Annotated in this window: 36 protein-coding genes (1 of these 36 cut by a window edge); 16 read left to right on the top strand and 20 right to left on the bottom strand. The window is 73.6% G+C overall.

Annotation, left to right across the window (positions count from 1 at the left end; translation table 11 throughout):
* Positions 1–407: 407 nt before the first annotated feature.
* The gene (locus ABIC30_RS26605) at positions 408–1313 is read left to right on the top strand and encodes an NAD(P)-dependent oxidoreductase (RefSeq protein ID WP_020092367.1); all 906 of its coding nucleotides are present in this window, start codon (positions 408–410) and stop codon (positions 1311–1313) included.
* Positions 1314–1373: 60 nt separating this feature from the next.
* Here ABIC30_RS26605 and ABIC30_RS26600 read toward each other — a convergent pair whose 3' ends face one another.
* The 3 genes from ABIC30_RS26600 to ABIC30_RS26590 form a co-directional block, all read right to left on the bottom strand.
* Positions 1374–1610 carry a DUF6894 family protein gene (locus ABIC30_RS26600; protein ID WP_020092366.1) on the bottom strand — a complete coding sequence of 79 codons (237 nt, stop codon included), beginning with the start codon at positions 1608–1610 and terminating at the stop codon, positions 1374–1376.
* 72 nt (positions 1611–1682) lie between these two features.
* Positions 1683–3605: an ABCB family ABC transporter ATP-binding protein/permease gene (locus tag ABIC30_RS26595; RefSeq protein WP_020092365.1), complete on the bottom strand. Its 1923-nt coding sequence runs from the start codon at positions 3603–3605 to the stop codon at positions 1683–1685.
* An 87-nt stretch (positions 3606–3692) separates the two neighbouring features.
* Positions 3693–3887, bottom strand: coding sequence for a DUF1127 domain-containing protein (locus tag ABIC30_RS26590; RefSeq protein ID WP_354456367.1), 195 nt, complete (start codon positions 3885–3887; stop codon positions 3693–3695).
* Positions 3888–3991: 104 nt separating this feature from the next.
* Between ABIC30_RS26590 and ABIC30_RS26585 the strand changes: the two genes are divergently transcribed.
* The gene (locus ABIC30_RS26585) at positions 3992–5326 is read left to right on the top strand and encodes an aminotransferase-like domain-containing protein (protein WP_020092363.1); all 1335 of its coding nucleotides are present in this window, start codon (positions 3992–3994) and stop codon (positions 5324–5326) included.
* 10 nt (positions 5327–5336) lie between these two features.
* On the opposite strand, the gene ABIC30_RS26580 is transcribed toward ABIC30_RS26585, so the two are convergent.
* Entirely contained in the window at positions 5337–6833 is a 1497-nt protein-coding gene (locus tag ABIC30_RS26580; protein ID WP_020092362.1) for an Ig-like domain-containing protein, read from the bottom strand.
* Between the two features lie 227 nt (positions 6834–7060).
* On the opposite strand from ABIC30_RS26580, the gene ABIC30_RS26575 reads away from it, so the two are divergent.
* The 3 genes from ABIC30_RS26575 (at position 7061) to ABIC30_RS26565 (ending at position 13043) form a co-directional block, all read left to right on the top strand.
* Positions 7061–7657, top strand: a complete 597-nt coding sequence (locus ABIC30_RS26575) for an LOG family protein (RefSeq protein ID WP_020092361.1) — start codon at positions 7061–7063, stop codon at positions 7655–7657.
* A gap of 34 nt (positions 7658–7691) precedes the next feature.
* Positions 7692–9470, top strand: a complete 1779-nt coding sequence (locus ABIC30_RS26570; protein WP_020092360.1) for a methanol/ethanol family PQQ-dependent dehydrogenase — start codon at positions 7692–7694, stop codon at positions 9468–9470.
* A gap of 411 nt (positions 9471–9881) precedes the next feature.
* A complete protein-coding gene (locus tag ABIC30_RS26565; RefSeq protein WP_026604797.1) occupies positions 9882–13043 on the top strand; it encodes an autotransporter domain-containing protein in 3162 nt (1053 codons plus the stop codon).
* Here ABIC30_RS26565 and ABIC30_RS26560 read toward each other — a convergent pair.
* Complete coding sequence (locus ABIC30_RS26560; protein WP_020092358.1) at positions 13027–13947, bottom strand: LysR family transcriptional regulator; 921 nt, start codon at positions 13945–13947, stop codon at positions 13027–13029. The genes ABIC30_RS26565 and ABIC30_RS26560 overlap by 17 nt on opposite strands.
* A gap of 92 nt (positions 13948–14039) precedes the next feature.
* Here ABIC30_RS26560 and ABIC30_RS26555 point away from each other — a divergent pair, with 92 nt between their 5' ends.
* The gene (locus tag ABIC30_RS26555) at positions 14040–14909 is read left to right on the top strand and encodes an aldo/keto reductase family oxidoreductase (RefSeq protein WP_020092357.1); all 870 of its coding nucleotides are present in this window, start codon (positions 14040–14042) and stop codon (positions 14907–14909) included.
* Positions 14910–15067: 158 nt separating this feature from the next.
* On the opposite strand, the gene ABIC30_RS26550 is transcribed toward ABIC30_RS26555, so the two are convergent.
* The 7 genes from ABIC30_RS26550 to ABIC30_RS26520 form a co-directional block, all read right to left on the bottom strand.
* On the bottom strand, positions 15068–16297 hold the full coding sequence (locus ABIC30_RS26550) for an ABC transporter substrate-binding protein (RefSeq protein ID WP_020092356.1): 1230 nt from the start codon (positions 16295–16297) through the stop codon (positions 15068–15070).
* A gap of 262 nt (positions 16298–16559) precedes the next feature.
* Positions 16560–17447: a beta-keto acid cleavage family enzyme gene (locus tag ABIC30_RS26545; protein WP_354456366.1), complete on the bottom strand. Its 888-nt coding sequence runs from the start codon at positions 17445–17447 to the stop codon at positions 16560–16562.
* An 18-nt stretch (positions 17448–17465) separates the two neighbouring features.
* Positions 17466–18224, bottom strand: coding sequence for an SDR family NAD(P)-dependent oxidoreductase (locus ABIC30_RS26540; RefSeq protein ID WP_020092354.1), 759 nt, complete (start codon positions 18222–18224; stop codon positions 17466–17468).
* Positions 18221–19171: a 3-hydroxyacyl-CoA dehydrogenase family protein gene (locus tag ABIC30_RS26535; protein WP_020092353.1), complete on the bottom strand. Its 951-nt coding sequence runs from the start codon at positions 19169–19171 to the stop codon at positions 18221–18223. Before ABIC30_RS26535 ends, ABIC30_RS26540 begins: the two co-directional genes overlap by 4 nt.
* 64 nt (positions 19172–19235) lie before the next feature.
* Entirely contained in the window at positions 19236–20087 is an 852-nt protein-coding gene (locus tag ABIC30_RS26530; RefSeq protein ID WP_020092352.1) for an AAA family ATPase, read from the bottom strand.
* Between the two features lie 233 nt (positions 20088–20320).
* On the bottom strand, positions 20321–20962 hold the full coding sequence (locus ABIC30_RS26525) for a hypothetical protein (protein ID WP_020092351.1): 642 nt from the start codon (positions 20960–20962) through the stop codon (positions 20321–20323).
* Positions 20959–22218 (bottom strand): hypothetical protein, encoded by a 1260-nt coding sequence (locus tag ABIC30_RS26520; protein ID WP_020092350.1) that lies wholly within the window; start codon positions 22216–22218, stop codon positions 20959–20961. Before ABIC30_RS26520 ends, ABIC30_RS26525 begins: the two co-directional genes overlap by 4 nt.
* Before the next feature lie 310 nt (positions 22219–22528).
* On the opposite strand from ABIC30_RS26520, the gene ABIC30_RS26515 reads away from it, so the two are divergent.
* Complete coding sequence (locus ABIC30_RS26515) at positions 22529–24373, top strand: cation:proton antiporter domain-containing protein (RefSeq protein WP_020092349.1); 1845 nt, start codon at positions 22529–22531, stop codon at positions 24371–24373.
* A 76-nt stretch (positions 24374–24449) separates the two neighbouring features.
* Here ABIC30_RS26515 and ABIC30_RS26510 read toward each other — a convergent pair whose 3' ends face one another.
* On the bottom strand, positions 24450–24857 hold the full coding sequence (locus tag ABIC30_RS26510; protein ID WP_020092348.1) for a hypothetical protein: 408 nt from the start codon (positions 24855–24857) through the stop codon (positions 24450–24452).
* Between the two features lie 335 nt (positions 24858–25192).
* On the opposite strand from ABIC30_RS26510, the gene ABIC30_RS26505 reads away from it, so the two are divergent.
* Positions 25193–26368: a vWA domain-containing protein gene (locus ABIC30_RS26505; protein WP_020092347.1), complete on the top strand. Its 1176-nt coding sequence runs from the start codon at positions 25193–25195 to the stop codon at positions 26366–26368.
* Positions 26369–26537: 169 nt separating this feature from the next.
* On the opposite strand, the gene ABIC30_RS26500 is transcribed toward ABIC30_RS26505, so the two are convergent.
* The gene (locus ABIC30_RS26500) at positions 26538–26858 is read right to left on the bottom strand and encodes a 2Fe-2S iron-sulfur cluster-binding protein (protein WP_020092346.1); all 321 of its coding nucleotides are present in this window, start codon (positions 26856–26858) and stop codon (positions 26538–26540) included.
* Positions 26859–26991: 133 nt separating this feature from the next.
* A complete protein-coding gene (locus ABIC30_RS26495; protein ID WP_020092345.1) occupies positions 26992–27312 on the bottom strand; it encodes an Hpt domain-containing protein in 321 nt (106 codons plus the stop codon).
* Between the two features lie 288 nt (positions 27313–27600).
* Here ABIC30_RS26495 and ABIC30_RS26490 point away from each other — a divergent pair, with 288 nt between their 5' ends.
* On the top strand, positions 27601–35004 hold the full coding sequence (locus tag ABIC30_RS26490) for an apolipoprotein A-IV repeat region-like domain-containing protein (RefSeq protein ID WP_020092344.1): 7404 nt from the start codon (positions 27601–27603) through the stop codon (positions 35002–35004).
* A gap of 71 nt (positions 35005–35075) precedes the next feature.
* On the opposite strand, the gene ABIC30_RS26485 is transcribed toward ABIC30_RS26490, so the two are convergent.
* Both ABIC30_RS26485 and ABIC30_RS26480 read right to left on the bottom strand, forming a co-directional pair.
* Positions 35076–35516, bottom strand: coding sequence for a DUF1489 family protein (locus tag ABIC30_RS26485; RefSeq protein WP_020092343.1), 441 nt, complete (start codon positions 35514–35516; stop codon positions 35076–35078).
* 103 nt (positions 35517–35619) lie between these two features.
* Entirely contained in the window at positions 35620–36918 is a 1299-nt protein-coding gene (locus tag ABIC30_RS26480; protein WP_020092342.1) for a hypothetical protein, read from the bottom strand.
* A gap of 145 nt (positions 36919–37063) precedes the next feature.
* Here ABIC30_RS26480 and ABIC30_RS26475 point away from each other — a divergent pair, with 145 nt between their 5' ends.
* The 6 genes from ABIC30_RS26475 (at position 37064) to ABIC30_RS26450 (ending at position 43463) form a co-directional block, all read left to right on the top strand.
* Positions 37064–38239, top strand: a complete 1176-nt coding sequence (locus ABIC30_RS26475; protein ID WP_020092341.1) for an MFS transporter — start codon at positions 37064–37066, stop codon at positions 38237–38239.
* Positions 38240–38287: 48 nt separating this feature from the next.
* Positions 38288–39442, top strand: a complete 1155-nt coding sequence (locus tag ABIC30_RS26470; RefSeq protein WP_026604795.1) for an ABC transporter permease — start codon at positions 38288–38290, stop codon at positions 39440–39442.
* Positions 39443–39452: 10 nt separating this feature from the next.
* Positions 39453–40262 (top strand): ABC transporter ATP-binding protein, encoded by an 810-nt coding sequence (locus tag ABIC30_RS26465; RefSeq protein ID WP_020092339.1) that lies wholly within the window; start codon positions 39453–39455, stop codon positions 40260–40262.
* Between the two features lie 146 nt (positions 40263–40408).
* Positions 40409–41491 carry an MlaD family protein gene (locus ABIC30_RS26460; protein WP_020092338.1) on the top strand — a complete coding sequence of 361 codons (1083 nt, stop codon included), beginning with the start codon at positions 40409–40411 and terminating at the stop codon, positions 41489–41491.
* A 121-nt stretch (positions 41492–41612) separates the two neighbouring features.
* Positions 41613–42191 (top strand): ABC-type transport auxiliary lipoprotein family protein, encoded by a 579-nt coding sequence (locus tag ABIC30_RS26455; protein ID WP_020092337.1) that lies wholly within the window; start codon positions 41613–41615, stop codon positions 42189–42191.
* A gap of 252 nt (positions 42192–42443) precedes the next feature.
* On the top strand, positions 42444–43463 hold the full coding sequence (locus ABIC30_RS26450; RefSeq protein ID WP_042673838.1) for a helix-turn-helix domain-containing protein: 1020 nt from the start codon (positions 42444–42446) through the stop codon (positions 43461–43463).
* Here the strand turns inward: ABIC30_RS26450 and ABIC30_RS26445 are convergent.
* The 3 genes from ABIC30_RS26445 to thiE all read right to left on the bottom strand — a co-directional run bounded on the left by ABIC30_RS26445 (position 43438) and on the right by thiE (position 45741).
* Complete coding sequence (locus ABIC30_RS26445) at positions 43438–44064, bottom strand: helix-turn-helix domain-containing protein (RefSeq protein WP_020092335.1); 627 nt, start codon at positions 44062–44064, stop codon at positions 43438–43440. The genes ABIC30_RS26450 and ABIC30_RS26445 overlap by 26 nt on opposite strands.
* A gap of 136 nt (positions 44065–44200) precedes the next feature.
* Complete coding sequence (gene thiD, locus ABIC30_RS26440) at positions 44201–45016, bottom strand: bifunctional hydroxymethylpyrimidine kinase/phosphomethylpyrimidine kinase (RefSeq protein WP_020092334.1); 816 nt, start codon at positions 45014–45016, stop codon at positions 44201–44203.
* The gene (thiE, locus tag ABIC30_RS26435) at positions 45013–45741 is read right to left on the bottom strand and encodes a thiamine phosphate synthase (protein ID WP_020092333.1); all 729 of its coding nucleotides are present in this window, start codon (positions 45739–45741) and stop codon (positions 45013–45015) included. The genes thiD and thiE overlap by 4 nt, the downstream gene beginning before the upstream one ends.
* 218 nt (positions 45742–45959) lie before the next feature.
* Between thiE and ABIC30_RS26430 the strand changes: the two genes are divergently transcribed.
* A protein-coding gene (locus tag ABIC30_RS26430) for an NUDIX hydrolase (RefSeq protein ID WP_020092332.1) crosses the window boundary here: on the top strand, positions 45960–46812 show its 5' portion. 143 nt of this gene lie beyond the right edge of the window; the window shows 853 of its 996 coding nt (coding positions 1–853); the start codon lies at positions 45960–45962; its stop codon lies off the right edge, out of view.

Raw genomic sequence — 46812 nt, 5'->3', positions numbered from 1 at the left:
CGGCTGAGAGCCACCGACGCGGGCGCCGCCCCGTCCCCGGACCCGCACGGTCAGCCACCGGGCGGGCCCCCGAAGGACGCCCCGGGATCGCTCCCGGGCCGCCGCGGACAGGTGCGGTCAGGAAGCACAAAATAGGAACATTGTCAAGGAAAACTGAGCCGCGCCCCGGTCGACGCCCCTCTCCGTCATCGCGAGCGCAGCGAAGCGACCCAGGGCCGCGCGACGTCGTTGAGCGGGGCGCGACCCTGGCCCGCTCCGCTCCGCTCGCAAGGACGTCGGTGCCGAGAAGCCATCGGCCGTAATTCCAGGGCCGGGGCTGGAAGACGGCCCCGTCCGGCGACATGCTGGCGCGGCGCCTCCCCCGCACGGACAGGGGGCGCCCGGACACTCGGAACAGGGACACCCGCATGGCCGCGCGCCTCGCCCTCCTCGGCCTCGGCGCGATGGGGCACCCCATCGCCCGCAACCTCGCGGCCAAGCGGGGCTCCGACGCCGAGACGCTCGTCGCGATCGACACCGACCCGGCGCGCCTCGCCGGCCTCGCCGCGCCGGGCCTCGTCGCCACCACCGATCCCGGGCAGGCCGCCGGCGCCGACGTGCTGTTCCTGTGCCTGCCGAACGGCGACGCCGTCGAGGCGGCCCTCCTCGGGGACGGCGCCCTGGCGGAGCGCCTCGCCCCGGGGGCGGTCGTGGTCGACCTCAGCACCATCGCGCACGCCAAGGCCCTCACGGTCGGCCGCGCCGTGGCGGCGACCGGGCGCGCCTTCGTCGACGCGCCCGTCTCCGGCGCGCCGGCCGGCGCCGAGGCCGGGACGCTCACCGTGATGTGCGGCGGCGCGGCCGGGGCGGTCGCGCGGGTGCGCCCGCTCCTGGAGCGGATCGGCACGACAATCCTGCACATGGGCCCGGCCGGGTCCGGCCAGCTCACCAAGACGATCAACAACGTGCTCTACGACATCAACATCGCGGCGCTGGCCGAGGTGCTGCCGATGGCCGTCGCCATGGGGCTCGACCCGGATCAGGTCGCCCAGGTGGTCACGACGGGCACGAGCCAGAGCTACGCGGCGCAGTACTTCGTGCCGCGGATCCTCCGGGGTCAGTTCGACGAGGGCTACCCGATGGGGGCGGCCTACAAGGACCTCGTCGCCGCCGCGGCGGTCGCGGCGGAGAACGGCTTCCCGATGCCGGTCACGGCGGCCGCCACCGCCACCTACCAGACCGCCCTGCGCCAGGGCCACGGCGACCGGGACAAGGGCGCCATGGTGCTGCCGTTCGAGGACCTGCTCGGGGTCCGTGTGCGGTCGCGGCCGTAGGGGCCGGCCGTAGCGGCCATCGGGCGGTCGATCCCGACCGGCCCGCCCGCGCCCTGGATCTTACGGCAGCTCGAGCACGTCCCTCAGCGGCACGACCGCCAGGACCTGCCCCGACGCGTCGGCGATCTCGAAGACCTGCCCGGCCAGCACCGCGCCGTCGACCCGCTGGATCTCCAAGAGCGCCCGGGCGGAGCGCTCGGCCTCGGTGCGGGCGGCGTCGAGGTCGGGCAGGTCGGCGCCGTCGAGATCCTCGACCAGCCACTGACCGTCCCGGATGTGCAGGTAGAAGTGCGGCATAACCGCAGAACCGCGCTTACCGCCTCCGGTTGCGTCCCGGCCGCGTTGCGCGGACCGCGTGTGGCCTTTCGGTCACTCCGCGGCCTCGGTCTCCGGCACGGCGGCGTGGCCCGTCCGGGGCGGGAGCACCGGCGCGTCGGCGCGCTGGAGCACCTCCAGGGCGGCGTCGGCCTCCCGCTGGCGGTCCCAGAGCGCCGCGTAGACGCCCCCGGCCTCCAGCAACGCGGCGTGGGTGCCGCGCTCGACGATGCGGCCCTGGTCGAGGACCAGGATCGCGTCGGCGTTGACCACCGTCGACAGCCGGTGGGCGATCACCAGGGTGGTCCGGCCGCGGCTGACCCGGTCGAGCGCCGCCTGGATCTCGGCCTCCGTGAAGGAGTCGAGCGCCGAGGTCGCCTCGTCGAGGACCAGGATCGGCGGCGCCTTGAGGATCGTGCGGGCGATGGCGACCCGCTGCTTCTCGCCGCCCGAGAGCTTCAGGCCGCGCTCGCCCACCGGGGTGTCGTAGCCCTCCGGCAGCCCCGAGACGAAGCGGTCGATCTGGGCGAGGCGGGCCGCCTCCCGCAGCTCCGCGTCGGTGGCGTCGGCCCGGCCGTAGCGGATGTTGTAGCCGATCGTGTCGTTGAACAGCACCGTGTCCTGCGGGACCATGCCGATCGCCGCCCGGAGCGACGCCTGCGTCACCGCGGCGATGTCCTGCCCGTCGACGCTGATCCGGCCCCCTTGCGGCTCGTAGAACCGGAACAGCAGGCGCGAGAGCGTCGACTTGCCGGCGCCCGAGGGCCCGACCACCGCCACCGTCTGGCCCGCCGGGATCTCGAAGGTGACGCCGCGCAGGATCGGCCGCTCGGGATTGTAGGCGAAGCGCACGTCCTCGAACCGCACCGTGCCGCCCGCGACCGCGAGCGGGGCGGCGCCCGGCCGGTCGGCGATCTCGGGGTTCTGCCCGAGGATGCGGAACATGTCGTCGATGTCGATCAGCGCCTGTTTGATCTCGCGGTAGATCATGCCCATGAAGTTGAGCGGCATCGCGAGCTGCACCAGCATGGTGTTGGCGAGCACGAAGCCGCCGATCGTGGTGCGCCCGGCCAGGATGTCGCGCGCCGCGAGCCACATCACCACGGTCATGCCGAGCGTGAAGATCACCGCCTGCCCGGCATTGAGCACCGCCAGCGACACGTAGGTCTGCGTCGAGGCCTTCTCGTACTTGGCCATCGACTCGTCGTAGCGGCCGGCCTCCCGGGCTTCCGCGCCGAAATACTTCACCGTCTCGTAGTTGAGCAGCGAGTCGACCGCCTTGGTGTTGGCGTCGGTGTCGGAGGCGTTCATCCGGCGGCGGATCGCGATCCGCCACTCGGTCGCCTTGTAGGTGAAGGCCAGGTAGGCGGCGACCGTCAGGAACGCGGTCAGCGCGTAGGTCCAGTTGAACTCGTAGGCCAGCACGCCGAGCACCAGCACGAACTCGACGATGGTCGGCACCAGGGTCAGCACCATCAGGCGCGACAGCTCCTCGATGCCGGCGCGTCCGCGCTCCAGCACCCGGGTCAGGCCGCCGGTCTTGCGCTCTAGGTGGAAGCGCAGGGACAGGCGGTGCATGTGCTCGAAGGTCTGGAGCGCCAGCCGCCGCACCGCGTGCATCGCCACCTTGGCGAACAGCCCGTCGCGCACCTGCGTCAGCGCCGACATGGCGATCCGCGAGAGGCCGTAGAGGGCGATCAGCAGCATCGGCGCGGCGAGGAGGCCGGTCGGCACGGCCTCGTCCTTGCCGCCGACCGCGGCGACCAGCGCGTCGGTGATCCACTTGAAGGTGAACGGCGTCACCATGGTCACCAGCTTGGCGGCGAGCAGCAGGCCGAAGGCCAGGAAGACCCGGCGCTGAAGGTCGGGCCGGCCGTGGGGCCAGAGATGCGGCCAGAGCCGCCGGTAGGTGGCGATCAGGCCGGGGCGCTCGGCCGGGATCGGCGTCCCGGCCGCGGGCGCGGTGTTGTCGGTCATGAAGGGTTCTGCGGGGCGGGATGTCCTGGTCCCGCATATAGGCCCGCTGCCGCGCCGGAGCACCCGCGCTGCGTGCAGGCCCCCGCCTCACGCCCGCCAGAACGGCTTCGCGACCTCGGCGCGCAGGACCCAGGGCTCGAGGCCGGCGTCCCGGGCCTGGTCGGGGTGGAGCGCCGCCAGGGCGCGGCGGGTGCGGATCCGCTGCAGCCACGTGCGGAGCAGGGACGGGCGCGCGGTCGGACGCGTGACGGCGGACGAGGAGGACAGGGTGACGGCTTGCATCGCAGACGATCCGGTGGCGGGAAGGCAGTCCGGCCGGGATTGCTGGCGGAGCATTGATCCGATACAAAGATCGGATCAATCGAAACATTGACCTCGGAGCAATTATGCGCCCCGCGGATTACCGCACCGTCGCCGACGCGATCGCGGCCGACATCGCGGTGGGCCGGCTGCGCCCCGGCGCGCGGCTGCCGCCGCAGCGCGACTTCGCCTACGCGCGGGGCATCGCGGTCTCGACGGCGAGCCGGGTCTACGCCGAGCTGGCCCGCCGGGGGCTGGTGACCGGCGAGGTCGGGCGCGGGACCTACGTCCGCAGCGAGCCGGGGCGCGCCGGGTTGCTCCGCCCGGAGCCGCCCCCGGCCGCCCTCGACCTGCAGCGGACCCACTCGCGCCTGCCCGAGCAGGAGGTGGTCCTGGCCGAGACCCTGGCGGCGCTCGCCCGCGACGACGGCCAGATCGGCTTCACCCAGTACGGGCCCGCGGGCACGCCCTCGGCGCAGGCGATCGCCGCCGGGTTCCTGGCGCGGGCGGGCTACGCCCCCGATCCCGCCGACATCCTGTTCACCGGCAACGGCCGGCAGGCGCTGGCCGCCGCCCTGGCGGCCCTGGCGGCGCCCGGCGAGCGGATCGGCTGCGAGCCCCTGACCTATCCCGGGGTGAAGGGCATCGCGGCGCGGCTCGGGATCACGCTGATCCCGCTCGCCATGGACGCGGAGGGCGTCTGCCCCGAGGCGCTGCTCCAGGCCCACCGCGCGACCCCGCTGAGCGGCGTCTATCTCCAGCCGACCCTGCACAACCCCCTCGGCGCCACGATGGGGCCGGCGCGCCGGGCCGCCCTGGCGGAGGTGCTGGAGCGGACCGGGCTCACCGCCGTCGAGGACGCGGTCTACAGCTTCCTCGCCGAGGCGCCGCCGCTCGCCGGCCTCGCGCCGGACCGGGTGATCTTCGTGGACAGCCTGTCGAAGCGGGTGATGCCGGCGCTGACCGTCGGCCTGATCGCCGCGCCGCCTGCCCTCACCGACCGGCTCGCCGCCTCCGTCCGCCAGGGCGCCTGGACGGTGCTCGGCCTGTCGCTCGCGGCCGGCATGCACTGGATGGCGGGGGGCTCGGCGGCGGCGCTGGCCGAGGCCAAGCGCCGGGACGCCGCGGCCCGGCAGGCCCTCGCCCGGGCCGCGCTCGCCGACCTGCGGGTCGTGGGCGATCCGCAGGCCTACCACCTCTGGCTGGAACTGCCCGAGACGTGGCGGGCCGAGGCCTACGCGGCCGCGGCCCTGCGCCAGGGCATCGCCCTCTTGCCGGCCTCGTCCTTCGCGGTCCATCCCGGCCACGCGCCGAACGCGGTGCGCCTCGCCCTGGCCTCGCCGTCGCGGGAGGAGCTCGACCGGGCGCTGCGCGGCCTGCGCCGGCTGGCTTTCGCGGGCGACGACCAAGTGGTGGAGTAGGCGGCGCCGCTCAGCCGCGCTTGTCTGTGGGCAGCACGAAGATCTGGCCCGGGTAGATCAGGTCCGGATCGCGGATCTGGTTCTGGTTGGCGTCGTAGATCACCGTGTAGCGCTCGCCGCGGCCGTAGGTGCGCTGGCTGATCCGCCAGAGGTTGTCGCCGCGGGTGATCCGGGCGGTGCTGATCTCCGGCACGAACACCGCGCCGACCCGGTCCGGCTCCGCCATGTCGGCCGCCTGGGGGTTCGAGACGGCGGCCGGCGGCGAGGCCGCGGCCGGCCGGTCCCGGTCGGCACCGTCGCGCGCGGCCTGATCGGGGCCGGCGCGATCCCGCGCGCCGCTCTGGGCGGGCGACGGTCCGGACTCGGCGGTCTCCCGGGCGGCGACCTGCGTCGGCTCCGGCACCGACAGGGGGACCGCGGCGCGGCTGGCGACCTTGCCGGTGGCCGGATCGACCTGGTCGATCCGCACCTGGTACTGCCCGGGCTTGATCCCGCGCCCGATCGTGAAGGTCGCCCGGCCGTCCGGCCCGATGCTGCCCGGGGCGATCATCGTGTCGTTGAGGTAGAGCTGGATCCGCGCCCCCGGCGTGCCGGTGGCCGTCACGAACAGGCGGCCGTTCCCCTGCACGTCCACGCTGGCGATCCGGGTCGGCCCCGCCCCGGACGCCGCGGCCTCGCGGGTCTCCCCGCTCCCGGCCGGCCGGCCGGCCCGCGCCGCGTCGGCGTCCCGGGTACCCGGCTCGGAAGCCGGACCGGAGGATCTGGCGCCGCCCTTCGCGTCGGCCGTCGCGCCCGGCGCGCCGGGCTGCGACAGCACGACGGTCGCGGCGTCCGGGGCGGTCAGGGCCACGAGGGGCTGGCGGTCCCGGCCGGGGGCCACGTCCACCGCGACGCTCTGCTGCGACTCGGACGCGCGCCCGTCCGCGCCGGTCATGCGCAGGCGGAGCGTGCTGGCGCCCGTCGGCAGGGCCGGCGGCACGATCGCGAACTGACCGTTGGAATCGGCCTTCGCCCGGGCCACGGGCTTGCCGTCGACCAGCATCTCGATCGCGGCGTCCGGCGCGCCGCGGCCGGCCACCACGGCGTCGCCGTTCGGCTCGACGCGGACGATGTCGAAGCGCGGCGCCTCAGCCGCATCCGGCAGGCGCGCGTCCTGGCCCGGACCGGCCTGCTGCGCCCCGGCGGTGCCGGCCTGCGGCGCCCCGGGGGTGCCGGCGCGGGGGGCCTGCGGGAGCGCCGCCACGGGGCCCTCCCCCGGCGCCGGGCTCGCCCGGCCCGGCTTGTCGTCGCGGAAGTCGATCGTCGGGTCGGCGCGGCCGGCCAGGGCGCCCGGATCGGCGAGGCTGCGCAGGCTGCCGCTCGGCGCCGACGACGCGGACGGCTCGGGACCACCGCGGCCGGTGAGCCGCCGCAAGGAGTCGCCGCCGAACAGCGCCAGCACGAGTCCCAGTCCGCCGAGAAGGCCGGCCAGCGCCAGGGCGAGACTGCGCCGCACCTGTCTCGACATCGCCACGAAGGCCTCCCCTCATCCTGCCGCCGCCCGGCGGGCGGCCGTCCGCCCGCGCGAAAAGCCGTCGACGGCGCCGCCCATAATACCGTACATGGTCCCCACACCAAGCCGTCCTGCCGCCCAGGCGGGTGAATCCCACGCGAATTCAGCAGTTTGGCACGTGGAGTGCTGGGCGCGGGGCGCGATCTGGACGGCTCGCAACGGACGCGCGAGGAGGACGCCGGATGGCTCCGGTGAGGACAGTCTGTGTCTATTGCGGCTCCGGCTTCGGCCGCGACCCGGCCTTCCGCGAGGCCGCCGAGATCCTCGGGACCGCGGTCGCGCAGGCCGGGATGGGCCTCGTCTACGGCGGCGGCGATGTCGGGCTGATGGGCACGGTGGCGCGGGCGGCGCTCGCCGCCGGCGGCCACGTCACCGGCATCATCCCGGACTTCCTCCAGGCGCGCGAGCACATGCTGGCGGACATCCAGGAGACCGTGGTGGTCTCCGACATGCACACCCGCAAGCGCCTGATGTTCGAGCGCTCGGACGCGTTCGTGACCCTGCCGGGCGGCATCGGCACCCTGGAGGAGCTGGTCGAGCAGCTGACCTGGGCGCAGCTCGGGCGCCACCGGAAGCCGGTGGTGCTGGTCTCGGTGGCGGAGTTCTGGGCGCCGCTGCTGGCCCTGTTCGAGCACATGCGCGGCCACGGCTTCATCCGCGAGGGCCTGGACCTGAGCTACCTCGTCGCGCGCGAGGCGGCCGAGGTGGTGCCGATGCTCCGCGCGGCCGGCCACGAGCCGGACCCCCAGGCCGAGAGCATCGTCCAGCAGCGCATGTAGGTGCGCGCGCCGCGCGGCGATGAGGATCACGAGGATGCGTGCGTCGATGCGTGCTTCACTGCTCGCGGCCCTGCCGCTCGCCGGCCTCGCCTCCGCGGCGGCGGCCGGCCCGTCGCCGGTCCTGCAGACCCTGGACTACGCCAACACCCGCTACTCGGCCCTCGACCAGATCGACGCCGGCAATGTCGGGCGCCTGAAGGTCGCCTGGACCTTCTCCACCGGCGTCCTGCGCGGCCACGAGGGTGCGCCGATCGTGGTCGGACACCTGATGTTCGTGCACACGCCGTTCCCCAACGTGGTCTACGGCCTCGACCTCGACCGGGGCGGGAGGATCCTGTGGCGCTACGCACCGCGGCAGGACGCGAGCGTCATCGCCGTGATGTGCTGCGACACGGTCTCCCGGGGGCTCGCCTACGCGGACGGGCGGTTGTTCCTCCAGCTGGCCGACACCACCGTGGTGGCGCTCGACCCCGAGACCGGCCGGGTGCTGTGGTCGGTGAGGAACGGCGACCCGGGCCGGGGCGAGACCAACACCGCCACGGTCCTGCCGGTGCGCGGCAAGCTCATCGTCGGGCTCGCGGGCGGCGAGTACGGGGCGCGCTGCCACGTGACGGCCTACGACCAGGCGACGGGCCGGCGGCTCTGGCGCGCCTACGCCACCGGGCCGGACGCCGACATGCTGGTCGATCCGGAGAGGACCACCGCGCTCGGGCGCCCGGTCGGCCGCGATTCCTCGCTCAAGAGCTGGGAGGGCGACCAGTGGCGGACCGGCGGCGCCTGCAGCTGGGGCTGGTTCTCCTACGATCCGGACCTGAACCTCGTCTATTACGGCACCGGCAATCCCTCGACCTGGAACCCGAACCAGCGCCCGGGCGACAACCGATGGGCGCAGGCGATCATCGCCCGCGACGCCGATACGGGCATCGCCCGCTGGGTCTACCAGATGACCCCCCACGACCAGTGGGACTACGACGGCGTCAACGAGATGATCCTCACCGAGCAGGTGATCGACGGCCGCGCCCGGAAGGTGCTGACTCATTTCGACCGCAACGGCTTCGGCTACACGCTGGACCGGGCCACCGGCGCGCTGCTGGTGGCGGAGAAGTTCGACCCCACGGTGAACTGGGCCAGCCGGATCAGCGTGGATCCCGCCGCGCCCGATTACGGAAAGCCGGTGGTCGACAAGCGCTACGCCCCCGGCGAGGCCGACGAGGACGAAGCAACCAAAAATATCTGTCCCGGGGCGCTCGGTGCCAAGAACCAGCAGCCGGCCGCCTACTCGGCCAAGACGCGGCTGTTCTACGTGCCGACCAACCACATGTGCATGGATTACGAGGCGTTCCGGGTCACCTACACGCCCGGCCAGCCCTATGTCGGCGCGACGCTCACCCTGCACCCGCCCGAGGGCTCGGACCGGACCGGGGCGTTCATCGCCTGGGACGGCGCGAAGGGCCGGATCGCCTGGACGATCCCGGAGCCGTTCTCGGTCTGGTCGGGGGCGCTCGCCACGGCGGGCAACGTGGTCTTCTACGGCACGCTGGAGGGCTACCTGAAGGCGGTCGATGCCCGGGACGGGCACGAGCTGTACCGGTTCAAGACCCCGTCCGGGATCGTCGGCAACGTCACCACCTACCTGCACGGCGGCAAGCAGTACGTCGCGGTGCTGTCCGGGGTCGGCGGCTGGGCCGGGATCGGCCTGGCGGCCGGGCTGACCGACCCCGCGGACGGTTCGGGGGCGGTGGGGGGCTACGCGGCCCTGTCGCAGTACACGGCGCCGGGCGGGCAGCTCACGGTGTTCGAACTGCCGCAGTGAGCCGCCCCGGCGGCGTCCGCACGCGCCGCCGGGCGATTCGCACGGCATCTCCCCGACCTTCCGAGGCGCTCCCGCGCCGGGTCTGGCTGGACGCATCCCGGGCCACCTCTCCTGTCCCGCATGACCCCGTCACCGGCGCCGGTGGCCGGCCTCGGGCGGGCCTATCCAGATGCGGCCGCGCCGCTCACGGCGATCGATGACCGGTCAGAAGTGCTGTTCGGGCAAATTCAGAAGTAAAAATTCCAATTTCTCAAACATAGCTATAAGAAATAAGCCGCCTCACAGAGTGTTGCTCAGAGGATACGAATCGAAAATGCGTCCGATTTTGAACGAACTATGACGATCTGACCTCGATGATCTTGGATATGGGGCGCGCGACCGGCCGGACGGGGCGGTGTCGGGGAGCGCGTCATGACACGAGGATATGGGGTCTCACTCGCCGCGCTGGCGGTCGTGCTGCTCGGTCCGGGCGCCCAGGCGCAGACGGCCGGCAACGGCGTCGACATCCTGTCGGGTTTCCGGCGGATCTGGATCCCCGGACGGACCTACGACACCGGATCGCCCACGGCGCTCGGGGCGCCCCTCCTGCTGCGCAACATCCAGATCGTCGCCGAGCGGGCGCGGGAGCGGACCGGCGCGCAGGAGATCGCCGCCTATTACGACGACCGCCGCAACCAGAGCTACAGCGTCATCGACGGCCTCGGGCCGCTGACGCGGGCCTATCTGGCGGGATCGGGGGCGACCACCACGATCCCGGCCTTCGACGCGACCACGTCGCGCGTGCAGTACGTTGACCAGGGGACCGGTGCCGGCGTGACGACGTCGCCCCTCGGGAAGGTCGTGCAGCTGGTCAACGCGTTCCGGACCAACGCCTCCACCGGCCCGGCCAAGGACGCCTACAGCTATCCGCGCCCCTGGCGGCAGAGCCTGGACGGCCAGAGCCTCGGCCTCGTCGTGCCGCCCTCCCTTGGGCCGGAGAAGAGCCCGACCCCCGCGACGGATGGCGGCTTCCCGAGCGGCCACACCAACGCCGCCTATCTCTCGGCCCTCGCCCTGGCCTACGCGGTCCCGCAGCGTTTCCAGGAACTGCTCACCCGCGCGAGCGAGCTCGGCGACAACCGGATCGAGGCGGGCATGCACTCGCCCACCGACGTGATCGGCGGCCGCGTGCTGGCGACCTACTTCGCCATCCGGGCACTCAACGATCCCGCGAACGCGGCCCTGCTGGGCGAGGCCTTCGCGCAGGCGCAGAGCTACCTGAGCCAGGCCTGCGGCGGCCCGCTGGAGCGGTGCGCCCACGCGCCCGTGGATCCGGCCACCGACCGGTTCTCCGATTACGCGCGCAACAAGGCCGCCTACACGGCGCGCCTGACCTACGGCCTGCCACCGGTCGGGCCCACGGACCGTCCGCCGGTGGTCCCGGCGGGTGCCGAGGCGCTGCTCGCGACCCGCTTTCCCTACCTCACGGCGGCGCAGCGCCGCGACGTGATCGCGACCACGGAGCTGCCCTCCGGCGGCTTCCTCGACAACGGGCTGGGCTACGACCGCATCAACCTGTTCGCCGCCGCCGACGGCTACGGCGCCTTCAACGGCACGGTCACCGTCACGATGGACGCGGCCCGGGGCGGGTTCTCGGCCTACGACGTCTGGCGCAACGGCATCGGCGGCGCGGGCGGCCTCGTGAAGCTCGGCAGCGGGACGCTGGTCCTGACCGGCGCCAACACCTACGCGGGCGGTACGACGATCGGCGGCGGGACGCTCGTCGGCCATGCCGGCGCCTTCGGCACGGGCGCCATCGTCGACGACGCGGCGCTCGTCGTGGATCAATCGACCGACGGGACGCTGGCCAACGCCGTCTCGGGCTCCGGGACCCTCACCAAGACCGGGGCGGGCACCCTCACGCTCACCGGGCTCAGCACGCTGACGGGCGCCACCGCGGTGCAGGCCGGTCGGCTCGTCGTGAACGGCGGCCTCGCCCACTCGGTCGTGTCGGTGCTGCCGGGGGCCGAGCTCGGCGGCTCGGGCACGCTGGGCGGGATCGTCGCGCTCGCGGGCGCCACGGTGGCGCCGGGCAATTCCATCGGCACGCTCACGGTCGCCGGCAACGTCGGCTTGGCGCCGGGGTCGACCTACCGGGTCGAGGCCGACGCCGCCGGCCGGGCCGACCGGATCGCCGCCACCGGCACCGCCACCCTGTCGGGCGGCACCGTCCAGGTGCGCGCCGCCTCCGGCGCCTACAACCCGCGCACCACCTACACGATCCTCTCCGCCGCCGGCGGCGTCTCCGGCCGGTTCGCCGGCGTGACCGCGAACCTCGCCTTCCTCACCCCGGGCCTGCGCTACCGGACCGACGCGGTCGACCTGACGCTCACCCGCAACGACGTGCCCTTCGCCGCCAGCGCTACCTCGCGCAACGGCGCGGCCGCCGCCAACGCGATCCAGGCGATCGGCGCCGGCCGGCTCTACGACGCGGCGGTCGCCTTCACGGCCAACGAGGCCGGCAGCGGCTTCCGGGCGCTGGCCGGCGACATCCACGCCGGCACCGTGTCCACCGCCTACGAGACCGCCTTCTTCGTGCGCGAGGCGGTGCTCGACCGCCTGCGCTGGGGCGATCCCGGTGCCGGGCTCGACGCCGGCGCCCTGCCGGCCGCCGACGCGGCCGACCGGCCCGGCCGGGCCCCGGTGGTGGCGACTGTGCCGGTGCGCACCCTCGACCCGCAGGTGTTCGGGCTCTGGGGCCAGGGCCTCGGCGCCCTCGGCACGGCCGATGGCGGCGGCAACGCGTTCGACCTCGACCGGCAGATCGCCGGCTTCGCGGCCGGCGCGGACGTGCGGCTCCCCAGCGGGCTGCGCTTCGGCGCGGTCGGGGGCTACACGGAGGCCTTCCTCGACAGCGCCGGCCGGGCGGGCGGCGCAAGCCGGGCGGAGAGCGCGACGCTCAGGAGCGGGTTCGGCGGCCTGTACGGCGGCTACGAGCTCGGCCCGCTGTCGCTGCGGCTCGGCGCGCTCTACGCCGACACGGACGCGCGCACCCGCCGCGCGGTGCAGTACGGCCTGGCCGACACGCTGAGCGGGCACGGCGGCGGCTCCACGGTGCAGGGCTTCGGCGAGATCGGCTGGAGGATCGCGCTGGGCACGCCGGCGGCGCGCTTCGTCGAGCCGTTCGCGGGCGGGGCCTATGTCGGCATCCGGCGCGGCGCCTTCGCGGAGGCCGGGGGCGCGGCGGCGCTGGCGAGCTTCGCGCGGGACTACGACCTCGGCGCGGCGACGGTGGGCGTGCGGGCGCAGGCGCGCCTGGACCTGGGCCTCGGCCTGCCGGTGACGCTGCGCGGTCTCGTCGGCTACCGGCGCGCGTTCGGCGACGTCGTGCCGACGGCTCTGCTGGCCTTCGGGGCGGGCGGCCCGGCCTTCCTGAGCGCGGGCGTGCCGATCGCCCGGGACGCGCTGGTGGCGCAGGTGGGCCTGGACCTGGCGGTGGCGCCGGACGCGAGCCTGGGCGTGGCCTACACGGGCCAGACCGGAGCCCGCGCCCAGGACCAGGCCGTGACGGGCCGCTTCACCCTCCGGTTCTAGCGCGCGACGCCTGCGCGCCGACGAAGTCCACGAAGGCGCGCAGCGGCGCCGGCAGGTGCCGCCGGCCGGGATAGTACAGGAACGGGCCGGAGAAGACCTGCCACCAGGGCTCCAGCACCGGCTCCAGGGCGCCGCTGTCGAGATGCGGCCGCAGCCAGTCCTCGAACAGGTGGACGATCCCGGTGCCGGCGACCGCCGCCTCGACCGCGAGGTCACTGGCGGCGACCCGCACGATCAGCGGGCCGGACGGGTCCACCCGGACGATGGTGCCGTCGCGCTCGAACTCCCACGGCGCCGTCAGGGCGCCGCTGGGGAAGCGCCCGAGCAGGCAGGCGTGCTCCAGGAGATCCCGCGGATGGTCCGGCCGGCCGCGCTTCTCGAGATAGGCCGGGGCCGCCGCGGTGGCGAAGCGCTGCCGCCGCGGGCCGATCGGCACGGCGATCATGTCCTGCTCCAGCCGCTCGTCGTAGCGGATGCCGGCGTCGCAGCCCGCCGCCAGCACGTCCACGAACCCGTCCTCGACCACCACTTCCAGGCGGATCTCCGGGTAGGCCGCCAGGAAGGGCGGCACGAGGGCCGGCAGCACCAGCCGGGCAGCGCTCAGCGGCACGTTGAGCCGGAGCGTGCCCGCGGGACGGTCGCGGAACCCGTTCACCACGTCGAGGGCGGATTCCACCTCGGCGAGCGCCGGCCCGAGCCGCTCCAGCAGGCGGGCCCCCGCCTCGGTCGGCGCGACGCTGCGGGTGGTGCGGTTCAGGAGGCGTACGCCGAGCCCCGCCTCCAGCCGGCGCACCGCCTCGCTGAGGCTCGACGCGCTCCCGCCGCTCGCCCGGGCGCCGTCGCGAAAACCGCCGGCCCGCGCCACGGTCACGAAGGCGGCGAGGTCCGTGAGATCCTGGGACATCGTTCGGGAATCCGCACAGGCCGTGCCGATTGTCACGGCTTATCGACGCAAAAACGGGCGTCTACATCCGGGCCACCAACAGGAGATTTGCCATGACCGATCTCGCGCAGGCCGAGACCTTCCAACTCGGCGACCGCACCGTGAAGCGCCTGGGCTACGGGGCCATGCAGCTCGCCGGGCCGGGCGTGTTCGGGCCGCCCAAGGACCGCGCGGCCGCGGTCGCGGTGCTGCGCGCGGCCGTGGCGGCGGGGGTCGACCACATCGACACGAGCGACTTCTACGGGCCGCACGTCACCAACCAGATCATCCGCGAGGCGCTGCACCCCTATCCGGACGGGCTCGTGATCGTCACCAAGGTCGGCGCCGAGCGCGGGGCCGACGCCTCGTGGAACCCGGCCTTCTCGGCCGAGGACCTCACCCGGGCGGTCCACGACAACCTGCGCAACCTCGGCGTCGACGCCCTCGACGTGGTCAACCTGCGCCTGATGTTCGACGTCCACGGCCCCGCGGAAGGCTCGATCGAGGCGCCGCTGACGGTGCTGGCGGATCTCCAGCGCCAGGGGCTGATCCGCCGGATCGGCCTGAGCAACGCGACGCCCCGGCAGGTCGCGGACGGGCGGCGGATCACCGACATCGTCTGCGTGCAGAACCAGTACAATCTCGCCCATCGGGGCGACGACGCCTTCGTCGACGATCTGGCGGCGGCCGGGATCGCCTACGTGCCGTTCTTCCCCCTGGGCGGGTTCAGCCCGCTGCAGTCGGACACCCTGTCGGCGGTGGCGGCCGGGCTGGGCGCGACGCCCATGCAGGTGGCGCTGGCGTGGCTGCTGCGCCGGTCGCCCAACATCCTGCTGATCCCGGGGACGTCGTCCCTCGGCCACCTCCGCGAGAACCTCGCGGCGGCCACGCTCGCGCTCCCGGATGAGGCGATGGCGGCGCTGGATCGGATCGGGGCGGCGTGAACGGTTTCCGTCCGGACGCTTCGGTTGGAGGCTCCCTCACCGTCACCACGAGCGCAGCGACGTGACCCAGGGCAGCGCGACGACGGTCGGCGTCGCGCCGTCTGGATCGCTTCGCTCCGCTCGCAAGGACGGCGGTGCGGAAAGGAGCGACCCGAGGCCTACTTCGCCGTCATGCCGGCCACCATCGGGCAGCCGCCCTCGCTCATCGGGCGGAAGGCCTGCTCGGCCGGGATCGTCTCCAGCACCTTGTAGAGATCCCACGCGCCCTTCGACTCGGACGGCGCCTTGGCCTCGAACAGGTACATCGGGTGGATCTTGCGCCCGTCCGGCCGGATCGTGCCCTTGCCGAACAGCGGGTCGTCGGTCGGCATCTCCTTCATCTTGGCGACCACGGCGGCGCCGTCCTTGGCCGAGTGCAGGGCCGCCACCGCCTTCAGGTAGTGCAGCGTGCTGGCGTAGACGCCCGCCTGGTACGAGGTCGGCTTCTTGCCGGGCATGCGCTTCTCGAACCGCTCCGCGAAGGCCCGGGTGCCGTCGTTGAGGTCCCAGTAGAACGAGGCGGTGAAGGCGAGGCCCTGCGCCACGTCCAGGCCCAGCGAGTGGATGTCGGTGATGGCGATCAGCAGGGCGGCGAGCGTCTGGCCGCCCTGGCGGATGCCGAACTCGTGCGCCTGCTTGATGGCGTTGGCGGCGTCGAGCCCGGCATCGGCGAGCCCGATCACCTGCGCGCCCGAGGCCTGGGCCTGGAGCAGGAACGAGGAGAAGTCCGGGTTCGGGAACGGCGTGCGCACGCCGCCGACGACCTTGCCGCCGTTCTTCTCCACCACCGCCTTGGTGTCGCGCTCCAGGGCGAGGCCGAAGGCGTAGTCGGCGGTGATGAAGTACCAGGACTTGCCGCCACGCTTGAGGATGGCCTTGCCGGTGCCGTTGGCCAGCGCCGCGGTGTCGTAGGTCCAGTGCACGGTGTTGGGCGTGCAGGCCGGGCCGGTGAGGTCGGCGGTGCCGCCGCCCGAGTTGATGAACGCCTTGTTCTTCTCCTTGGTGATCTGCGCGATGGCGAGCGCCACCGAGGAGGTCGGCACGTCGAACACCGCGTCGACGCCGTCGCGGTCGTACCATTGCCGGGTGATCGAGGCGCCGACATCGGGCTTGTTCTGGTGGTCGGCGGCGACGACCTCGACCTTCAGCCCGTGTTCCTCCGGCTTGAAGTCCTCGACCGCCATGCGGGCGGCCACCACCGAGCCCTCGCCGGTGGAGTCGAAGTAGACGCCGGAGCGGTCGTTCAGCACGCCGATCTTCACCGGCACGAGGTCGGCCGCGAGCGCCGCGCCGGCGCCGAGCGCGCACAAGCTCCCGAGCAGCGCCGCGGCGCGGTGGCGGAGCGTCATGTCTCTCTCCCTGTCGTGTCCACCCGGCGGCGTTGATCGCCGCTCGGAATGTTTCCGAAGGCAGAGTATCCGCGGCGGTCCGCGGCTGGAACGGGTGCGCGTGAGGATGCCGGCGATCCGTCAGGGGCAGCCCTCGCGAGGTGCTGCCCCCGTCTTTGCGAGCGGAGCGAAGCAATCCAGCAGCACCACGCTCGCCGAGGTCGCGCTGCCCTGGGTCGCTTCGCTGCGCTCGCGATGACGGGGAGCGGCGGCGATCGGCCTCTCAACCGCCCCGCGGCGTCAATCCAAACATCGCCCGCGCCTGATCGGGCGTGGCCGGCTCCCGGTCGATGTGGGCCAGCAGGCTCACCGCCTTCTCCACCAGGGCGGCGTTGCTCGGCGCGAGCGTGCCTCGGGACAGGTACAGGTTGTCCTCCAGCCCGACGCGGACGTTGCCGCCCATGCCGGCGGCGACCGCGAGGATCGGGAACTCCTCCCGGCCGATGCCGAAGGCTGACCAGACCGCGTCCTCCGGCAGTCGGGCGCGCATCGCCACGAGGGCCTCCGGCGTCGCGGGCGCCCCCCAGGGGATGCCGAGGCAGATCTGGAACAGCGGCGGGCGCGCCAGATGCCCCTCGGCGATCAGGTGCCGGGCCAGCTCGATCTGGCCGAGATCGAACACCTCGATCTCGGGCTTCACGCCCGCGTCGCGGATGTGGCCCGCCATCGCCCGCAGGTGGCCGGGGGTGTTGAGGAACAGGTGCTCGCCGAAATTCATCGTGGCGATGTCGAGGGTGCAGATCTCCGGCCGCAGCGCCCCGACATGCCGGGTGCGGGCCTCCGGTCCCACGAAGGTCGTGCCCGGGCCGGCGACCCACGGGTTGGGGTCGCCCGGCACGAACCGGCCTCCCGCCCCCGTGGTCAGGTTGAGGATCACGGCGTCGTTCTTCTCGCGGATCCGCTCCACCACCTCGCGGTAATGGGCGAGCTCCATGCTCGGCGCGGCCGTCTCGGGGTCGCGGACGTGGATGTGGACCACGGCCGCCCCGGCGGCGGCGGCCTCGAGGGCTGACTGCGCGATGGCCTCCGGGCTCACCGGCACGGCCGGGTTCTTCCGCGGCGTGTCGAAGGAGCCCGTGAGGGCGCAGGTGATGACGGTCGTGCTCGCCATGTTTGTGCTCCCCGAGCGTCAGATCGCTCCGCCGTCGACCGTGATGGTCTCGCCGGTGATGTAGGCCGCGCCCGCGCCCAGGAAGAAGATCGTCTCGGCGATGTCCTCCGGGCGGGCCATGCGGCCGAGCATCGTGCGCCCCACGGTCGAGGCCTTGCGCTCCTCCGACCAGGGCTCGGTCCAGGGCGTGGCGACGAGGCCGGGCGCCACCGCGTTGACGCGCACGTCCGGCGCCAGCGCCCGGGCGAGGCTGCGGGTCAGGTTGATCAGTCCGGCCTTGCTCGCCGAGTAGGCGACCGACGAGCCGCGCCGCCCGAGGCCGGCCACCGACGCGGTGTTGACGATGGCGCCGCGGCTCGCCTTGAGGGTCGCGGCCGCGGCCTTCGCGCAGCGGAACGGCCCGAGCAGGTTGGTCGCCAGGATCGTGGCCCAGAAATCCTCGGTCATCGCGTCGAGGTCCTCGAAGGCGATGGGCGTGGTCGTGCCCGACGTGCCGGCATTGTTGACGAGCACGTCGAGGCCACCGAGCCGGTCGATGCCGGCCGCCACCATCGCCTCGGCCTCGCCCGCCCGCGACACGTCGCCGGGCAGCGCGATCACCGAGAATCCGGCGCCGGCGAGCCGGGCGGCCTCTTCGGGGCCGCGGGGATCGTCCGGCAGGTGGTTCAGCGCCACGGTGGCGCCGTTGCGGGCGAAGATCGCGACGGTCGCGAGCCCGATCCCCGACGAGGCTCCGGTGACGAGGACGCGCCGTCCGGACAGGTCCGCTCCGATCATGATCCCTCCATCCGGCCGATCCCGGCCATCGCCGCCTTGAGCGCCAGGAGCTTGCGGTCGCGTTCGCGGAACAGCTCTTCCGGCGGCCGCCCGCCCCAGTCGAAATAGCCCTTGCCGGCCATCACCCCGGTCCGGCCCTCGGCGCAGAGGGCGTCGAGGGTCTCGGAGCGGGTGCGAGGCGGCGGCGGCGCGTAGCTGCCGTTGGCGAGCGCCCGCTGCGTCAGCTCCAGGCCGGTGAAGTCCGCCTTGGCGAGGTGGCCGAGGATCGGGATGCGCAAGGCGAGCCCGTGGATGATCGCGTCGTCGATGTCCTTCGGCGCGGCGACGTCCTCGTCGAGGAGCCGGAACACCTCGGCGCTGATCGCCTGCTGGATGCGGTTGGCGACGTAGCCCGGGATGAAGCGCTTCAGCACGATCGGGACCTGGCCCAGGCCGCGCACGAACTCGGCCATGGCGGCGACGACCGCCGGGTCCGTGCCGGGCCCCGGCACCACGTCGACGAGGTCGACGATGTAGGGCGGCGTGTACCAGTGCAGGATCAGCGCCCGCGCCTGCCGGGCTTCCGGGATCAGCGGGAAGACGTCGAGGTAGCTGGTGTTGCTGGCGAGGATCGCGTCGGCCGGGCAGAGCCGGTCCAGCTCGGAGAAGAGCGCGCGCTTGGCCTCCGGGTTCTCGGTGATCGCCTCGATCACGAGGCCGGCGCCCGAGACCGCCGCGTCGAGCGCCGCCTCGACCCGGACGGCCCGGGCGAGCCGCGCGGCATCCCAGCCCTCCGGGGCGGCGCCGGCCTCCCGCAGGGTCGCGAGGGCGGATTCCATCAGGCCGGGGATCCGCGCCCGGGTCTCGGGCCGCGTGTCGGTGATCCGCACGCCGTGGCCGGCGAGCGCCAGCACCAGGGCGATGCCGTGCCCCATCACGCCGCCGCCGACGATCGCGATCTCGCCCATGCCGCACGCTCCTGTCCCTGCCCCGGGCTCCTCTCGCGGGAATCCTCGGGTCGTCCGTCCGGCCTCAGCCGCCGCGCTGGTCCCGGCGCATCATGAAGGCCAGCTTCTCGAACAGGCTGACATCCTGCTCGTTCTTCAGGAGCGCCCCGTGCAGCGGCGGGATCAGCTTGCGGCCGTCCTGCTCGCGCAGGGTCTCGGGGGTGATGTCCTCGGAGACGAGGAGCTTCAGCCAGTCGAGCAGCTCCGAGGTCGAGGGCTTCTTCTTGAGGCCCGGGACCTCGCGCATCGCCAGGAAGGTCCGCAGGGCCTCCTCGACGAGGCGGTGCTTGATGCCCGGATAGTGGACGTCGACGATGCGCTGCAGCGTCTCGGAATCGGGGAACTTGATGTAGTGGAAGAAGCAGCGGCGCAGGAACGCGTCCGGCAACTCCTTCTCGTTGTTCGACGTGATGATCACGATCGGCCGGCGCACGGCCTTCACGGTCTCGCCGGTCTCGTAGACGTGGAACTCCATCCGGTCGAGTTCGGTCAGCAGGTCGTTGGGGAACTCGATATCGGCCTTGTCGATCTCGTCGATGAGCAGGACCGGGCGCTCGGGCGCGGTGAACGCCTCCCAGAGCTTGCCGCGCCGGATGTAGTTGGAGATGTCCGAGACCCGAGGGTCGCCGAGCTGGGAGTCGCGCAGGCGCGAGACCGCGTCGTACTCGTAGAGCCCCTGCTGCGCCTTGGTGGTCGACTTGATGTTCCAGACGATCAGCGGCGCGCCCAAGCCCTTGGCGATCTCTTCGGCCAGCACGGTCTTGCCGGTCCCGGGCTCGCCCTTCACGAGGAGCGGCCGCTCCAGGACCACGGCGGCGTTGACCGCCGCGGTGAGGTCGGGGGTCGCGACGTAGGTCTCGGTTCCGGAAAAGCGCATCGCGGTCTCGGAGAGAGGGGCTCGGGCCAAGGGGTAGCGCGCCGCGCCGCCGGGCCGCAAGCGCCGTCCCCGTCCGGCCGTCCCAGTCGGTGCCGGCTGATGCGCCCGCCCGATGGTCCACGCCGTCATCACGAGCGAAGCGAAGTGACCCAGAGCAGCGGGACGTTCGGAGGCGGGGCGCTACCCTGGATTGCTTCGCTTCGCTCGCAAGGACGGTGGCGCCGCGAGCGATCTCAGCCCTTCTCGTGCCAGACGCAGTTCCGGGCGAGGATCTCGAGGTTGACGTCCGACTTCTGCGGCTGCGGCAGGGTCTTGCCGTCCATGGCCAGGTCGATCTTGATCTCGACCTGGCCCTTCGCCTCGTTGGAGCGGCGGGAGAAGTAGCAGTACTGCTGGTAGGGCTGCTCGGCGCTGTCCTTGAAGTTCCAGCCGGTCACGATCTGCCCGTCGAGGTAGGGCACCTGCTTGAACACCGTGAAGGTCGTGTTCACCGCGGCCTTGGAGGCCGGGGCGGCGTCGTTGCCGAGCTGCGCCTTGGTGGGCGTCGGCGTCGCCGGCGCCTTGGGCAGGCCCTCGAGCTTGAGGGTGTTGTCGGTGAGCGTGACTTCGCCCTTGGTCTTCAGGGTCACGTCCGAGAGCGCCGCCTGCATGGCGGCGGCGATCTTCTCGGCGGCGGTGTCGAACTGGTTCAGGGTCGCCCAGCCGTAGGCCGCCGCGCCGACGCCGATGCCCGCGAGGCACGCGAAGGCGCCGAAGCCCAGCGCCCGGAACAGGAAGGCCCGGGCCGCGACGTAGCTCGAATCCGCCCGCAGGCGGGAATTCACCTGCTGGGCGAGGGCGATGTTCTCGGGGGTCCCGCTCGCGACGTAGTTCATGCGCCGGCTCCAGCGGCAGGGAGGGTCGGGCCCGGATGGGTCTGGTTCGGCAGCGCCTGCTGGCCCTGGGCCGGCCGGTTCATCGGGATCACCGCGCCCGACGCGTTGGCGGCGCGCGGCAGGATCGGCTCGGGGTGCGAGCGCAGGGCGTCGGCGATCGCGTCGAGCATGTAGGGGGCCGCCTCCGGGTTCACGGCGGCGCCGAGATCGTCCTCGTCCATGAAGGTCCGGCGGGTCGAGACCGCGCAGAGCGCCAGGATCGTCGACGCGAAGGCGGCGCAGACCGCGGGCAGGAACACGAAGATCCGCAGGAAGGCGTGGACCTGGCTCTCGGTCACGTCGATCGGGTCGACGCCGTAGACCATGGCGGTGAAGGAGTGGAGCTGCGAGCGGTTGACCGCGTTGCGGTAGCCCTGCTCGGCATCGGCCACGCGGCGGTCGGCGGCGCCCGGATCGAGGGCGGCGCGCGCCTTGCGGGCCTCCTCCAGGTCCTTGATCATCCCGGCGCGGTCGGCGGACGCCTTGGCGACGCCCTGCGACAGGGCGGCGACGCGGGGATCGGCCACGCATTTCAGGTTCTGGTACTTCCGGCCCTTGCTGTTGGTGCCGAAGACCCGCTCGCAGCGCTGGGCCGGGAGGCCGGCGAGCTGCTGGGCGTTGTCGGCGGAGCGCTTCTCGATCTGGTCGAGCTCGGCCGTGTACTGCGCCACGCGCTCGTCGGCCGCCTTGATCCGGTCGCCGATCGTGGCGCGGTCGGCCTGGGCGTCCTTCAGGGCGGTCTTGGTCCGGGCCGCCTCCATCAGGCGGGGATGGAACATCATCTCGCCGAGCTGCGACACCGACTTGGTGGTCACGCCCGCCGCGAAGATGATGCCCAGCACGGCGAGGCCGCGCACGAAGTAGGAGCGCTGGGTCCGGGCCAGGATGCCGAGCGGCACGCGGCACAGCTCCACCGCGGCGTAGACCAGCGGCGCCAGCAGCATGAAGTAGAAGGCGTGCCAGTCGCCGTCGCTGTAGACGCCCGCGAACAGCCACGCGCCCCAGAGCGAGGCGCCGATCACCATGAACTCGACGAGGTACGCGATCGCCACGTAGCCCCACTTGATGCGGTAGCCCTTCTCGACGTGGCGCTGGTGCCGCCAGCGGTCCGACTCGAGCTTCCACTCGCGCTTCTCGCGCTCGAGGTCGCGGCTGGGGGGCGCTGCCGGACCGGCAAATATCGATTTGATGGAGATCATCGGCCTCGTCGCATCCATCCGGTCCAGTTCCGGGCCGAGCCCGGCCGAGCTTAACCCCCGGTTAACTCAGGCGTGTATGCGCGCATTGTGCCGATTTTGGGCCGCGTTGCACGCCTTCACCGCATGCCTCCTTTGGATGCCGTCCGCATCCCGCGTGCCGGTGACCGAAATGTCTCACCCGCGCCTGTATCCGGCTTGTGTCGGAACGCACGTCCGCGGGACCGGTCGCCGGCCGAATCCGGTTGCTCCGAGGGCGCCGCCGACCCATGATCGCGCGGCCGTGAGCGGCGCTCCCCACCCCCGAGAGACGAGGTTCGATCCGCCGCCGATGCCAGAGGTCCACGCCGGCTCCTACAAGGAAGCGATCCTGTTTCTCGTCACAGCGGGCATCGTGGTGCCGCTGTTCCACCGCCTGCGGATCTCGCCGGTGCTCGGCTTCATCGGCGCCGGGGCCCTGCTCGGACCCTTCGGCCTCGGCCGGCTGGCCGACACCTATCCCTCCGTGCACCTCTTCACCATCGGCAACCGGGCCGAGATCTCGCACCTCGCCGAGTTCGGCGTGATCTTCCTGATGTTCATGATCGGGATCGAGCTGTCGTGGGAGCGCCTGCGGGTGCTGCGCCGGCTGGTCTTCGGCCTCGGCTCCCTGCAGGTGGGCTGCTCCGCGCTGATCCTCGGGGCGATCCTCTACGGGCTCAACGTGCCGCTCACCGGCGCGGTGATCGTCGGCATCGGCCTCGCGCTGTCGTCGACCGCGGTGGTCCTGCCGGTCCTCGCCGAGCAGAAGCGGCTGAACGCGCCGACCGGGCGCACGAGCTTCGCGGTGCTGCTGTTCCAGGACCTAGCGGTGGCCCCGGCCCTGTTCGCGATCGCGGTGCTCGGCCGCGACGACGGCGGCGACAAGGGCTGGGCCCTCGCCCTGGCGCTGGGCCAAGCGGCGATCGCGCTGGCCCTGATCGTGGTGGCGGGCCGCCTCGCCCTGCGCCCGCTGTTCCAGCTCGTGGCGCGCACGCGCTCCACCGAGCTGTTCATGGCCGCCTGCCTGCTGGTCATCGTCGGCACGGCGCTGACCGCGGCGGCGAGCGGCCTGTCGATGACGCTGGGCGCCTTCGTGGCCGGCCTGCTGCTGGCCGAAACCGAGTACCGCCGGGCCATCGAGGCGACGATCGACCCGTTCAAGGGCCTGCTGCTCGGCGTGTTCTTCGTCTCGGTGGGCATGAACCTCGACCCGGCGCAGCTGATGGCGACGCCGGGGGCGATCATCGGCCTGTCGCTGGCGCTGGTCCTGATCAAGGCCGCCGTGGTGATGATGGCGGCCCCCGTGCTGAAGATCCCCCGGCCGGTGGCGCTGGAGACGGCGCTCCTCCTCGGTCCGGGCGGCGAGTTCGCCTACGTGCTGATCGGCGGCGCCATGGCCACCGGCCTGGTGCCGGAGGAGGTCGGCGCGGCGGCCCTCGTGGTGACCACGGTCACGATGATCATGATCCCGGCGCTCGCCGCCGTCGGCCGCCGGCTCAAGCTGCGGGCGACCGCCAGCGCCCAGGCCACCGCCAAGGCGGAGCCGGTGCCGGAGCGCGTGGGGAACCGGGTGATCGTCGCGGGGTTCGGCCGCGTCGGCCGGCAGGTCGGCGAGATGCTGGAGCGGCACAAGATCCCGTACATCGCCCTCGATTCCGACGCCGCGCGGGTGGCCGAGCAGCGCCGTGCCGGGGCGCCGGTCTATTTCGGCGACAGCGGCAACACCGAGATGCTGCGCCGCTGCGACATCGCCACGGCCCGGGCGCTGGTCGTCACCCTCGACAATCCCCGCGCCGTCGAGGCGGCGGTGGCGGCGGCCCGCGCCGAGCGGCCGGACCTGACCATCGTGGCCCGGGCCCGCGACGCCCGCCACGCCTCCTCGCTCTACGAGCTCGGCGTCGACGACGCGGTCCCGGAGACGATCGAGGCCTCGCTGCAGCTGTCGGAGGCCGTGCTGGTCGATGTCGGCGTGCCGATGGGGCTGGTGATCGCGTCGATCCACGAGCGGCGGGACGAGTACCGCGCCCTGCTGAAGAAGCGCGAGGGCGAGTCGAAGCCGATCTTCCGGGCCCGCCGGACCGTCGGGAAGGCACTCGGCAAGGCCCCGGTCAAGCGGGAGCCCGAGCGCCAGGAGGCGGCCGGCCAGGAGGCCTGAGGGGGCGGCCTAGAGGGGGCGGCCTGAGGGGGCGGCCTGAGGCGGGAGATCCGAGCGGAGGTCCCGGGGGCCCCGCTCAGATCAGGACCGGGTGCGCGTCCTCGTGCTTGGCCCGCCGCGCCGCGCGGCTGCGCGGCGCCGGCTCGAACCCGTCGGCGAAGCTGCACCGGTAGACCAGCTCGTCCGCCGGCCCGAGGCCGGTGACCAGGGGCACCGTCACGGTGTCGCCGGAGAAGCGCCAGCCGCGGGCGCCCTTGTCCCAGTAGAGCCAGACCGTCCCGGGATAGCCCCGCAGGGTGAAGACCGCGGCCTTGCGCGACAGGGCCTGCACCGCCCGCGGGGCGTACATGCCCTTGTCGCGGTAGGCGTCCCGGGTCGCCTCCGGCTGGCGGTCCATGAAGGTGTTGCGCACCAGCTGAATCGTCGCCCCCGGCTTCCCGAGAAACCGCTTGAATTCCGTCAGATTCCGCAGGATGACCGCCATCGCAGGTCTCCTCGCTAGCTCCGTGTCGGCCGCGCTGCCGCGTCCGCACACACTCGATGTCCCGAGTTGAGCGATTCCCATGACCGATTGAGTGACTGGGCGAGGCTTGTCCGGTCACATATCAACAGATTCGACGACTTATGCCCAGGTTATGAGTCCCATCGGGTCGGAGAGACTCGTTTGGGCGCCGGAATCGGCGCTGCCGACGGGGCTGAATCTTGTCGACCATCGGCGAAGACTCGGAAGTCCTTCGGAAAGGTCCTGCCACGCTCGGCGGCGCGCCGACCGATTCGCGCGGGCTTGACCCGGACGCCCGGCTGGCGCGTTCTCCCGGCATGCTGCTGCAGTTCTTCACGGCCCTCCGGGACGCCAAGGTCCCCGTCTCCCTGAAGGAGTACCTGACCCTGCTCGGCGCCCTGGACCGGGGCCTCGCGGAGCACGACGTCGAGGCGTTCTACTTCCTGTCGCGCACCGCGCTCGTGAAGGACGAGGCGCATCTCGACCGGTTCGACCGGGTGTTCGGCACGGTGTTCAAGGGGCTGGAGACCCTGGGCGAGGCGGTCGAGCCCGCCGCGATCCCGGAGGAATGGCTCAGGAAGCTCGCCGAGAAGTACCTGACCGAGGCCGAGAAGGCGGAGCTGAAGGCGCTCGGCTGGGACAAGCTGTTCGAGACCCTGAAGCAGCGCCTCGCCGAGCAGAAGGGGCGCCACCAGGGCGGCTCGAAATGGATCGGGACCGGCGGCACCTCGCCCTTCGGCGCCTACGGCTACAATCCCGAGGGGATCCGCATCGGCCAGGACGGCAACCGCAACTTCCGGGCGGTGAAGGTCTGGGACAAGCGCGAGTTCAAGGACCTCGACGACGACCGCGAGATCGGCGCGCGCAACATGCGCCTGGCGCTGCGGCGCCTGCGCCGCTTCGCCCGGACCGGCGCGGCGGAGGAGCTCGACCTCGACGGCACGATCCGCGCGAGCGCCCGCCAGGGCTACATCGACGTGAAGCTGCGGCCGGAGCGGCGCAACGCCGTGAAGGTGCTGCTGTTCCTGGACGTCGGCGGCTCGATGGACTGGCACATCGAGCAGGCGGAGGCCCTGTTCTCGGCGGCGCGCTCGGAGTTCAAGCACCTCGCGCACTACTACTTCCACAACTGCCCCTACGAGGCGGTCTGGACCGAGAACCGGCGGCGCCACGAGGCCAAGACGCCGCTCCTCGACGTGATCCGCACCTACGGCAGCGACTACCGGCTCGTCTTCGTGGGTGACGCCTCGATGAGCCCCTACGAGATCGCGACGCCCGGCGGCTCCGTGGAGCACTGGAACGAGGAGGCGGGCGCCACCTGGATGCAGCGGCTCCTCGACCATTTCCCGAAGGCGGCGTGGCTGAACCCGGTGCCCGAGACGCACTGGGGCTACACCCAGTCGATCGGCATGATGCAGCGGCTTGTCGCCGGTCGGATGTTCCCCCTCACCCTGGACGGGCTCGACGCCGCGGCGCGGGCGCTGGTGCGATGACAGGTGCCTTTACGGCCTCACAGCGCGACGCGACCGGAGGCGATGCCGTCCTCGCGAGCGCAGCGAAGCGATCCAGCAGCGCCGCATACGCGGACGTCGTGCCACCCTGGGTCGCTTCGCTGCGCTCGCGAGGACGGGCGGGGATCGCGCGACCGAGACGGTTTCCGTCTCAGCCCTGCTGGGACGGCGTCGTCACCACGAGGCCGTCCATCGCCGGCGTGATCTTGATCTGGCAGGAGAGGCGGGAATTCTCGCGGACGTCGCTGGCGAAATCCAGCATGTCCTGCTCCATGTCCTGCGCCTTGCCGACCGTGTCGATCCAGGCGTCGGCCACGTAGACGTGGCAGGTGGCGCAGGCGCAGGCGCCCCCGCACTCCGCGTCGATGCCCGGGACGTTGTTGCGCATAGCCGTCTCCATCACGGTCGCGCCGACGCTGCCTTCGACGGTCCGTTCCGTCCCGGCGTGGTCGACGTAGGTGATCTTGGGCATGCTGGGGGCTCCGGGCTCGCGTCGAGCGCAATCTGTCCGACGGGCGGCGTGCCTGCTTGGCGGCTGGAAACGCGGAATGCAAGCGCGGCATTAGACACCGGTCCCGGATCGATCGCCGCATTGGGCGACACCGTCAGGCGCGCGCCTCCGCGATCTCCGCCAGCGCCCGCGCGACCGCGGCCGCGAGGTCGTCGACCGGCACCGCCCCGGTGCCGGCGCGCAGGCGCGTCTCCGCGGCGTCCGCGAGCGCCCGCACGTGGATCGCCCCGACGCCCGCGGCCGAGCCCTTCAGGGTGTGGGCGAGGTCGGCGCGCTGCGCCCGCGGCAGGGCCGGGTCGGCGAGGCGCGGCAGGATCGACCGGCACTGGCCGGCGAACAGCTCCAGAACCTCACGGGCCAGATCGGCGTCGCCGCCGGTCTGGGCCTCGAGTTCCGCGGGGTCGATGGCCTGCATGCTCGGGCTCCCGGCATCCGGATTCGTCGGGGATTGCGGATCTGATCCACACAATTCACCCCCTGATTCGCCGGGTGGGGATCGCGCCCGACCCCTCCCCTGCGGCAGGATGGTGGAGGCGGCGAGCGACGGGCCCGGTAACCATTCGGTTAACCTTTTCTGGGGCCGGTCGAGGGCTCGGGTATCGGCAGTCGCTGCCCGAGTTTAGTCTTGTAATGGTAAACGGGGCGTTGCGTCTCCGGCTCAAGCCTCTCCAGGCGCCGGTGAACCCGTGTAACGAGGCGTTGTATGGCGACCGAGAAGAAGCTGAAGGACCCGGCCGAGGCCGCGCTCTCTGCGATCGAGCAGGCGCTGAACCTCGACGCCCTGACGCCGAACGGCACCGACGGCCGCGCCGAGCCGCGCCTGCCCGATGTCGGTGACGCCGACCCGCTGCGCGACGGCGGTCTCGACGCCGGCCGGACCATGCCGCCGCGCCTCGACCTCGACCCGCCGCTCGCCTCCGACCTGCCGCCGCCGGGCCTGGACCGCCCCCGCCGCGAGGGCGGCCTCCTGCCCCCCGACCGCTCGCTCGTGGCCAACGACGACCGGCGCAACATCGGCATCCTGCAGCAGACCCTGCGGGTGCGCTCCTCGCCCAAGCCCTACCTGCTCGCCCTCGCGGCCGGCGCCGTCTGGATCGGCGCCCTGGTGCTGGTCGCGTGGTCGAAGTCCGACGGCGACCTGCGCGCCGTCCTGTCGGGCCTCTCGGCCCTCCAGGCGAGCGTCGGCGCCGCGGCCCTGTTCGGTCCGGTGGTGCTGTTCGTGATCGCCGCCATGCTGGCGGTGCGCGCCCAGGAGATGCGCCTCGTCGCCCGCGCGGTCGGCGAGGTCGCAGTGCGCCTGGCCGAGCCCGAGAGCTTCTCCACCGACGCGGTCCTGACCATGTCGCAGACCGTGCGCCGCGAGGTGGCGGCGGTGGGCGACGGCGTCGAGCGGGCGCTCGCCCGGGCCGGCGAGCTGGAGACCCTGGTGCGCGGCGAGATCGCCACCCTGGAGCGGGCCTATTCCGACAACGAGATCCGGATCCGCTCCCTCGTGGACGAGCTGGTGGCCCAGCGCGAGGCGATCGTCACCAACGCCGAGCGGGTGCGCAGCGCCATCACCGGGTCGCACCAGAGCCTGAGCCAGGACCTGGAGGGTGCCTCCGACCGGATCGTCTCCGCGGTGACCGGCGCGGGCGAGCGCGTGACCGGCGCGCTGGAGACCCGCGGCGCCGCGATCACCGCCTCCCTGGGCGAGGCCGGCGACCGGGTGGTCAACCTGATGACCGCCCGCGGCAGCGACCTGATCGACACGCTGGCGGCCACCAGCCAGGAGGTGCGCGGCAGCTTCCAGGAGGTCGGCGAGACCCTGACCCGCAGCTTCGAGGACCGCGCCGGCACGGCGACCGGCGCCTTCCAGGCCGCCGGCACCGCCCTGGCCGAGCGCCTGTCGGAGAATGCCGGCGCCCTCACCCGGACCCTGGAGGAGACCGGCAGCCGCGTGAGCGACGCGCTGGAGCGCCAGGCCGGCACGGTGCGCGAGACCTTCGAGCGCTCCGTGACGGGGCTCGAATCCGCCTTCCTGTCGCGCGGCTCGGAGCTGACCGAGCGCTTCGGCGCGATGGGCGCCGAGATCACCGCCCGCTTCGCCGAGACCGGCTCGGCCCTGACCCAGGACATCGCCGGCCGCGGCCTCGCGCTGCGCGCCGAGATCGAGAGCGCCGGCCTGTCGGTCGCCGAGACGATCGAGGGCCGCGGGCGCGACGCCCAGGCCGCCCTGGCGCTCGCCGCCAGCGGCGCCGGCGAGACCCTGGCGGCCCGCGCGGGCGCCGTGCGCGACGACCTCGTCGGCACCGCCGAGCGGATCGCCGAGGCCCTGTCGGAGCGCGGCGGCGCCCTCGCCGAGCGGATGGACGGCATCGCGGCGCGCCTCGACGAGACCGTGACGGTCCGGGCCGCGGACCTGGAGCACCGGGTCGCGGCGGCGGCCGAGCAGGCCGGCGGCAGCATCGCGCACCGGACCGAGACGGTCGCGGCCAACCTCGAGGCCGCCTTCGCGGCCCTGGGCCGGGGCTTCGAGACGGGGGCCTCCTCCGCGGTCCAGTCGCTGCGGGGCACCGTCGAGGGCCTGTCGGGCGAGATCGACGGCCGCACCGCCGAGGCGGTCGCGGCGCTCCGGCGCGGGGCCGAGGCGGCCACCGATGCCCTGCGCGGCACGGCCGAGGACGCCACCGGCGCGGTCGAGGCCCGGACCCTCGAGGCCGTGCGGGTGTTCGAGCGCCGGGTCGCGGATTCCGCCGCCGCCCTGTCGGCGCGGACCGAGGAGGCGGCCGCCGCGCTGCGGGCCGCCGCCGATCAGGCGAGCCAAGCCGCCGAGACGCAGACGCGGGACGCCGCCGCCCGGCTCGCCGCGGCCCTGGACACCCTGCGCAACGCCTCCGGCGAGGTCACCGGCGCGGTCGAGGCCGAGACCGCGATCCTCACCGCCCGGTTCCGCGACGCCGCCGACCGGGCCGGCACCGAGCTCGGCGCCCGCGGCACGGACGCCGTCGCGGCGGTCCGCGCCGCCCTGGACGATCTCAACCGCGAGCTCGCCGCCCGGACCGGCGACGCCACCGGCAGCCTCGCCGAGGCCGCCCGCGCGATCTCGGCCGACCTCGCCGCCCGGATCGGCGAGATGGAGGCGGCCTTCGGCGAGCACGGCCGGAGCGTCGCCGAGCTGCTCGCCGGCCACGCCGACGAGACCCAGGCCCGGATCAGCGGCACCGGCCGCGACATCGTGCTCGCCGTGGCGAGCCAGGGCGCCCGCATCGCCGACACCCTCAGCCAGACCGGCGCGAGCTTCGCCGAGACCGCCGACGGCCGGGTCCGGGCGATCGACGAGACGCTGGGCAACCGCCTCGCCGCCCTGCAGGAGACCATCGCCCGCGGCGACATCCTGGCCGACCGAATCAACCGCGACACCGCCGCGCTGGGCGAGACTGTCGGCGCCCGGCTGGAGGAGATGGACCGCCTCCTCACCGGCAAGGGCGAGGCCGTCGCCGAGACGATCGCCACCCGGGCCCGCGAGGCCGGCAGCCTGATCGAGACCCATCTCGGCGGCCTGGAGACGCGCTCGGCCGAGCGGGCCGCCGCCATCGCGGCCGCCGTGGCGGCGCTGGTCGGCCAGATCGACGACCATCTCGGCAGCCGCGCGAACGCCGTGGACGACGCGCTGCGCGCCCGGACCGACGAGATGGCCCGCGTCATGGCCGAGGGCCATCGCGGTCTGATGGAGATGCTGGAGGGCCGCACCTCCGGGCTCGGCCAGGACATCGCCCGCCACACGGGCGAGATCGCCCGGCGGATCGAGGAGAGCGCCGGCCATTTCGACACCGGCGTCATCGGCCGCCTGCAGGCGATCGCCGAGACCCTGGACCAGCGCGCCCGCCTCGTGGACGAGAGCTTCGGCGTCCAGGCCTTCGAGGCGATCCGCCTGATCGAGGCGCGCACCCGCGCGGTGGACGAGGAGCTGGCCGGCCGGACCCGCGACCTCGTGGCGATGATCGCCGACCGGACCGGCGGCCTCGACGGCGCCATGGCCGAGCGCGTCCGCGCCCTCACCGGCACCATCGAGGAGGCCACCCGCGGCCTCGAGGCCGCGCTGGCGAACCGCGCGGATTCGATGATCCGCCTGGTGGACGAGCGCACCGAGAACGCCGACGCGGCGCTGGCCGCCCGCACCGAGGCCGTGCACGCGGCCTTCGCGGAGCGCGCCGACCTCATCGGCCGCCTGATCGACGAGCGCATCGCCGCCATGTCGGGCGAGCTCGACGAGAAGGGCCGCGCCGTGTTCGGGGCGATCGGCGGCCGGATCACCGAGCTCGCCCGCCTGCTCGACCGCGGCGGCACCTCGCTGGCCGAACTCATCGACCAGCGCGGCGAGAGCGTGCTCGCCAAGCTCCAGCAGACCATCGCGGACGCCGAGCGGATGCTCGATGCCGGCGAGGGCCGCCTGGGCCACACCCTGTCGAGCCGCACGGCCGACATCAGCGGCCTCCTCGACGAGGGCGTCCGCTCGGTCCACACCCTGCTGGACGACCGGACCAACCAGATCCGCGTCCTGCTGGACGACCATGCCGGCACCCTGGCCGCCACCCTGGACGGCCGGATGGGCCCGATCCACGAGGCGCTGGACGGCCGCGGGCAGGCGATGGTCGCCGCCCTGGAGGGCGCGTTCGGCTCCGCCACCGGCGCCCTCGACGACCGCACCCGCCAGCTCGGCAGCCTGTTCGACGAGCGGCTGGGCCACCTCGAGAGCTTGGTCGACGGCCGCGGCACCCGCCTCGCCGACACCCTCACCGCCCGGGCCCAGGCCCTGCGCACCCTGTTCGAGGAGGCTCAGTCGGCCCTCGACGGCGTGGTCGAGGGCGGCGGCGGCCGCTTCGCCGCCGCGGTCGACGCCCGCATTCAGTCCCTCCGCGCGGTGCTGGAGGAGGCGCCCGCCGCCGTCTCCGCGCTGGTGGAGACCCGCGAGCGCCAGCTCGCCGCCACCCTCGACGCCCGCACGCAGCGCCTCCACACCCTGTTCGAGGAGGCCCAGGCCGGCCTGCGCGACCTCGTGGACGGGCGCGGCCAGGAGGTCGCCGACGCCATCGCGGCCCGGACCGAGGGCCTGCGCACGACCCTCGACGCGGCGCCCGCCCAGATGGCGGATCTGCTGGACACCCGCCTGTCCGACCTTCAGGGCCTGTTCGAGCGGGCGCAGGGCGAGATCGACCGCCTCGTGGACACCCGCGGCCGCCAGATCGCCGGCACGATCGAGCACCGCACCCAGGCGCTCCAGACCACGATCGAGGGCGTGAACCCGGCGATCGCCGGCCTGCTCGAGGAGCGCGAGAACCGCCTCGCCGAGACCCTCAAGGAGCGGACGGGCGAGCTGCAGACTCTGTTCGACCGGGTGCAGAACCGCCTCGGCGCCCTTGTCGAGGGCACCGGCCGCGACGTGTCCGAGCGGGTCGACGCGCGCGTCGAGACCCTGCGGGCGACCTTCGAGCAGGCGCGCGCCGCGATCGAGGGCCTGCTGGAGGACCGCGGCCAGGCCCTGGTGGCGGCCGCCGAGGGCCGGACCGGCGCCCTGGTGGAGGTGTTCGACGCCCGCCTGCGCGCCCTCGACGGTGCCGTCGAGGGCCGGACCGGCGCCCTGGTCGAGACCTTCGACGCCCGCCTGCGCGCCCTGGACGGCGCCGTCGAGGGCCGGACCGGCGCCCTGGTCGAGACCTTCGACGCCCGGCTGCGGGAGCTGGACGGCGTGGTCGAGGGCCGCACCGCGGCCCTGGCGCAGGCCGTCGAGGCGCAGAGCGAGGCCCTGGCCCGCGGCGTCGACGCCCGCGCCGACGCCTTCACGCAGCGCATCGACAGCCGCATGCGGCTGTTCGCGACCCTGGTGGCGCAGCGCGCCGACACCCTGGCCACCGCCTTCGACGACCGCCACGAGGCCTTCGCGGGCCTCATGGACGAGCGCACGGCGTCCCTGGTCGCCGCCCTCGACGAGCGGGCCCGCGCCCATGCCGAGCAGGTCGAGGCCCACAACGCGGCCCTGGCCGAGACGCTCAGCCGCCGCGAGGCCGCGCTCGCCGGCCTGATCGACGCCCGCACCGAGGCCCTCGGGGCCGGGTTCGAGCGCCGCGCCACGGCGCTCGGTGCCCTGGTCGACGCCCGCGGCGAGGCCCTGTCCCGCCGCCTCGCCGAGAGCGCCGAGACCCTGGTGCGCGCCATCGAGGAGCGCGGCGGCGCGCTGCTCGCCAGCGTCGAGGGCAGTGGCCGCGCCGTCGGCGACAGCCTGGAGGGCCATGTCGAGCGCCTGCGCAGCGCCATCGACGGGCCGATGATGGACCTGTCGCGGGCCCTGTCGGACCGGGCCGAGGCGATCGAGCGGACGCTCGCCGAAACCGGAATGCCGCTCGCCGAGAGCCTGCGGGAGCGGACCGAGGAGCTGGCCGTGCAGTCGCGGGCCTCGGCCGAGCTGCTGCGCGCCGCCGTCGAGGACGGCGCGGGCCGCACGCTCTCGGAGCTGTTCGAGACCAACGACCGGATGGGCCGCGAGCTCGGCGCGCTGCTGCAGCGGATCGAGGCCGCCAACACGGCGCTGACCGACCTCGTGGCCGGCGCCGACACCAACCTCGGCGCGATCGAGCAGGGTCTCGCCGGCCGGATCGAGCAGGTCCAGGGGGCGCTGGAGCGCATCGCCGCCGAGACCGGCCGGGCCAGCGCCGGCGTCTCGGCCCAGGTCGAGGCCCTGCGCGGCGCCGCCGACGGGGCGCTCAGCGAGGCCTCGCGCCTCGCCGAGACCCTCGACGGCCGCGGCCGCTCCCTCGGCGAGCAGACCGCCGCGCACGTGGCGGCCCTCGACCGGGCCGCGGCCTCGCTGGCGGCCATCGAGGAGCGCCTGGACTCGGCCCTGTCGGGCCGCGAGACCAAGCTGACCGAGGCTCTGGCCGCGTTCGAGGCCCGGGCCGCCGCCCTGGAGCAGAACGGCACCGCCCTGGCCCAGACCATCGAGCAGACCCTGCGCGCCGCCGAGGAGCGTGCCCGCAGCGTCGGCGAGTCCCTGGCCCAGTCGGCCCAGGGCGCCGGGGCCTCGGTGACGAGCGCCTTCGCCGACCTGAAGGACAGCGCCAGCGCCGAGGGCGAGAAGGCCGCCCAGGGCGTCCGGCAGGTCATCGAGGAGGCGGCCCGCGAGATGCGCAGCGGCTTCCAGGAGGCCCAGGCCAGCTTCGGCGACTCCTTCTCGGCCCTGCGCGAGATGGCGGGCTCGATCCGCGGCGAACTCGACGCGACCCGCGCCGAGCTCGCCAAGGGCGTCCTCGAGCTGCCGCGCGAGACGCAGGACGCAACCGGCGAGATGCGCCGGGTGGTAGCGGACCAGATCAAGGCCCTCAACGAGCTGTCGTCCCTGGTCTCCCGCTCCGGCCGCTCGGTCGACGTCGCCCAGCCGCAGGCGCAGCCCCAGCGCCGGGTCGCGGAGAGCGGCGGCCGCGCCGTCGCGGCGGCGGCGCCCGCCGCGGCCCCGGTCGCACCGGCGATGCCGACGGCGGCCCCCGCGGCTCCGGCCCTGCCGGCGCCCGCGGCGACGCCGCGGCCCGCCGCGGCCAAGATCGAGGCGCCGCGCCCGTCCGCGACCGCCCGCCCGGCGCAGGCCGGCGACAAGCGCGGCTGGCTGTCCGACCTGCTGACCCGCGCCTCGCTGGACGACGACGAGGAGCCGGCGGCCGACGCGCCGGCCGCCGCCCCGGCGCCCGCGCCGGCGGCCCGCCGCCCCGCGGTGGCGGCCGCCGAGACCGGGCGGATCGCCCTCGACACGATCTCGACCGACATCGCCAAGATGATCGAGCACCGGACCGCGGTCGACCTGTGGGAGCGGTACCGCCGGGGCGAGCCGAACCTGTTCGACCCGCGGATCTACACGCCGCAGGGCCGGGCCACCTTCGCGGAGATCCAGCGCCGGTACAGGACCGACGCGGAGTTCCGCCGCAGCGTCGACCGCTACGTCAGCGAGTTCGAGCGCCTGCTCGGCGACGTGGTCAAGAACGACAGCGACGCCAAGCGCACCGACGCCTACCTGACCTCGGAGACCGGCAAGGTCTACACCATGCTGGCCCATGCCAGCGGGCGCTTCGACGGGGCGTAGGACCGATCCCGCCGGGGCCGCTCGCGGCGCCGGCGGGCGCCTGACCGGGGGCGACGAGACCCGTCGCGCCCTCACAGCAGGCCGAGGCCGACCAGCTCGCGCCGCAGGGCCTCGGGCATCTCGGCGAGGTCTCCCGAGGCCTCGGCCCCGAGATCGGCCGGCGCGTCGCTGGCCGTCAGGTAGCGCCAGCCCTGGAACGGCCGGTAGGGCCGGGGCGCCACCGGGACGAGCCGGGGATCGAAGACCAGCCGGCAGCGCGGGATGCCGTCCGCGTCGGTGAGCGGCTCGATCGCGGTGATCGCCTGCCGGCAGGACAGCGTCCCGCGGATCACCCAGTAGATCGAGCCCTGACCGGTGATCTCCCGGTGGCGCTTGGGCAGGGTGCGGGTGACGTGGAACGGCGCCGCTTGCCGGCCGTCCCGGAGCGCCTCCGCGCGGAAGCGGGCCTGCCGGGCCTCGAGATCGGCGATGGTGGCGGGGCCGACGCAGAGCTTGATCAGGTGCAGGGCCACGGATGCGCGTGCTCGGGGGTGCCGGGGGCGCCCCTGATAGCAGGGTCCGCGCCGGCGCGCGCCTGTCGAACTGCGCCGGAGCGCCGGCGCCGGGCCGGACCCGTCAGGCGAAGAGCGCGAGCCGCTGCTCCGGCGTCAGCGCGTCGATCTCGGCGAAGCTCAGGGCCGGCTCCTCCGGCGGCATCGCCGGCTGGGGCGCCGCCGCGACGGTCTCGCCCCAGGTGAGGTCGACCACGTCCGGCGCGATGTCCTCCTCGACGTCCGCCTCGACGTCCGCCTCGAACGCCTCCTCGATCGCGGTGGCGGGCTCCGGCGCGTCCGCGGCGGACGGATCGGCGACGGGAAGGGAGGCGACCTCCGGAGCCGGCTCCGGCTCCGGGGCGGCCTCGAGATCGACCGCCCAGTCCGCTTCCAGATCGGCCTCCGAGCCGGCCTCCAAGCCGGCCTCTAAGTCGGCCGCGGGTGCGGCCTCCGACCCGTCCCCCGGCGCGGCGAGGTCCGGCTCCGGGGCGAATGCCAGCGCGGCCACTCCCCCCGGCTCGGACACGGCGTCCGGCTCGGCCTCTGCCACCGGCTCCGGCGCGGCCGGCGCTTCGGCCGCGACCTCTGTCTCCGGCTCGGCCTCCGGCGCCCGGGCCTCCGCCTGGACCGGCAGGAACACCAGATCCTCGTGCAGCGCCGGGCTGCCGGGGCGGGCCACGAGGGCCGCCACCGTGACGGCCGGCACGTCCATGGCGATGTAGCGGTCGATGTCGCTCTGGTTCAGATCGGCCGGCTCGCCGGCCGGCCGCGCGCCCCGGTGGGGCGGCACCCGGACCGCGTCCTCGCCCCAGATGGCGATCATCGCGGAGACCCGGTCCTCCAGGTAGCGCAGGGTGTAGACGATCCGGGCGGTGCGCTGCGCGGTCAGGTCCTGGAAGGAGCAGGCGGTGTAGATCGCGGTCGCGTGGCGGTCGAGGGCGTCGCAGGCCTGCGCTTCGGCCCCGTGCTCGCGCAGGGTCCAGGCCGCCTCCTGGATCGACTCGGCGGCGCTGAGGATGTCGGAGGTGGCCTGCTCGGTCTCGCGCACGATGGCGTCGAGGGCGAGGGACGCCTGCGTCAGCCGGGTCTCGTCGCCGTTCGGGGTGTTGAGCGCCGCGATCTCGCCCTTGGTCCGGCTGATCGCGTCGGCCATATCGAGGAGATTGCCGCGCAGGTGCCCGAAGGCCTCCTGCCCGCGGTCGGCGGTGACGCTCCGCTCCAGCCGCGCGATCGCCCCGAGCAGCACCTCGGTCTCGGCGCCCCGGTTGCGCCGGGCGTACTCGGCGAGGAACCAGCGGCCGCGCTCGCTGGCGCTGATCGTCGCCTCGATCGCCTCGTACTCGGCCGAAGCGTGCGCGCTCGGGTTGACGGAACCGAACATGGGCCTCTCTGGACGCTGAATGCGGGCGCGGCGGCGGCCCCGATGCGCGCCAATCGCGGCGAATTTGACAGAGGGCCTTTAACGGGCGCTTACGGACGCCGTCCCGGTCCCACCTCCCTGCTCACCCCGCTCGTCGAGACCCGCCTTGCCCCGCCCGTCCGGCCCGGCGCGCCTGTCGCTGCTCTACGCCGTGGTGTTCACCGAGATCGGCATCGCGATGCCGTTCATGCCCCTGTGGCTCGACGCCCTGGGGCTCGATGCCCGGGTGATCGGTCTCCTCCTCGCCCTGCCGATCGCCACGCGGATCGCCGCCACGGCGCCGCTGATGAGCCTCCTCGACCGCGGCCTCGGGCCCCGGCGGCTGATCCTGCTCGGCAGCCTCGCCCTGAGCCTGACCTACGCGCTGATGCCCGCCGCGGCCGGGATCGGGTGGCCGCTGCTGGCCGGGCTGATCGTGCTCAACGCGGTCGCCGGCGCGCCGCTCGTGCCCTGCATCGACTACCTGACGCTCGCGGCCGTGCGCCAAGACGCCCGCCTGACCTACGCGCGGATCCGGATGGCGGGCTCCATCGCGTTCCTGCTGGCGAACCTCGCGGGCGGGCTGCTGCTGACGGCGCTCGGCGGCCGGCTCGCCGTGCCGCTGCTCCTGACCGGCCTCGCCCTCGGCGCGGGTCTGGTGGCGTGGCGCAGCCGCGCGGTGGCGGCCCTGCCGCCGTCGGCGGCGGGCGACGGCCGGACGCGGCTGCCGCGGCGGCTCTGGCTGTGCATCGGCGCGGCGGCCGCGATCCAGGCGAGCCACGGGGCGATCTACGGGTTCGGCAGCATCTACTGGACCGGCCAGGGCATCCCGCCGACCTGGGTCGGCGCGCTCTGGGCGACCGGGGTGCTGGCCGAGATCGCCCTGTTCGCCGGCCTCCCCGCCCTGCCCGCCGCCTGGCGCGGCCCGGTGCGGCTCCTCGGCGCCGGGGCCGTCGCGGCGATCCTGCGGGCGATCGGCATGTACCTCCTCGGCGACCATCTCGCCGCGCTGGTGCCGCTCCAGTGCCTCCACGGCCTGACCTTCGGGGCGACCCAGCTCGGCGCCATGGCGGCGGTCTCGGCCTACGCCCCCGACGGCGCGCGGGGCCGGGCGCAGGGCACGCTCAGCGCGGTCAATGCCGGGATCTCGGTGGTCGCGACCCTGGGGAGCGGCGTCGCCTACCGGGCCGGCGGCCCCCTCGCCTTCCTGCTGATGGCGCCGCTCGCCGCCGCCGGCCTGGGCCTCGCCCTGGCGTCCCGCCGCGCGCGGGGGGTGAGGTTGGAGACGGATCGTCAACCGTAATGTCGTCATAACCGCCGGGCAGGGTGGTGCCTCGATCGAGGAGTATGGGTGTTGCTGAGCGAGGGCACTGTTCCCGGCGCCTTGGCCGGCGCCGCGCTGCGGGACCGGTCGGCCGACGGCCGCCTGGCGCTCGACGGCCGCTGGACCGCCGACCAGGCCCCGACCGTCGAGGCCGCGGCCGCGCGCATCGCGGCGGCCGGCCGCGCCGGGCCGGTGGCGGTCGACCTGTCGGGGATCGAGCGCCTCGACACGCTCGGCGCCTGGGTCCTGGAGCGGACCCGCGCCGAGATCGAGCAGGCGGGCAGCGCCCTCACCTATCTCGGCGCCCGCCCGGAGCACCGCACCCTGCTGGGCGAGGTCCGGCTGCGCGAGCCGGACGCGCCGCCGCCGCGGCGGCACGGCCCGGTCGTCGGCCTGCTCGACTCCACCGGGCGCCGGACCGTGCAGGGCGGCCGCGAGTTCGTCACCGCCCTCGCGTTCCTGGGCGAGCTGATCGCCGCCTGCGGGCGCGTCGCCCTGCGGCCCGGCACGTTCCGCGGCAACGCCCTGATCAACCAGATCCAGCAGGTGGCGCTCAACGGCACGCCGATCATCGTGCTGATCTCGTTCCTCGTGGGCGGCATCGTCGCCCAGCAGGGCATCTTCCAGCTCCAGCGCTTCGGCGCCCAGACCTTCGTGGTCAACCTGATCGGCCTCCTGATCCTGCGCGAGATGGGCGTGCTGCTCACCTCGATCATGGTCGCCGGCCGCTCCGGCTCGGCGATCACCGCCGAGATCGGCTCCATGCGCATGCGCGAGGAGGTCGACGCGCTCCGGGTCATGGGCCTCGACCCCGTCGAGATCCTGATCGTGCCCCGGGTGCTCGCGCTGATGATCGGCCTGCCGATGCTGACGCTGATCGGCGACCTCGCGGCGCTCGCCGGCGGCGGCCTCACCGCGATGCTCTACGGCGGCCTGACCCTCGACCAGTTCCTGGTCCGGCTCCAGGCGGCGGTGGGCGTCCACCACGTCATGGTCGGCCTGATCAAGGCGCCGTTCATGGCGCTGACGATCGGGGTGATCGCCACGATCGAGGGCTTCGCGGTCGAGGGCTCCGCGGAATCGCTCGGCCGTCACGTCACCGCGTCGGTGGTGAAGTCCATCTTCATGGTCATCGTCCTCGACGGCCTGTTCGCGGTGTTCTTCGCCGCGATCGATTTCTGAGGCCGCCGCGATGAATGCCCCGATGACCGCCTCGCCGAATGGCCCCGCCCCGATCATCCGCGTGCGCGACCTCGTGGTCGGCTTCCGCGACCGCAACATCCTGAAGGGCCTGAGCCTCGACATCCGCGCCGGCGAGATCCTGGGCTTCGTCGGGCCCTCGGGCCAGGGCAAGTCGGTGCTCACCCGGACGATCCTCGGCCTCAACCCGAAGCGGGCCGGGACCATCGAGGTGTTCGGCCGCGACGTCGACGCGCTCACCTACGCGGAGCGGCGCCGGATGGAGCAGCGCTGGGGCGTGCTGTTCCAGCAGGGCGCCCTGTTCTCGGCTCTCACCGTCAAGCAGAACATCCAGGTGCCGATGCGCGAGCACCTGAACCTGTCCGAGCGCCTGCTCGACGAGTTCGCCCGGCTGAAGATCGAGATGGTCGGCCTGAAGCCCGACGCCGCCGACAAGCTGCCCTCGGAATTGTCGGGCGGCATGATCAAGCGCGCGGCGCTCGCCCGCTCCCTGGCGCTCGATCCCGAGATCCTGTTCCTCGACGAGCCGACCTCGGGCCTCGACCCGATCGGCGCGGGCGAGTTCGACGACCTCGTCTCGACCCTCAAGGAGACGCTGGGGCTGACCGTCTTCATGGTCACCCACGACCTCGACAGCCTCTACACCGCCTGCGACCGCATCGCGGCGCTCGGCGACGGCCAGATCATCGCCGCCGGCACGATCGACGAGATGCTGGCGAGCGACCATCCCTGGCTGCGCTCGTACTTCCACGGCAAGCGCGCCCGGACCATCGCGACGGGGGGCGCCTCGGCCCATGCCTGATCCCATGCCTGATCCCGTGCCTGCTCCCGTGCCTGACCCGATGCCCGATCGCCGCCGTCCCACCCAGATCCCGCCCTGCTCCCCTCCGGGAGCCGGGGCTCCAGGCCCGGCCGGATCTCCGCCGGCCAGAACCGCAGGTTGAGCGCATGGAAACCCGCGCGAACTACGCCCTGATCGGGGCCTTCACGATCGCCGTCATCCTGGCGGGCTTCGGCACCGTGCTGTGGCTCTCCGGCGGCTCCTCGCGGCAGGTCAGCCAGCTCGTCCGCATCGTCTTCTCCGGCTCGGTCGGGGGCTTGTCGCGCGGCTCGAGCGTGAACTTCAACGGCATCAAGGTCGGCGAGGTCACCGACATCCGCCTCGCCCCGCAGGATCCCCGCCGGGTGCTCGCCACGATCAAAGTCGATCCCGCGACCCCGCTCCGGGCCGACACCCGCGCCCGCCTCGACTCGGCGATGCTCACCGGCGTCTCGGTGATCTCCCTGTCGGGCGGCAATGCCGACGCGCCGGTGCTGACCCCGATGGCCAACGGCGAGCCGCCGACGATCTTCGCCGATTCCTCCGACATGCAGGACATGATGGCGCTGGCGCGCCAGGTGGCGCAGCGGGCCGACGACATGCTGGCCCGCCTCGACCGGCTGGTCTCCGCCAACGAGGGGGCGATCAACCGGTCGCTGACCAATGTCGAGACCTTCTCGAAGACGCTGGCCGATGCCGGCCCGAACATCTCGGCGCTGGTGAAGGCCGTGGACGGGGCCAAGCTCGGCCGGGTGATCGACAACGCCGACCGCTTCTCGGCCGCCCTGTCCAAGGCCAGCCCCGACATCGAGGCCGGCCTGCACGACGCCCGGCTGCTCGCCGGCAAGCTCAGCGCCTCGGCCGACAAGATCGACGCGGTGCTGAACGGCGCCCAGAGCTTCCTGGGCTCGGCCTCCGGCCAGGAGGGCTCCAGCACCTTCACGGAGATCCGCGCGGCGGCGATCTCGGTGCGCGACGCCGGCAAGGCGTTCCGGACCATGTCGGAGAACCTCGACAAGCGCACCGCCAGCATCTCGGCCAATTTCGGCCGGCTGAGCGGCACCGGCCGCCGGGAGGTCGAGGCCCTGTCGGGCGACGGGCAGCGGACGCTGAGCACCCTCAACCGCACGGTGCGCAGCCTGGAGCGCGACCCGAGCCAGGTGATCTTCGGCGGCAAGCCTTCGTTGCCTGAATACAACGGTGGCCGGTGAAATGCCGCGTCGCCGGGCGGATGTGTCCCGGCGCACGGCACGGATGCCGCAGCGGATTAGTTTTAACCGCATAGCTTATACAGCTCCGCCGTTCGCCGGCGGGGTCCTTCAGGTCATGCGTATGGTCCGCTCGTCCCACATCGCCGCCGCCGCGCTGCTCGCCGCCCTCTTGGGCGGCTGCGGCGGCGCGGCGCCCCTCACCTTCGACCTCGCGGCGCTGCCGGCCGCGGGGCGGCCGATCGCGGCCGGCCGCTCGATCGCGGTCTCGGAGCCGGTGAGCATCCAGCCCTTCGAGGCCGACCGGATCATCGTCCGCGAGAACGGCGGCGCCCTGTCGTTCCTGGGCGGCGGCCAGTGGGCCGACCGGCTGCCGCGCCTGATCCAGACGCGGCTCATCCAGAGCCTGGAGAATTCCGGGCGGCTCCGCTCGGTGAGCCGGCCCGGCGACAAGGTCGTGGCCGACTACCAGCTGATCAGCGAGATCCGCGCCTTCGACGTGCAGTCCGGGACCGGCGAGGCGGTGGTCGACCTGTCGCTGAAGCTCGTGGCCGACGGCACCGGCAGGGTTGCGGCGGCGCGGATCTTCACGGCCCGCGTGCCGGTGTCCAAGATCGATGCCGGCAGCGGCGCCCGCGCCCTCGATCAGGCGCTGAGCATCGTGCTGGCCGACGTGGTGCGCTGGGTGAACAGCGGGCGCTGACGGCCCCGCGGCCGGGCCGCGCCGACGCCCCCGCCGGGGCGGGGCGCTCGCGACGGAACGTCCTCCGAATGCCAGCCGCGCGGATCCGCTCCACGGCCCGACAGGCGCCACGGGTGATGGGACGGGCCCGACGGTGCATCGTGGGCGCGCGGGATTTCCTGCCGATCAATCCGTGTCCCGCGGCGCCGCGGCGGCGTGCGTGGACGGGGCGCGGTTGCGGTTCGCAGCAATCGCGGTCATACGGCTGCCGCGATGCAGACTCTGTTCTCAACTGAAGGTGTATTGGAGAAGGACAAGTTTCGCCTTTGGCGAGATATCTGCGAAGATCGCCTGGTTCCGATGGCGCAGACTTGTCTCAACGACGAGCCCTTTCACGCGACGATCGAGGGGGCCAGTATCGGCGGCCTGGTCTTCACGAAATTCGCGCTGCGCAACCTGCGGGCGGCCACGACGCCGCGCACGCTTCGCCATGAAAACCACAAGACCGACCACCTGTTCATGAGCATCGTGCTCTCGGGACAGGTCCGCGCGGATCAGTACGATCGGTCGAGCACGGATCGGGTCGGCGACTTCTCGATCCGGGATACGAATACACCCTGGACGATCGAGCACAGCGGCTACAGCGAGGTGCTGGCCATCGGGATCCCGCGGGAGCGGCTGGAGAGGGCTCTGGGCTCCGCACGCCTGTTCGCCGGCGTGACTGTCGGCGGCGATCTGCCGACCGCGACCCTGACCCGGTCGTTCCTGGGCAACCTGCTCAGCCTGGGCGACCGGCTGACGCCCCAGGTGGCCGAGAGCATGGTTTCCACGGGGCTCGACCTCATCGTCGCCAGCCTCGCGGAGCGGCTCGCGCGGGAGGCGCAGCGGCCCGTCCAGGACAGCGTCGTGGTGCAGCGCGCCCGGGCCTATCTCGAGGCCCATCTCCACGATCCGACCCTGGACCCGCCCCGGCTCGCGGCCGCGGCCGGCGTGTCCCTGCGCCGGCTGCAGGCCTTGTTCCGCGCGCAGGACCGGCACGTCTCCGACTGGATCTGGCACCGCAGGCTCGAGGCGGCCGCCAAGCGCTTGGCCGATCCGGGCTGCCTCCACATGCCGCTGGGGACCTTGGCGTATGGCTGCGGCTTCCTCAGCCAGTCCCACTTCTCCCGCCGCTTCAAGGAGCGCTACGGCCTGAGCCCCCGCGACTACCGCGTGCGCGCCCTCGCGCGGGGCGCCGAGGGTGGGCCGGAGGGCCGACCGGGCCGCCTCACTCCATCACGGCGGCCTTCATGATCACCACCATGGTGGCCCGGGCCGGACCGTCCGTGCAGCGCACGAGGTGGGGCCGGTCGCAGCGGTAGCGCAGGGTCTCGCCGGCCCGCGCCCGCTGCACGACGCCGCCGATCTCGACCTCGAACGCCCCCTCGGTGACCGAGAGCGACTCCACCGAGCCGCGCTGGTGCGGGTCCGAGTCGAGGACGCCGCCCGGGTCGGCCGTGACCTCGTACCATTGCAGCCACTCGATCGTCTTGAGCCAGCCGATGATCGCCAGCCGCACCTTCCCGTCCTCGGAGACGAGGATCGGCGTGTCGGCCCGGGAGGTCTTCTCGATGAACGGCTCCTCGTCGCCGGCCGCCAACACCCGCTCGATCGACACGTCGAGGGCCTGGGACAGGCGCCAGATCGTCGCCAGCGTCGGGTTGGTCTCGTTGCGCTCGATCTGGCTGATGATCGACTTGGCCACGCCGGACTGCTCGGCGAGTTCCGAGAGCGACAGGTTGTAGGCCTTGCGCAGCCGCTGGATGGTCTTGCCGAGCTGGCCGGAGAGCACCTGCGCGCCGGTCAGCAGGTCGCGCCCGCGCGCCCGGTCGGGCCGTTCCGCCTGATCCTGCATCGTCCCCGATCCGCCTGCACCGTTCCATTATCCGAACGATCGTGCGCTTCTTCAAACGCAATCGACGCCCGGTTGCAAGGCGGCGGGCGGCGTGCGCGGCGGCGTGCGCACCGGAAAGCGGCGGCCGGATCGGCCTCTAAGTCCAGACGGCGTGGAAGTGGTGGACCGGCCCGTGCCCCGTCCCGACCGCGAGGCTGTCCGCCGCCGCGAGGGCGGCCGTGAGGTAGGCCTTGGCCTCCGCCACCGCCTCCGGCAGGGCCAAGCCCTGGGCGAGGCCCGCCGCCACCGCCGCCGAGAGGGTGCAGCCGGTGCCGTGGGTGTTGCGCGTCGCGATCCGCGGCGCCGACAGGGTCCGCAGGGTGCCGTCCGCCGTGACGAGGTGGTCGATGCTCTCGCGCCCCGCGCCGTGGCCGCCCTTGATCAGCACCGCCCGGGCGCCGAGGGCGACCAGCCGCCGCGCCTGGGCCACGATCGCTGCCGCGTCCGCGGCGACGGGCTCGCCGAGGAGCACCGCCGCCTCCGGCAGGTTGGGGGTGATCAGGTCGGCCCGCGGGAGCAGCCGCTCGCGGAGCGTCGCCACGGCGTCGTCGGTGATCAGCCGGTCGCCGCTGGTGGCGACCATCACCGGGTCGAGGACGACCGGGATCGACCCGGCGTGGCGCGCCAGGCCGTCGGCGACCGCCGCGATCACCGCGGTCTGCGACAGCATGCCGATCTTCACCGCCCTCACGGCGAGGTCGGAGAACACGCTGTCGATCTGCCGGGCGACGAACTCCGCCGGCACGTCGTGGATACCCTGGACCCCCGTCGTGTTCTGCGCGGTCAGCGCCGTGATCACGCTGGCGCCGTAGACGCCCAGCGCCGAGAAGGTCTTGAGATCCGCCTGGATGCCGGCGCCGCCGCCGGAATCCGAGCCCGCGATCGTGACCGCGATGGGCGCGGGGCCGCTCATCGGGCGCCGGCCCGCTCCGCCAGGGCGCCGTCGATCCGCGCGCGCAGGTCGCGGGCGCGCTGGCGCACCGACTCCGCGCCGAACAGCGCGGTGATCACCGCGACCCCGTCCGCCCCCGCGGCGACCACCGCGGCGGCGTTGTCGAGCCCGATCCCCGCGATGGCGCCGAGCGGCAGGCCGGCTCCGCGGGCGAGGCGGGCGCGGAAGGCGATGCTGGCGAAGCCGTCGAGGCCCACCGGCGGGTCGGGATTGTCCTTGCTGGTGGTGGCGAACACGCCGCCGATGCAGGCGTAGTCGACGGGCAGCCGGTACAATTCGTCGGCCTGGGCGGGCTTCTTCAGGGTGAGGCCGATGATCGCGCCCTCCCCCAGCAGCCGGCGGGCGTCGGCCGGGTGGAGGTCGCCCTGGCCGAGATGCACCCCGTCGGCTCCGGCCGCGAGGGCGAGGTCGACGCGGTCGTTGACGAGGACCGGGACGCGGCCGCCCACCGCCGCCAGGATCGCCCGGATCCGCGCCAGGGCGGCGCGGGCATCGGCGATGTACTTCTCGCGGTACTGGAGCAGGGTGCAGCCCCCCGCCACCGCCTCGGCGCCGAGCTCCGCCAGCCGCGCCCCGTCGGCGCCGCAGACGCCGACATCGAGGAGCCCGTAGAGCCGCAGGTCGACGGCCCGGCTGCCGGTCGGGGTCGAGGGGGAAGCTGCGGGGGAAGTCGCGCTCGCTGGCATCGCTGTCGTCGCTCGGTCCGCCTCGGCCGGTCCCGTGCCAGCCTACCCGGACCCCTGTTTGGGCAGGGCTCGCGGCGTTGGCAAGCGGCGGGTGGACAGCGGTGCGTCGACGGGCCCCCCCCGCTCCGTCATACGGCGGCGTTGACGCGCGGCGATCCTGTCCCCCTATAGGTGGGATCCGCTACGGCGCATCCCGGGGGACGGACGGTCGAGGAACGATGACGGGTGCCGCGGCGCAGACGGACGCGCGCGGGGGGCAGGCCCCGCCGGAGCGCTCCTCCGTAGGCCTCGTCGCGGTGATCGTCGCCGCGACCAAGGGGGAGCCGCGCGCCCTGACGATCCGGGTCCCCGACCAGGCGCCCGGCCGCGGCGACGGCCTGCCGGCCGGCCCCCTCGTCCCCGAGCACGCCACGCTGGAGCGGGGCCTGCGCGCCTGGGTGGAGCGGCAGACGCACCAGCGCCTCGGCTACGTGGAGCAGCTCTACACCTTCGGCGACCGCGACCGCTCCGGCACGGCGACCCTGTCGGGGGTGCACTCGCTCTCGGTGGCCTATCTGGCGCTCGTCCGCGAGGAGCGGCCGGCGGGGCTCGCCGAGGCCGCGTGGCAGAACTGGTACCGCTACCTGCCCTACGAGGATTTCCGGCAGGGGCGCCCGCGCCAGCTCGACGCCATCGAGGCGCGGCTCGCCGAATGGGCGTCCGAGCCCGCGGACTGCGCCACCCGGACCCGCCGCCTCGACCGCCTCGGCCTGACCTTCGGCATGAACGGCGGTACGTGGAACGAGGAGCGCGTCCTGGAGCGCTACGAGCTGCTGTTCGAGGCCGGGCTGATCCCGGAGGCGCGGGGCAATCCCGGCCCGGCCCTGCCGAACGACCCGACCGGCGTCCCCATGGCGTTCGACCACCGGCGGGTGCTCGCGACCGCGATCGGCCGGCTCCGGGGCAAGATCAAGTACCGCCCGGTGGTGTTCGAGCTGATGCCGCCGGAATTCACCCTGCTGCAGCTGCAGAAGACCGTGGAGGCCCTGTCGGGGACGCAGCTGCACAAGCAGAACTTCCGGCGCCTCGTGG

It is taken from the genome of Methylobacterium sp. 1030, assembly GCF_040544715.1.
Classification (GTDB): domain Bacteria; phylum Pseudomonadota; class Alphaproteobacteria; order Rhizobiales; family Beijerinckiaceae; genus Methylobacterium.
The sequence above is the reverse complement of the archived record's forward strand: the minus strand, read 5'-3'. Positions and strand labels throughout refer to the sequence as shown.

What these genes read in the sequence shown, in the direction of transcription:
- ABIC30_RS26505 (WP_020092347.1), top strand. Translation starts at nt 25,193, where the DNA reads ATGCTGCTGCAGTTCTTCACGGCCCTCCGGGACGCCAAGGTCCCCGTC.
- ABIC30_RS26580 (WP_020092362.1), bottom strand. Translation starts at nt 6,833, where the DNA reads ATGTCGAGACAGGTGCGGCGCAGTCTCGCCCTGGCGCTGGCCGGCCTT.
- ABIC30_RS26600 (WP_020092366.1), bottom strand. Translation starts at nt 1,610, where the DNA reads ATGCCGCACTTCTACCTGCACATCCGGGACGGTCAGTGGCTGGTCGAG.
- ABIC30_RS26455 (WP_020092337.1), top strand. Translation starts at nt 41,613, where the DNA reads ATGGTCCGCTCGTCCCACATCGCCGCCGCCGCGCTGCTCGCCGCCCTC.
- ABIC30_RS26560 (WP_020092358.1), bottom strand. Translation starts at nt 13,947, where the DNA reads ATGTCCCAGGATCTCACGGACCTCGCCGCCTTCGTGACCGTGGCGCGG.
- ABIC30_RS26500 (WP_020092346.1), bottom strand. Translation starts at nt 26,858, where the DNA reads ATGCCCAAGATCACCTACGTCGACCACGCCGGGACGGAACGGACCGTC.
- ABIC30_RS26540 (WP_020092354.1), bottom strand. Translation starts at nt 18,224, where the DNA reads ATGATCGGAGCGGACCTGTCCGGACGGCGCGTCCTCGTCACCGGAGCC.
- ABIC30_RS26535 (WP_020092353.1), bottom strand. Translation starts at nt 19,171, where the DNA reads ATGGGCGAGATCGCGATCGTCGGCGGCGGCGTGATGGGGCACGGCATC.
- ABIC30_RS26555 (WP_020092357.1), top strand. Translation starts at nt 14,040, where the DNA reads ATGACCGATCTCGCGCAGGCCGAGACCTTCCAACTCGGCGACCGCACC.
- ABIC30_RS26545 (WP_354456366.1), bottom strand. Translation starts at nt 17,447, where the DNA reads ATGGCGAGCACGACCGTCATCACCTGCGCCCTCACGGGCTCCTTCGAC.
- ABIC30_RS26525 (WP_020092351.1), bottom strand. Translation starts at nt 20,962, where the DNA reads ATGAACTACGTCGCGAGCGGGACCCCCGAGAACATCGCCCTCGCCCAG.
- ABIC30_RS26460 (WP_020092338.1), top strand. Translation starts at nt 40,409, where the DNA reads ATGGAAACCCGCGCGAACTACGCCCTGATCGGGGCCTTCACGATCGCC.
- ABIC30_RS26490 (WP_020092344.1), top strand. Translation starts at nt 27,601, where the DNA reads ATGGCGACCGAGAAGAAGCTGAAGGACCCGGCCGAGGCCGCGCTCTCT.
- thiD (WP_020092334.1), bottom strand. Translation starts at nt 45,016, where the DNA reads ATGAGCGGCCCCGCGCCCATCGCGGTCACGATCGCGGGCTCGGATTCC.
- ABIC30_RS26570 (WP_020092360.1), top strand. Translation starts at nt 7,692, where the DNA reads ATGCGTGCGTCGATGCGTGCTTCACTGCTCGCGGCCCTGCCGCTCGCC.
- ABIC30_RS26465 (WP_020092339.1), top strand. Translation starts at nt 39,453, where the DNA reads ATGAATGCCCCGATGACCGCCTCGCCGAATGGCCCCGCCCCGATCATC.
- ABIC30_RS26495 (WP_020092345.1), bottom strand. Translation starts at nt 27,312, where the DNA reads ATGCAGGCCATCGACCCCGCGGAACTCGAGGCCCAGACCGGCGGCGAC.
- ABIC30_RS26590 (WP_354456367.1), bottom strand. Translation starts at nt 3,887, where the DNA reads ATGCAAGCCGTCACCCTGTCCTCCTCGTCCGCCGTCACGCGTCCGACC.
- ABIC30_RS26445 (WP_020092335.1), bottom strand. Translation starts at nt 44,064, where the DNA reads ATGCAGGATCAGGCGGAACGGCCCGACCGGGCGCGCGGGCGCGACCTG.
- ABIC30_RS26585 (WP_020092363.1), top strand. Translation starts at nt 3,992, where the DNA reads ATGCGCCCCGCGGATTACCGCACCGTCGCCGACGCGATCGCGGCCGAC.
- ABIC30_RS26550 (WP_020092356.1), bottom strand. Translation starts at nt 16,297, where the DNA reads ATGACGCTCCGCCACCGCGCCGCGGCGCTGCTCGGGAGCTTGTGCGCG.
- ABIC30_RS26515 (WP_020092349.1), top strand. Translation starts at nt 22,529, where the DNA reads ATGCCAGAGGTCCACGCCGGCTCCTACAAGGAAGCGATCCTGTTTCTC.
- ABIC30_RS26595 (WP_020092365.1), bottom strand. Translation starts at nt 3,605, where the DNA reads ATGACCGACAACACCGCGCCCGCGGCCGGGACGCCGATCCCGGCCGAG.
- ABIC30_RS26605 (WP_020092367.1), top strand. Translation starts at nt 408, where the DNA reads ATGGCCGCGCGCCTCGCCCTCCTCGGCCTCGGCGCGATGGGGCACCCC.
- ABIC30_RS26530 (WP_020092352.1), bottom strand. Translation starts at nt 20,087, where the DNA reads ATGCGCTTTTCCGGAACCGAGACCTACGTCGCGACCCCCGACCTCACC.
- ABIC30_RS26520 (WP_020092350.1), bottom strand. Translation starts at nt 22,218, where the DNA reads ATGGATGCGACGAGGCCGATGATCTCCATCAAATCGATATTTGCCGGT.
- ABIC30_RS26510 (WP_020092348.1), bottom strand. Translation starts at nt 24,857, where the DNA reads ATGGCGGTCATCCTGCGGAATCTGACGGAATTCAAGCGGTTTCTCGGG.
- thiE (WP_020092333.1), bottom strand. Translation starts at nt 45,741, where the DNA reads ATGCCAGCGAGCGCGACTTCCCCCGCAGCTTCCCCCTCGACCCCGACC.
- ABIC30_RS26575 (WP_020092361.1), top strand. Translation starts at nt 7,061, where the DNA reads ATGGCTCCGGTGAGGACAGTCTGTGTCTATTGCGGCTCCGGCTTCGGC.
- ABIC30_RS26480 (WP_020092342.1), bottom strand. Translation starts at nt 36,918, where the DNA reads ATGTTCGGTTCCGTCAACCCGAGCGCGCACGCTTCGGCCGAGTACGAG.
- ABIC30_RS26565 (WP_026604797.1), top strand. Translation starts at nt 9,882, where the DNA reads ATGACACGAGGATATGGGGTCTCACTCGCCGCGCTGGCGGTCGTGCTG.
- ABIC30_RS26450 (WP_042673838.1), top strand. Translation starts at nt 42,444, where the DNA reads ATGCAGACTCTGTTCTCAACTGAAGGTGTATTGGAGAAGGACAAGTTT.